General features: G+C 67.9%; 55 protein-coding genes, 1 tRNA gene and 1 pseudogene (1 of these 57 only partly in view). 27 read left to right on the top strand and 30 right to left on the bottom strand.

Annotated elements, in window-relative coordinates:
• Both AR539_RS11475 and rpoB read right to left on the bottom strand, forming a co-directional pair.
• A protein-coding gene (locus AR539_RS11475) for a DNA-directed RNA polymerase subunit beta' (RefSeq protein ID WP_066436836.1) crosses the window boundary here: on the bottom strand, window positions 1-785 show its 5' portion. 3,115 nt of this gene lie to the left of the window's left edge; only the first 785 of its 3,900 coding nucleotides appear in the window; the start codon lies at window positions 783-785; its stop codon lies beyond the left edge, outside the window.
• A gap of 121 nt (window positions 786-906) precedes the next feature.
• Window positions 907-4,422: a DNA-directed RNA polymerase subunit beta gene (gene rpoB, locus AR539_RS11470; protein ID WP_066436834.1), complete on the bottom strand. Its 3,516-nt coding sequence runs from the start codon at window positions 4,420-4,422 to the stop codon at window positions 907-909.
• Between the two features lie 439 nt (window positions 4,423-4,861).
• Here rpoB and AR539_RS11465 point away from each other — a divergent pair, with 439 nt between their 5' ends.
• Together AR539_RS11465 and AR539_RS11460 are read left to right on the top strand one after the other, a co-directional pair.
• Window positions 4,862-6,061 carry an acetyl-CoA C-acetyltransferase gene (locus AR539_RS11465; RefSeq protein ID WP_066436832.1) on the top strand — a complete coding sequence of 400 codons (1,200 nt, stop codon included), beginning with the start codon at window positions 4,862-4,864 and terminating at the stop codon, window positions 6,059-6,061.
• 20 nt (window positions 6,062-6,081) lie between these two features.
• Entirely contained in the window at window positions 6,082-6,588 is a 507-nt protein-coding gene (locus AR539_RS11460; protein WP_066436830.1) for an aminoacyl-tRNA deacylase, read from the top strand.
• Window positions 6,589-6,744: 156 nt separating this feature from the next.
• Here AR539_RS11460 and rplL read toward each other — a convergent pair whose 3' ends face one another.
• The 9 genes from rplL to AR539_RS11415 form a co-directional block, all read right to left on the bottom strand.
• On the bottom strand, window positions 6,745-7,122 hold the full coding sequence (gene rplL, locus AR539_RS11455) for a 50S ribosomal protein L7/L12 (protein ID WP_066436823.1): 378 nt from the start codon (window positions 7,120-7,122) through the stop codon (window positions 6,745-6,747).
• 79 nt (window positions 7,123-7,201) lie between these two features.
• Window positions 7,202-7,792: a 50S ribosomal protein L10 gene (gene rplJ, locus AR539_RS11450; RefSeq protein ID WP_066436820.1), complete on the bottom strand. Its 591-nt coding sequence runs from the start codon at window positions 7,790-7,792 to the stop codon at window positions 7,202-7,204.
• 305 nt (window positions 7,793-8,097) lie between these two features.
• The gene (locus AR539_RS11445; protein WP_066436817.1) at window positions 8,098-9,207 is read right to left on the bottom strand and encodes a GNAT family N-acetyltransferase; all 1,110 of its coding nucleotides are present in this window, start codon (window positions 9,205-9,207) and stop codon (window positions 8,098-8,100) included.
• A gap of 108 nt (window positions 9,208-9,315) precedes the next feature.
• The gene (locus AR539_RS11440) at window positions 9,316-10,410 is read right to left on the bottom strand and encodes a GNAT family N-acetyltransferase (protein ID WP_066436815.1); all 1,095 of its coding nucleotides are present in this window, start codon (window positions 10,408-10,410) and stop codon (window positions 9,316-9,318) included.
• An 83-nt stretch (window positions 10,411-10,493) separates the two neighbouring features.
• Window positions 10,494-11,201, bottom strand: coding sequence for a 50S ribosomal protein L1 (rplA, locus tag AR539_RS11435; RefSeq protein WP_066436814.1), 708 nt, complete (start codon window positions 11,199-11,201; stop codon window positions 10,494-10,496).
• 187 nt (window positions 11,202-11,388) lie between these two features.
• Window positions 11,389-11,820: a 50S ribosomal protein L11 gene (gene rplK / locus AR539_RS11430; protein ID WP_003803853.1), complete on the bottom strand. Its 432-nt coding sequence runs from the start codon at window positions 11,818-11,820 to the stop codon at window positions 11,389-11,391.
• 129 nt (window positions 11,821-11,949) lie between these two features.
• Window positions 11,950-12,792, bottom strand: a complete 843-nt coding sequence (gene nusG, locus AR539_RS11425) for a transcription termination/antitermination protein NusG (RefSeq protein ID WP_066436810.1) — start codon at window positions 12,790-12,792, stop codon at window positions 11,950-11,952.
• Between the two features lie 116 nt (window positions 12,793-12,908).
• Window positions 12,909-13,193, bottom strand: coding sequence for a preprotein translocase subunit SecE (gene secE, locus AR539_RS11420; RefSeq protein ID WP_066436807.1), 285 nt, complete (start codon window positions 13,191-13,193; stop codon window positions 12,909-12,911).
• Window positions 13,194-13,271: 78 nt separating this feature from the next.
• Window positions 13,272-13,344: transfer RNA gene (locus tag AR539_RS11415), tRNA-Trp, on the bottom strand.
• 309 nt (window positions 13,345-13,653) lie between these two features.
• On the opposite strand from AR539_RS11415, the gene AR539_RS11410 reads away from it, so the two are divergent.
• Window positions 13,654-14,871 (top strand): pyridoxal phosphate-dependent aminotransferase, encoded by a 1,218-nt coding sequence (locus AR539_RS11410; protein WP_066436805.1) that lies wholly within the window; start codon window positions 13,654-13,656, stop codon window positions 14,869-14,871.
• Between the two features lie 101 nt (window positions 14,872-14,972).
• Here AR539_RS11410 and AR539_RS11405 read toward each other — a convergent pair whose 3' ends face one another.
• Window positions 14,973-15,647: a LuxR C-terminal-related transcriptional regulator gene (locus AR539_RS11405; RefSeq protein WP_197410625.1), complete on the bottom strand. Its 675-nt coding sequence runs from the start codon at window positions 15,645-15,647 to the stop codon at window positions 14,973-14,975.
• Entirely contained in the window at window positions 15,644-17,104 is a 1,461-nt protein-coding gene (locus AR539_RS11400) for an ATP-binding protein (RefSeq protein ID WP_066436804.1), read from the bottom strand. Before AR539_RS11400 ends, AR539_RS11405 begins: the two co-directional genes overlap by 4 nt.
• A 124-nt stretch (window positions 17,105-17,228) precedes the next feature.
• On the opposite strand from AR539_RS11400, the gene AR539_RS11395 reads away from it, so the two are divergent.
• The 6 genes and pseudogenes from AR539_RS11395 to AR539_RS11370 all read left to right on the top strand — a co-directional run bounded on the left by AR539_RS11395 (window position 17,229) and on the right by AR539_RS11370 (window position 20,804).
• On the top strand, window positions 17,229-17,558 hold the full coding sequence (locus tag AR539_RS11395) for a hypothetical protein (protein ID WP_066436803.1): 330 nt from the start codon (window positions 17,229-17,231) through the stop codon (window positions 17,556-17,558).
• 150 nt (window positions 17,559-17,708) lie between these two features.
• Window positions 17,709-18,329: pseudogene (locus AR539_RS11390) on the top strand (PspC domain-containing protein); the annotation flags it as partial.
• A 1-nt stretch (window position 18,330) separates the two neighbouring features.
• Window positions 18,331-18,594: a hypothetical protein gene (locus AR539_RS11385; RefSeq protein ID WP_066436800.1), complete on the top strand. Its 264-nt coding sequence runs from the start codon at window positions 18,331-18,333 to the stop codon at window positions 18,592-18,594.
• 3 nt (window positions 18,595-18,597) lie between these two features.
• Complete coding sequence (locus AR539_RS11380; protein WP_066436796.1) at window positions 18,598-18,852, top strand: PspC domain-containing protein; 255 nt, start codon at window positions 18,598-18,600, stop codon at window positions 18,850-18,852.
• A gap of 171 nt (window positions 18,853-19,023) precedes the next feature.
• Entirely contained in the window at window positions 19,024-20,049 is a 1,026-nt protein-coding gene (locus tag AR539_RS11375; RefSeq protein ID WP_066436793.1) for a 6-phosphofructokinase, read from the top strand.
• A 44-nt stretch (window positions 20,050-20,093) separates the two neighbouring features.
• Window positions 20,094-20,804 (top strand): GNAT family N-acetyltransferase, encoded by a 711-nt coding sequence (locus AR539_RS11370; protein WP_066436784.1) that lies wholly within the window; start codon window positions 20,094-20,096, stop codon window positions 20,802-20,804.
• A 17-nt stretch (window positions 20,805-20,821) separates the two neighbouring features.
• Here AR539_RS11370 and AR539_RS11365 read toward each other — a convergent pair whose 3' ends face one another.
• The 6 genes from AR539_RS11365 to AR539_RS11340 form a co-directional block, all read right to left on the bottom strand.
• Window positions 20,822-22,339: a DHA2 family efflux MFS transporter permease subunit gene (locus AR539_RS11365; RefSeq protein WP_066436782.1), complete on the bottom strand. Its 1,518-nt coding sequence runs from the start codon at window positions 22,337-22,339 to the stop codon at window positions 20,822-20,824.
• A 45-nt stretch (window positions 22,340-22,384) separates the two neighbouring features.
• A complete protein-coding gene (locus AR539_RS11360) occupies window positions 22,385-22,783 on the bottom strand; it encodes an ankyrin repeat domain-containing protein (protein ID WP_066436780.1) in 399 nt (132 codons plus the stop codon).
• Entirely contained in the window at window positions 22,780-23,862 is a 1,083-nt protein-coding gene (gene ygfZ / locus AR539_RS11355) for a CAF17-like 4Fe-4S cluster assembly/insertion protein YgfZ (RefSeq protein WP_066436777.1), read from the bottom strand. The genes AR539_RS11360 and ygfZ overlap by 4 nt, the downstream gene beginning before the upstream one ends.
• A 22-nt stretch (window positions 23,863-23,884) precedes the next feature.
• Window positions 23,885-24,619, bottom strand: a complete 735-nt coding sequence (locus AR539_RS11350) for a flavodoxin family protein (protein WP_066436770.1) — start codon at window positions 24,617-24,619, stop codon at window positions 23,885-23,887.
• Between the two features lie 111 nt (window positions 24,620-24,730).
• Window positions 24,731-25,345, bottom strand: coding sequence for an FABP family protein (locus AR539_RS11345; protein WP_066436767.1), 615 nt, complete (start codon window positions 25,343-25,345; stop codon window positions 24,731-24,733).
• 182 nt (window positions 25,346-25,527) lie between these two features.
• On the bottom strand, window positions 25,528-26,262 hold the full coding sequence (locus tag AR539_RS11340) for a permease (RefSeq protein ID WP_066436764.1): 735 nt from the start codon (window positions 26,260-26,262) through the stop codon (window positions 25,528-25,530).
• A 254-nt stretch (window positions 26,263-26,516) separates the two neighbouring features.
• Between AR539_RS11340 and AR539_RS11335 the strand changes: the two genes are divergently transcribed.
• The 13 genes from AR539_RS11335 (at window position 26,517) to asd (ending at window position 39,174) form a co-directional block, all read left to right on the top strand.
• Complete coding sequence (locus tag AR539_RS11335) at window positions 26,517-27,215, top strand: winged helix-turn-helix transcriptional regulator (RefSeq protein ID WP_066436762.1); 699 nt, start codon at window positions 26,517-26,519, stop codon at window positions 27,213-27,215.
• A gap of 309 nt (window positions 27,216-27,524) precedes the next feature.
• Window positions 27,525-28,499, top strand: a complete 975-nt coding sequence (gene mshD, locus AR539_RS11330) for a mycothiol synthase (protein WP_066436761.1) — start codon at window positions 27,525-27,527, stop codon at window positions 28,497-28,499.
• A 114-nt stretch (window positions 28,500-28,613) separates the two neighbouring features.
• Entirely contained in the window at window positions 28,614-30,878 is a 2,265-nt protein-coding gene (locus tag AR539_RS11325; protein WP_066436759.1) for an RNA degradosome polyphosphate kinase, read from the top strand.
• Window positions 30,879-30,889: 11 nt separating this feature from the next.
• Window positions 30,890-31,867, top strand: a complete 978-nt coding sequence (locus AR539_RS11320) for an NUDIX hydrolase (RefSeq protein ID WP_066436757.1) — start codon at window positions 30,890-30,892, stop codon at window positions 31,865-31,867.
• 94 nt (window positions 31,868-31,961) lie between these two features.
• A complete protein-coding gene (locus tag AR539_RS11315) occupies window positions 31,962-33,617 on the top strand; it encodes a hypothetical protein (RefSeq protein WP_082699339.1) in 1,656 nt (551 codons plus the stop codon).
• Entirely contained in the window at window positions 33,614-34,012 is a 399-nt protein-coding gene (locus AR539_RS11310; RefSeq protein WP_066436754.1) for a GntR family transcriptional regulator, read from the top strand. Before AR539_RS11315 ends, AR539_RS11310 begins: the two co-directional genes overlap by 4 nt.
• A gap of 33 nt (window positions 34,013-34,045) precedes the next feature.
• On the top strand, window positions 34,046-34,849 hold the full coding sequence (locus AR539_RS11305; RefSeq protein ID WP_066436749.1) for a thymidylate synthase: 804 nt from the start codon (window positions 34,046-34,048) through the stop codon (window positions 34,847-34,849).
• Entirely contained in the window at window positions 34,846-35,436 is a 591-nt protein-coding gene (locus tag AR539_RS11300) for a dihydrofolate reductase (RefSeq protein WP_066436746.1), read from the top strand. The genes AR539_RS11305 and AR539_RS11300 overlap by 4 nt, the downstream gene beginning before the upstream one ends.
• Window positions 35,437-35,440: 4 nt before the next feature.
• On the top strand, window positions 35,441-35,659 hold the full coding sequence (locus AR539_RS11295) for an NF038396 family protein (RefSeq protein ID WP_066436744.1): 219 nt from the start codon (window positions 35,441-35,443) through the stop codon (window positions 35,657-35,659).
• 171 nt (window positions 35,660-35,830) lie between these two features.
• Window positions 35,831-36,913, top strand: coding sequence for a hypothetical protein (locus tag AR539_RS11290; RefSeq protein ID WP_066436741.1), 1,083 nt, complete (start codon window positions 35,831-35,833; stop codon window positions 36,911-36,913).
• 9 nt (window positions 36,914-36,922) lie between these two features.
• Window positions 36,923-37,576, top strand: a complete 654-nt coding sequence (locus AR539_RS11285; RefSeq protein WP_066436737.1) for a hypothetical protein — start codon at window positions 36,923-36,925, stop codon at window positions 37,574-37,576.
• Window positions 37,563-37,964 (top strand): hypothetical protein, encoded by a 402-nt coding sequence (locus tag AR539_RS11280; RefSeq protein WP_066436732.1) that lies wholly within the window; start codon window positions 37,563-37,565, stop codon window positions 37,962-37,964. The genes AR539_RS11285 and AR539_RS11280 overlap by 14 nt, the downstream gene beginning before the upstream one ends.
• Window positions 37,965-38,031: 67 nt before the next feature.
• Window positions 38,032-39,174, top strand: a complete 1,143-nt coding sequence (gene asd, locus AR539_RS11275; RefSeq protein ID WP_066436729.1) for an aspartate-semialdehyde dehydrogenase — start codon at window positions 38,032-38,034, stop codon at window positions 39,172-39,174.
• Window positions 39,175-39,178: 4 nt separating this feature from the next.
• Here the strand turns inward: asd and AR539_RS11270 are convergent, their stop codons facing one another.
• Window positions 39,179-40,288 carry a winged helix DNA-binding domain-containing protein gene (locus AR539_RS11270; RefSeq protein WP_066436727.1) on the bottom strand — a complete coding sequence of 370 codons (1,110 nt, stop codon included), beginning with the start codon at window positions 40,286-40,288 and terminating at the stop codon, window positions 39,179-39,181.
• Between the two features lie 69 nt (window positions 40,289-40,357).
• Between AR539_RS11270 and AR539_RS11265 the strand changes: the two genes are divergently transcribed.
• Complete coding sequence (locus AR539_RS11265) at window positions 40,358-40,837, top strand: hypothetical protein (protein ID WP_066436724.1); 480 nt, start codon at window positions 40,358-40,360, stop codon at window positions 40,835-40,837.
• A 66-nt stretch (window positions 40,838-40,903) separates the two neighbouring features.
• Here AR539_RS11265 and AR539_RS11260 read toward each other — a convergent pair whose 3' ends face one another.
• From AR539_RS11260 to AR539_RS11245, 4 genes are all read right to left on the bottom strand, one after another.
• The gene (locus tag AR539_RS11260) at window positions 40,904-41,971 is read right to left on the bottom strand and encodes a UDP-N-acetylmuramate dehydrogenase (protein WP_066436721.1); all 1,068 of its coding nucleotides are present in this window, start codon (window positions 41,969-41,971) and stop codon (window positions 40,904-40,906) included.
• Between the two features lie 64 nt (window positions 41,972-42,035).
• Window positions 42,036-43,313 (bottom strand): MFS transporter, encoded by a 1,278-nt coding sequence (locus tag AR539_RS11255; protein WP_066436718.1) that lies wholly within the window; start codon window positions 43,311-43,313, stop codon window positions 42,036-42,038.
• Window positions 43,314-43,328: 15 nt separating this feature from the next.
• Window positions 43,329-43,781, bottom strand: coding sequence for a MaoC family dehydratase (locus tag AR539_RS11250; RefSeq protein ID WP_066436716.1), 453 nt, complete (start codon window positions 43,779-43,781; stop codon window positions 43,329-43,331).
• A gap of 2 nt (window positions 43,782-43,783) precedes the next feature.
• Window positions 43,784-44,278 (bottom strand): FAS1-like dehydratase domain-containing protein, encoded by a 495-nt coding sequence (locus tag AR539_RS11245; RefSeq protein ID WP_066436708.1) that lies wholly within the window; start codon window positions 44,276-44,278, stop codon window positions 43,784-43,786.
• Window positions 44,279-44,439: 161 nt separating this feature from the next.
• Between AR539_RS11245 and AR539_RS11240 the strand changes: the two genes are divergently transcribed.
• Both AR539_RS11240 and AR539_RS11235 read left to right on the top strand, forming a co-directional pair.
• Window positions 44,440-44,817: an ArsR/SmtB family transcription factor gene (locus AR539_RS11240; RefSeq protein ID WP_066436706.1), complete on the top strand. Its 378-nt coding sequence runs from the start codon at window positions 44,440-44,442 to the stop codon at window positions 44,815-44,817.
• Complete coding sequence (locus AR539_RS11235) at window positions 44,814-46,475, top strand: SulP family inorganic anion transporter (RefSeq protein ID WP_066436704.1); 1,662 nt, start codon at window positions 44,814-44,816, stop codon at window positions 46,473-46,475. The genes AR539_RS11240 and AR539_RS11235 overlap by 4 nt, the downstream gene beginning before the upstream one ends.
• Here AR539_RS11235 and AR539_RS11230 read toward each other — a convergent pair.
• From AR539_RS11230 to AR539_RS11210, 5 genes are all read right to left on the bottom strand, one after another.
• On the bottom strand, window positions 46,465-46,689 hold the full coding sequence (locus tag AR539_RS11230) for a DUF3188 domain-containing protein (protein ID WP_066436702.1): 225 nt from the start codon (window positions 46,687-46,689) through the stop codon (window positions 46,465-46,467). The genes AR539_RS11235 and AR539_RS11230 overlap by 11 nt on opposite strands.
• A 199-nt stretch (window positions 46,690-46,888) precedes the next feature.
• Window positions 46,889-47,812, bottom strand: a complete 924-nt coding sequence (locus AR539_RS11225; RefSeq protein WP_066436699.1) for a DUF2797 domain-containing protein — start codon at window positions 47,810-47,812, stop codon at window positions 46,889-46,891.
• Window positions 47,813-47,837: 25 nt separating this feature from the next.
• The gene (locus AR539_RS11220) at window positions 47,838-48,701 is read right to left on the bottom strand and encodes an HpcH/HpaI aldolase/citrate lyase family protein (RefSeq protein ID WP_066436697.1); all 864 of its coding nucleotides are present in this window, start codon (window positions 48,699-48,701) and stop codon (window positions 47,838-47,840) included.
• A gap of 150 nt (window positions 48,702-48,851) precedes the next feature.
• Window positions 48,852-49,802, bottom strand: coding sequence for an aldo/keto reductase (locus AR539_RS11215; protein ID WP_157361054.1), 951 nt, complete (start codon window positions 49,800-49,802; stop codon window positions 48,852-48,854).
• 44 nt (window positions 49,803-49,846) lie between these two features.
• Complete coding sequence (locus AR539_RS11210; protein WP_066436694.1) at window positions 49,847-51,553, bottom strand: glycoside hydrolase family 13 protein; 1,707 nt, start codon at window positions 51,551-51,553, stop codon at window positions 49,847-49,849.
• A 100-nt stretch (window positions 51,554-51,653) separates the two neighbouring features.
• Here AR539_RS11210 and AR539_RS11205 point away from each other — a divergent pair, with 100 nt between their 5' ends.
• Both AR539_RS11205 and AR539_RS11200 read left to right on the top strand, forming a co-directional pair.
• On the top strand, window positions 51,654-52,853 hold the full coding sequence (locus tag AR539_RS11205; protein ID WP_066436687.1) for an ROK family protein: 1,200 nt from the start codon (window positions 51,654-51,656) through the stop codon (window positions 52,851-52,853).
• 173 nt (window positions 52,854-53,026) lie between these two features.
• The gene (locus AR539_RS11200; RefSeq protein ID WP_157361002.1) at window positions 53,027-55,954 is read left to right on the top strand and encodes an FG-GAP-like repeat-containing protein; all 2,928 of its coding nucleotides are present in this window, start codon (window positions 53,027-53,029) and stop codon (window positions 55,952-55,954) included.
• 132 nt (window positions 55,955-56,086) lie between these two features.
• Here AR539_RS11200 and AR539_RS11195 read toward each other — a convergent pair whose 3' ends face one another.
• Window positions 56,087-56,740, bottom strand: coding sequence for an NAD(P)H-binding protein (locus tag AR539_RS11195; RefSeq protein ID WP_066436678.1), 654 nt, complete (start codon window positions 56,738-56,740; stop codon window positions 56,087-56,089).
• Window positions 56,741-57,013: the final 273 nt, after the last annotated feature.

Here is a 57,013-nt window from a genome sequence, read left to right as displayed (position 1 = left end):
TTGATGGCTTCGGCACCCATGGAGCCTTCGAAGTACATGCCGTAGCGGTCGCGCAGTTCGCGGTACAGGCCCTCGTCACCTTCAAGGTCGGCGACCTTGAGGTTCTTGAAGCGGTCCCAGACCTGCTCGAGGCGCTCGATGTCGGCGTCCGCGCGCTTGCGGACGTTGGCCATCTGGCGGTCGGCGGAGTCGCGGGCCTTCTTCTTGTCCGCGGCCTTCGCGCCTTCGCCTTCGAGACGGGCGAGCTCGTTCTCAAGATCGCGGGCGATCGTGGCGATGTCCGAGTCGCGGTTGTCGATCAGCTGCTTCTTCTCGATGTCGTGCTCAACCTGGAGGTTGGGCAGTTCTTCGTGGCGGCTGTCGGCGTCGACGCTGGTGATCATGTAGGCGGCGAAGTAGATGACCTTTTCGAGGTCCTTCGGCGCCAGGTCAAGGAGGTAGCCCAGGCGGGACGGAACACCCTTGAAGTACCAGATGTGCGTGACCGGGGCGGCCAGCTCGATGTGGCCCATGCGCTCACGGCGGACCTTTGCGCGGGTGACCTCAACGCCACACCGCTCGCAGATGATGCCCTTGAAGCGCACGCGCTTGTACTTGCCGCAGTAGCATTCCCAGTCGCGGGACGGGCCGAAGATCTTCTCGCAGAAGAGGCCGTCCTTCTCGGGCTTGAGCGTGCGGTAGTTGATGGTTTCCGGCTTCTTAACCTCGCCGTAAGACCAGCCACGGATGTCTTCCGCGGTGGCGAGGCCGATCTGCATGAGGCCGAAGGAGGATTCGCTGGACATAGGGTCCCTGTTCTCTCTTGTTCTCTAAATTCTGAAGTCTTGGGTTACGGGAAGAGGGAGGTAGCGCCGGGGGAAAGCAGCGCGGCGGGGCCGCTTTGCTTTTCCCCCGGACGCTTACCTCTTAGACCTCTTCTACGGAACTGGGCTCTGCACGAGACAGATCGATGCCCAGTTCTTCCGCAGCCGTGAAGACTGCGTCATCAGAGTCACGCATTTCAATTGTGGTTCCGTCCGTGGAAAGAACTTCCACGTTCAGGCACAGCGACTGCATTTCCTTGATCAAGACCTTGAAGGACTCAGGAACGCCCGGCTCCGGGATGTTCTCGCCCTTGACGATGGCTTCGTAGACCTTCACACGACCGTGGATGTCATCGGACTTGATCGTGAGGAGCTCCTGGAGCGTGTAGGCGGCGCCGTAAGCTTCGAGCGCCCACACTTCCATTTCACCGAAGCGCTGGCCACCGAACTGTGCCTTACCACCCAGCGGCTGCTGCGTGATCATGGAGTACGGGCCGGTGGAGCGCGCGTGGATCTTGTCGTCCACCAGGTGGTGGAGCTTCAGGATGTACATGTAGCCGACCGAGATCGGATCCGGGAACGGCTCGCCGGAGCGGCCGTCGAACAGGCGGGTCTTGCCCGAGGAGTTGATCAGGCGGTCGCCGTCGCGGGTGACGTTGGTGGAGTCGAGGAGACCGGTGATCTCCTCTTCGCGCGCACCGTCGAAGACCGGCGTTGCAACAGTGGTCTGGCCACTCTCGCGCGGCAGGTTCGGCAGCTGCTTGACCCACTCGGGCTCGCCCTCGATCTTCCAGCCGGTCTTGGCAACCCAGCCAAGGTGCGTTTCCAGCACCTGGCCGACGTTCATACGGCCCGGAACACCCAGCGGGTTCAGGACGATGTCGACGGGGGTGCCATCGGCAAGGAAGGGCATGTCCTCGACCGGAAGGATCTTGGAGATAACGCCCTTGTTGCCGTGGCGGCCGGCGAGCTTGTCACCGTCGGTGATCTTGCGCTTGGCAGCGACGTAGACGCGGACCAGCTGGTTGACGCCCGGGGGCAGCTCGTCGTCGTTGTCGCGGTCGAAGACGCGGACGCCGATGACGGTGCCGGACTCGCCGTGCGGAACCTTCAGGGAGGTGTCGCGCACTTCGCGGGACTTCTCACCGAAGATGGCGCGCAGCAGGCGCTCTTCCGGGGTCAGCTCGGTCTCGCCCTTGGGAGTGACCTTTCCGACCAGGATGTCGCCGGCTTCAACCTCGGCACCGATGTGGATGATGCCGCGCTCGTCCAGGCCCGCCAGGACTTCCTCGGACACGTTGGGGATGTCACGGGTGATTTCCTCGGCACCAAGCTTGGTGTCGCGGGCATCGATCTCGTGCTCCTCGATGTGGATGGAGGAAAGAACGTCCTCAGCGACGATGCGCTGCGACAGGATGATGGCGTCCTCGAAGTTGTGGCCTTCCCAGGACATGAATGCCACGAGGAGGTTCTTGCCGAGGGCCAGTTCGCCCTGGTCCGTTGCCGGGCCGTCGGCGATGATGCCGCCGACTTCCAGGCGCTGGCCTTCGCTCACCAGAACGCGGTGGTTGTAGCAGTTGCCCTGGTTGGAACGGGCGAACTTGTTGATGCGGTAGTTGGTTTCCGTACCGTCGTCGTTGAGCATGATGACCAGCTCAGCGGAGACCTCGGTGACCACACCGGCCTTCTTCGCGATGACAACGTCACCGGCGTCGACGGCTGCGGCGCGTTCCATGCCGGTGCCGACGAACGGCGCCTCGGAACGGACCAGCGGCACGGCCTGGCGCTGCATGTTGGCACCCATGAGTGCGCGGTTTGCATCGTCATGCTCGAGGAACGGGATCAGGGCGGTAGCCACGGACACCATCTGGCGCGGGGAAACGTCCATGAACTCGACGTCGGCGGCGGGAACCAGTACAGGCTCGCCTCCACCACCGCGGGCACGGACCAGAACGGTCTCTTCAGCGAACTTCTTGTTCTCATCGAGCGGGGCGTTGGCCTGTGCAATCAGGACCTCGGCCTCGTCGTCGGCCGTGAGGTACTGGACGTCGTCGGAAACGACGCCGTCCTTCACCAGGCGGTACGGGGTCTCGATGAAGCCGAACGGGTTGATGCGTCCGTAGGAAGCCAGCGAACCGATCAGACCAATGTTCGGGCCTTCAGGGGTTTCGATGGGGCACATACGTCCGTAGTGCGACGGGTGGACGTCACGGACTTCCATGCCGGCACGGTCACGGGACAGACCACCCGGGCCAAGGGCCGACAGGCGGCGCTTGTGGGTGAGGCCCGAGAGCGGGTTGTTCTGGTCCATGAACTGGGACAGCTGGGAGGTTCCGAAGAATTCCTTGATAGCTGCCACGACGGGACGGATGTTGATCAGGGTCTGGGGCGTGATGGCCTCGACGTCCTGCGTGGTCATCCGCTCGCGGACAACGCGCTCCATACGGGACAGGCCGGTGCGGACCTGGTTCTCGATGAGCTCGCCGACGGCGCGGATGCGACGGTTGCCGAAGTGGTCGATGTCATCGATCTCAACGCGCAGTTCGTGGTCCTGGCCGTCACGCTTGCCCATGAGGGTCTTCTCACCGGCGTGCAGGGCAACCAGGAACTTGATCATGGCGACGATGTCTTCAACGTGCAGGACGGAAGCTTCCTTGTCGCCAAGGGAGCGGTCGATGCCAAGCTTGCGGTTGATCTTGTAGCGGCCAACCTTGGCCAGATCGTAGCGCTTGGAGTTGAAGTACAGGTTGTCCAGCAGGGACTGGGCAGCCTCGACCGTGGGCGGCTCGCCCGGTCGCAGCTTCCGGTAGATGTCCAGCAAGGCATCCTCGCGGGTTTCGGTGGCGTCCTTCTCCAGCGTTGCGCGCATGGAGTCGTACTGGCCGAATTCTTCGAGGATCTGGCCTTCGGTCCAGCCGAGGGCCTTCAGCAGCACCGTGACGGACTGCTTGCGCTTGCGGTCGAGGCGGACGCCGACCTGGTCGCGCTTGTCGATTTCGAGTTCGAACCAGGCGCCGCGGGACGGGATGATCTTCGCGGTGAAGATGTCCTTGTCGCTGGTCTTGTCGGCGGTGCGCTCAAAGTAGGCGCCCGGGGAGCGGACCAGCTGCGAGACAACAACACGCTCGGTGCCGTTGACGACGAAGGTGCCCTTCTCGGTCATCAGCGGGAAGTCACCCATGAACACGGTCTGCTGCTTGATTTCGCCCGTGTTGTTGTTCATGAATTCGGCCTTGACGTACAGCGGTGCCGAGTACGTAGCGTCCCGGTCCTTGCACTCGGCCATGGTGTACTTCGGGTCAGCGAACTCCGGCTCGGAGAAGCTCAGGGACATGGTGCCCTGGAAGTCTTCGATCGGGGAGATCTCTTCGAAGATGTCGGACAGACCCGACGAGGTGGCGACGCTGAGGTCGCCTTCTTCGACGGCCTTGGCTACGCGTGCCTGCCAGCGTTCGTTGCCGACCAGCCAGTCAAAGCTGTCGGTCTGCAGGGCAAGCAGATTCGGAACGTCCAGCGGTTCGTGAATCTTTGCGAATGAGAGCCGGCGGGTTGCACCGTCGGTGCTGTCGGCATTGATAGCGGTAGCGTTGTTTACATTAGAGGTGCTCGAGGCGACCAAGAGGGATCCTTCCACAGACCTTCAGGCGTTTTCAGATCTCCCCCGTTATGTACCCTGCGGAGTGACTCCGCAGTGCTACCAGTCCGGTTCCGCTATATGACCCGGGACCCGCGCTGGCCATTCTGGTGCACGTTGTAGACGGCACATTGATGGCGCAGCAGCCAGGCTAAGCCCACCGCTATATGAAGGCTGAAGGTAAACAGGGAAGACGCAAATATCTACGATACGGCAAAGCAACCTACTTGTCTACCCCACTTCGGGCGGGATTGCAAGCACCCGACCCGCCCGGCTTGGGTCACTGGTGTACACAGCTGGGGTATACCGCGCGTGGGTCCTGCCCCTGCTGCGACTGCCCCTCCCCCAGCCAGCCTCAAATGGCTCCGTGACGGGGGTCACGATAACCTTGCTGTATATCGTCCAAGATCGGAAGAGACAAACCATGACCAACTCTGCGGACAACAATGATGTTGTCATCCTCGCCGCCGCCCGCACCCCCCAGGGCCGGCTCAACGGCCAGCTCGCCAGCTTCACCGCCGTGGAGCTTGGCGCCCACGCCATCCGGGCAGCCCTGGCCGCCAGCGGCGTAAAGGCCGATCAGGTGGACTCGGTCGTTATGGGCCAGGTCCTGCAGGCCGGGGCCGGCCAGAACCCCGCCCGCCAGAGCGCGATCGGCGCCGGCATCGGCTGGAACGTTCCCACGGTGACCATCAACAAGGTCTGCCTCTCCGGCCTGACCGCGGTGATCGACGCCGCCCGCATGATCCGCAGCGGCGACGCGACTGTCGTCGTCGCCGGCGGCCAGGAGTCCATGACCCGCGCCCCGCACCTCCTGCCCGGTTCCCGGCAGGGCTGGACGTACGGTTCGGTCCAGGCGCTCGACGCCGCCGCCCACGACGGGCTGACCGACGCCTTCGACGGGCAGTCCATGGGCCTGTCCACCGAGACCAAGAACCTCACCCTGGGCATCGACCGCACCTCCCAGGACGAGGTGGCGGCAGCCTCACACCAGCGGGCCGCGCGGGCCGCCAAGGACGGTGTGTTCGACGGCGAAATCGCCCCCCTCAGCGTCAAGCAGCGCAAGGGCGATCCCATCGTCCTGACCGCAGACGAGGGCATCCGGCCCGACACCACCACCAGCTCGCTCGCGGGCCTGCGGGCGGCGTTCGTCACGGACGGCACCATCACGGCCGGGAACTCCTCTCCCCTGTCCGACGGCGCCTCCGCCCTGGTGCTCTCCTCGCGGAAGTTCGCCGAGGACAACGGCCTCGAGTACCTCGCCGTCGTCGGCAAGCCGGGGCAGGTGGCGGGCCCGGACAACTCGCTGCACTCCCAGCCGTCCAACGCGATCAAGAGCGCCCTGGACAAGGCCGGCTGGTCCGCCGCCGACCTGGACTTCATTGAGATCAACGAGGCCTTCGGGTCCGTGGCGGTGCAGTCACTCAAGGACCTCGGCTACCCGCTGGAGCAGTGCAACATCCACGGCGGAGCGATCGCCCTGGGCCACCCGATCGGCGCGTCCGGTGCCCGGCTGGCCCTGCATGCGGCGCATGAGCTGAAGCGGCGCGGCAGCGGCAAAGCCGCGGTCTCCCTGTGCGGCGGCGGCGGCCAGGGCGAAGCGCTCCTGCTCTTCCGCGACTGAGCGCCGGGACGGAACCCGCAATGACTAAGAGCGCCGGCGCCACCGCCGGGGCCGCAGGCGGCGCCGGCCGGGACCGATTCCTGGCCGACGCCGCCGCGCGGGGCCTCAGCGTCCACCTCGTGGAGCGGCTGGCCGCGAACAGCCTCGAGGAAGCCGCCCAGATCCTCGGGATCCAGCCCGGGGACATCGTGAAGTCGCTCGTCGTCAAGCACAAGGACGGCAGCTTCCTCTTCGCCCTGATCCCGGGTGACCGGCAGATCTCCTGGCCCAAGCTCCGCGCCCTGGTGGGCGTCAACAAGCTCTCCCTTCCCACCGCGGAGGTGGCCCTGGACGCCACGGGCTACGAGCGCGGCACCATTACCCCGCTGGGAAGCACCGTGGCGTGGCCCGTGTACGCGGACCGGACCATTACCGGCCGCCGGATCTCGATGGGCGCCGGAGCCCACGGCTACAGCGCCTTCGTCGACGCCGATGCCCTGACCGCCGCCCTCGGCGCCGTCGTCGCGGATATCTCCGAACCCAACTAATCCAAACCCAACTGAGGCCGCAGCCCTGATGTGGCCCGCCCGGGTTAACTCCCCCGGGTTAACAGATGCGTTGCCTCCAAATGCAGGAAACCCCGCCCACCGGAGTGGACGGGGTTTCCTGAGTGAAAGGCGGAGTGCCTTCCGGAACTGCGAGCGTTACTTGAGGGTAACGGTGGCGCCGGCAGCCTCGAGCTGCTCCTTGGCCTTCTCGGCAGCTTCCTTGGTGGCGCCTTCGAGGACGGCCTTCGGTGCGCTGTCAACCAGGTCCTTGGCTTCCTTGAGGCCCAGGGAGGTGATGGCGCGAACTTCCTTGATCACTGCGATCTTCTTGTCGCCAGCGGCTTCGAGGACGACGTCGAAGTCGGTCTTCTCTTCGGCCTCTTCAGCAGCTCCGCCACCGGCGGGGCCGGCAACGGCAACAGCAGCTGCGGTAACTTCGAAGGTCTCTTCGAAGAGCTTGACGAACTCGGAGAGCTCGATGATGGTCAGTTCCTTGAAAGCTTCAATGAGCTCTTCGTTGCTGAGCTTCGCCATGGTGTGGCGTCCTTCCTATAGGTGGTGCTTGGCGGCCGCAGCCGTTGCCTTCGCACCGGAGTCTGGTGTGAAAGAGAAGTTAGTTCTCTTCGGTGGCTGCGGCTTCGGCCGGAGCTTCGGTCTCTGCTGCTTCTGCGGCCGGAGCTTCTTCAGCGGCGGGCGCTTCGGCAGCTGCCGGTGCACCGTTCTCTTCTTCAAGCTTGAGGCGCAGGGCGTCGATGATGCGTGCAGCAGCGGCAGCAGGAGCCTTGAGGACACCTGCAACCTTGGCGAGCTGCAGCTCGCGGGACTCGAGTGCTGCGAGGGCAGCAACTTCGCTGGCGTTCAGTGCCTTGCCTTCGAAGTAACCGGTCTTGATGACCAGCTGCTTGTTAGCCTTGGCAAAATCCGTCAGGCTCTTGGCAGCTGCAACAGCGTCACCCTTGATGAACGCGATTGCAGTGGGGCCGGCAAGCTGGCCGTCGAATGCTTCGACACCGGCTTCCTTGGCTGCAATGGCGGTCAGGGTGTTCTTGACGACCGCGAACTTGGTGTCCTGGCCGAGAGAAACACGCAGCTGCTTGAGCTGTGCAACGGTGAGCCCACGGTATTCGGTCAGGACAGCGGCGTTCGATTCCTTGAAATCGTTAGTGATCTCAGCTACTGCTGAAACCTTGGTAGGCGTTGCCATAACCCTCCTTCCGGGGATAGTGCCGGTGTTCCGGGTCCCCTCAGGATCGCTAAAACTAAAAACGCCCCGCGCAGATGCACGGGGCTTTTCTCAACACGGTAGTCCGTGGAGCGTTGCTTCGTTCACCTGCGCCGGCCGCCCTGCGTTGAGGGGCCTTCGTCCGGAAACCTACTTGGATCCCCCGCACACAACTGCAGAAGTGAGCAATGCCCAGGAGAGTGGATTTCCAACAACCGACGGTCTTTGGTTCCCCCAGCTTACGCGAGACCCGGGGCGTGCTCCAAATCGGCCGGCTGGCGCCCCGTTCAGCTGACGCTCGGCCCGAAGTCCGGCAGCTCTTTCTGCCAGATCCCCGTCACGCCCGCGGTGGTGAATCCCAGCTGCTGGTTGACCTTGAGCAGGTACCGGTTTTCCGGGGTGTTCCAGGTGTAGAGGACCCGGGCGTCGGGGAACTGCTCGGACAACCGCTCCATGTTGGCCACTTTGATCAGCAGTCCCAGCTTGTTGCCGCGGTGCTCCCGGAGGACCACCGTGTCGTCCTGGAAGACGACGTCGGGCCGCAGCGCCAGGACGCTGATGGTGGTCAGGCCCACCAGTCCGCCGCTGCCAATGTGTTCGACGGCGGTGACCACCGTTCGCCGCCCCTGTGCGATGGCGACGTCCTCCGCCTCACGGAGGATGCCGCCGTCGAACACCATCACCGTGTCGTCGACACCCGGCACACCGTCCTCGCCCGCGCTGTTTTCCAGGGCGGCGACGGCCTCCAGCCACTGGTCCGGGCAGCGGTCCGTCCAGTGGTGGAGGCGGTACCTGCCGGCGTTGGCTTCTTCCGCCTCGGTCTGCAGTTCCTCGACCAGCTCGCTGTCGAGCGGCAGCTGGCAGGCACTGAACTGTTCAATGTGCTGCAGGGCGTAGCCGCTGTGGCGGGCGAACTCCACTTCCCGGCTGTTCATCGGCACAAAACCGAGGCCAGTGCCGGGCACCAGCTGGCCGGCCTCGGAGTCACCGAGCGACGCGCTGGGATGATTGGTGTCGATCAGGATGGTGTGGCGGCCCTCGTCACGGGCAAAGTGCTCCGCTGCCCTGAGCAACTGCCGGCCGACGCCCCGGCCCTGGTACTCCGGCAGGACGTCGAGGGCGAACTCGGCCAGGTCGAGGTTGTCCGCGAGGGGCAGCGCAATGTCCACCGTCCCGACAATCACACCGTCGATCTTGGCGACGAGGATGACCTGCCGCTCGTACGGATCGGCCATCTCCAGCAGTTTCTCCTGCGGGGCGTAGGCAAGATCGTCACTCCCCCACGTCTGCATGCGCACCCTGCGCCCCACCTCGACGGCGGCGACGAAGTCGGCAGCGTCCTTCCCGTCGAGGGAATCGGGAATCCACAGCTGTTCAATCCGTACGTCGTTTGCCATAGAGGGCATCACCCCAGCCGTTCTGCCGTCCACCACGGAGCCGGAAACCCGGCAGTGGCCGGGCTTTCATCCGCCAGCATATGCCGGTTTGGGCCGCCGTTCCATGGGTTACGGCGTGACCACGCGCTGCCATTCACCGTCCCACCCCGCAGGCCGGAAACCCAGGGCGACGTTGATGGCGAGCATGTGGTCGTTTTCCGCGGCGTTGAAGGTGAGAACACGTTCAACGGCCGGGTACTCCGCGAGCAGGCGGCGGAGGTTGGCGATCTTGACCAGCATGCCCAGCCGGTGCCCGCGGTGGGCGGCAGCCACAAGGGTGTCGTCCTGATCGGCCAGCCACGGTTTGCCGGGCGCCAGTTCCAGCACGGTATAGGCCGCCAGCTCGCCGCTTGCCCGGTGCCGTGCCGCTGTCACGAGCGAGACATTCCCGGCCCGCTGCCAGGTGTCCTCAACGTGCCGGACGCGTGCCACATCCCAGGTCTCTTCTTCGTAGCTGAGTGCGCCTGTGGGCGCATCCGTGCTCATGCGGGACATCAGGACGGCCAGCTGCTCCACGTGCTCGTCCGGGCAGCGGTCGGTCCAGGAGACCAGCTCATAGTCCTGCGACTTGGCCAGGGCCTCCTGCTCCAGGGCATCCAGCCAGGCCGGATCCGCCGGCAAGGTGAGGGAACTGAACCGCTCCACCTGTTCCAGCCGGTAGCCGGCCGCGGCGGCGAACCGGACCGCCCGGGCGGTCGCCGGCAGAGCGCCCGTTCCGGTGGCCGGTTTCAGGACGTCCGGGCCGTCGGCGTCGAAGTCGGCGGGGTGCTCGGTGAACGTCATCAGGGTGGTACGGCCGGCGGCTGCGGCCAGCGCTTCAGCATGGGACAGCAGCGCCCGGCCGATCCCGCGGCCCGTGTGGGCGTTCAAAACGTCCACGTGGAGTGTGGCGCTACCGAGGTTTTCCTGCTGCTCGAAGCGGATCACGGACCGGGCCACCATGCGGCCATCGATCCGGACGAAGAAAAACTGCATCCGGCTGTAGGCGTCGTCCTTCCAGTACTGGATCCGCCCCTCCGGCGGCGTGGCACGGTCCAGGTTCCCCCAGGTTTCCATCACCAGGGCATCGCTCAGCGCGCTGAACTCCAGGAAGTCGGCGGCGTCGTTTGATTCCAGGCTGGCGGGCAGGCGCAAGGGTTCTATGCGGTACGTCACAGCAGTCACCGGCACAGCCTAGCCGGGCCCCGGGACGCAGAAAAGGCCGCCCCGCGGAAGCGGAACGGCCTTCTCTGTGGCTAGCTCGAGGCTTAGGCCTCGGTCAGGACCTTGGTGACGTTGGGGTCAACCGAGATGCCCGGGCCAAACGTGGTGGCAACGGTGGCCTTCTGGATGTAGCGGCCCTTGGAAGCGGACGGCTTGAGGCGAAGGACCTCTTCCAGTGCGGCTGCGTAGTTCTCGGCCAGCTTGACGGCGTCGAAGGACACCTTGCCGATGATGAAGTGCAGGTTCGAGTGCTTGTCGACGCGGAAGTCGATCTTGCCACCCTTGATGTCGTTGACGGCCTTGGCCACGTCAGCGGTCACGGTGCCGGTCTTCGGGTTCGGCATCAGGTTACGCGGACCCAGGACCTTACCGAGGCGGCCAACCTTGCCCATGAGGTCAGGGGTGGCAACGGCGGCGTCGAAGTCAGTCCAGCCGCCAGCGATCTTTTCGATCATGTCGTCGGAACCAACGAAGTCGGCGCCGGCTGCGATTGCTGCCTCAGCCTTGTCGCCCGTTGCGAAAACGAGGACGCGGGCGACCTTACCGGTGCCGTGCGGCAGGTTTACGGTGCCGCGGACCATCTGGTCAGCCTTGCGCGGGTCAACGCCCAGGCGGAATGCGACCTCAACGGTGGCGTCGAACTTGGACGGGTTGGTGTCCTTGGCCAGCGTCACTGCCTCGAACGGCGCGTAGAACTTCTCCGCGTCGATCTTGGCGGCGGCTGCCTCATATGCTTTGCTGCGCTTTGCCATGCTGCTTATTCTCCTTGTGCAGTTGTGGTCTGCGGACCGCGCTGGGCCCTGCCACAAGTCGGGTTTCCGGAAGTGCTTCCGGAGTCTCGACATTTCTATGTTTAGGTGGTGCCGGTCGCCCGGCGGTGCTGTCCGGCGTCGCGGTCGGTTTCCCGAATCCTGGCGCCGTATCAGCGGTGAAGGCTATTTAGCCTTCTACGGTGATACCCATCGAGCGGGCGGTGCCGGCGATGATCTTCGCGGCGCCTTCCAGGCTGGTGGCGTTGAGGTCTTCCATCTTGGTGGAGGCGATCTCGTTGACCTGGGCCTGGGTCAGCTTGGCAACCTTGACGGTGTGCGGGGTAGCCGAACCCTTGGCGACGCCTGCAGCCTTCTTGATGAGCTCTGCAGCCGGCGGGGTCTTGGTGATGAACGTGAACGAGCGGTCCTCGTAGACGGTGATTTCAACCGGAATAACGTTGCCGCGCTGGGCTTCCGTCGCAGCGTTGTACGCCTTGCAGAATTCCATGATGTTGACGCCGTGCTGGCCAAGCGCAGGACCGATCGGCGGGGCCGGGTTAGCGGCACCTGCCTGGATCTGCAGCTTGATGAGGCCGGTGACCTTCTTCTTGGGAGCCAATGTAGGGTCCTTCTCTCAATAATGTCCTGGGACACAGGAGCGTGCCTCAGGTTGGTGGCCGCCATGGCGAGGCGGCCGGCCGTCCCTGGCCGCTAAAGCGGGCGGCCGGGACGAATTCTGTGGGATCTGCTAGATCTTGCTGACCTGGTTGAACGCCAGCGTGACCGGGGTCTCGCGTTCGAAGATGGAGACCAGCACCACGAGGGTCTGGGAGTCCACCTTGATTTCGGAGATCGTGGCCGGGAGGGTCTCGAAGGGGCCCTCCTTGACGATGACGGACTCGCCGACCTCGAAGTCGACGTCGATCTGCGCGGCAGCGTGCTTGACGGGCTTGCCCTTCTCGGCCTGCTCTTCCTCGAAGACCGGGGCGAGCATGGAGAAGACCTCGTCCAGGCGCAGCGGGACCGGGTTGTGGGCGTTGCCCACGAAGCCGGTGACGCCGGGGGTGTGCCGGACGGCGCCCCAGGACGCGTCGGTCAGGTCCATGCGGACCAGGACGTAGCCGGGGATGCGGACGCGGTTGATGACCTTGCGCTGAGCGTTCTTGATCTCAACGACTTCCTCCATGGGGACCTGGATTTCGAAGATGTAATCTTCCATGTCCAGGGTCTGGATGCGGGTCTCAAGGTTGGCCTTGACGCGGTTTTCGTAGCCGGCGTAGGAGTGGATGACGTACCAGTCACCCTCCTGGCGGCGCAGTTTGGCCTTGAACTCTTCAGCGGGATCGACAGCTGCGGCGGCGGCGGCAGCGGCCAGCGCGTCGCCGGACTCCTCAGAGCCTTCGGCGTCGTCAGCCGCATCGGCGTCCTCGGCGCCGGCCTCGACAGGCTCGGCAACCGCGTCATCAGATTCGTCAGCTACGTCGGATTCGGGCGCAGCAGCAACAGCCTCGGACTCTTCCCCGGCTTCCACCGCGGCGTCCTGGCTCTTATCCAGCTCAGTCTCAGTTACCTCGAGCTCCTGCTCAGACACTTGGTCTCCTGCTTCCTCATTGCCTAACATGCCTATTTAAATGACTCAATTCCGCACACCCCGCGGAACCTCCGGATGTCCGGTGGTTGTTCCACGCAGTCTGCGGAGCGGTCGCCTTAGTTGTCCGCGGGGCCTGTGCCGCCGAAGACCCATGCGGCTCCGGTCCCGAAGGCCAGATCCAGCAGGGTGACGATGAGCATCATGATGACCACGAACACCAGCACCACGAGCGTGTAGTTGATCAGTTCCTTGCGGGTCGGTGCAACGACCTTCTTCAGTTCGCCGATGACCTGGCGGATGAAGAGCGCGATTCGAGCGAAGAAGCCTGCCTTGGGGGCATTCTTGGCGGGGCGGCCACTGGAGCTGCTTGCAGCCGTTTCGGTCACCTGATCCTCACTCATCCTCGCAATGTCGGATACCCGGCTCTGAACTGAACCATGGTTGCTGCGCTTGTTCCGGAGATACCGGAACAGCTTGCGCAGGGCAGACAGGACTCGAACCTGCAACCTGCGGTTTTGGAGACCGCTGCGCTACCAATTGCGCCACTACCCTATGGAATCGAAACCCGGTTCCGGCCAGTTTCCCCAGACGTTCCTGAGGCGCAGACCATCAATCGTGTTTTCAACACCGGAGAACCAGTCTACGCAACAACTGCGCCTACGTCGAACTGGCCCCACCGGACCCGCTTTGCTCCCGAAAAAAACCCGACAGCGGCACCGGAGAATCAGGCGGGAAAGCAACTGACACGTACACAGTCACATTTCCTCGCCGTCACCCCGGACGGTCCGGTGAACAGCATAGAGTAGGTTCCGTCGAATCCCACAACCAGCCACCGCGCTGCAAGCGAAGAATGGACCGCCGATGCCTGCCGCCCGCATTTCACAGCGTATTTCCGCCATAGCCGAATCCGCCACGTTGGCTGTTGATGCCAAGGCGAAGGCGTTGAAGGCGGCCGGCCGCCCCGTCATCGGCTTCGGCGCCGGAGAACCGGACTTCCCGACCCCCGACTACATCGTGCAGGCCGCCATTGAGGCCGCCGGCCAGCCCAAGTACCACCGCTACTCCCCCGCCGGCGGGCTGCCGGAACTCAAGCAGGCCATCGCGGACAAGACCTTCCGGGATTCCGGCTACAAGGCCGACGCCGCCCAGGTGCTGGTCACCAACGGCGGCAAGCAGGCCGTGTACAACACCTTCGCCACACTGCTGGATCCGGGCGACGAGGTCATTGTCCCGACGCCGTTCTGGACCACCTACCCGGAGGCCATCCGGCTCGCGGGAGGCGTTCCCGTGGAGGTCTTCGCCGGCCCGGAACAGGAGTACCTGGTCACGGTGGAGCAGCTTGAGGCCGCCCTGACGGACCGCACCAAGATCCTGCTCTTCGTTTCCCCGTCCAACCCCACCGGCGCCGTGTACTCGCCGGAGCAGGTCCGGGAGATCGGCCAGTGGGCCGCTTCCAAGGGACTGTGGGTGGTCACGGACGAAATCTACGAGCACCTCACCTACGACGGCGTTCCCTTCACCTCGATCGCCACGGCCGTCCCGGAACTGGGCGACAAGGTGGTCATCCTCAACGGTGTCGCCAAGACCTACGCCATGACCGGCTGGCGCGTGGGCTGGATGATCGGCCCGGCCGATGTCATCAAGGCCGCCACCAACCTGCAGTCGCACGCGACGTCCAACGTCTCGAACATCCCGCAGGTGGCCGCCCTCGCCGCCGTGTCCGGGCCGCTGACCGCCGTCGACGAGATGAAACTCGCCTTCGACCGCCGCCGCAAGGCCATCGTGGCCGGGCTCAACGCCATTGACGGTGTTGACTGCCCGACGCCGAAGGGCGCCTTCTATGTCTACGCCGACGTCCGCGCCCTGCTGGGCAAGGAGTTCCCGTCCGCGAACGGTCCGGTCCGGCCGTCGACGTCGGCCGAGCTGGCCGCGCTGATCCTGGACGAGGTCGAAGTGGCCGTGGTTCCGGGCGAGGCGTTCGGCCCCTCCGGCTACCTCCGCCTCTCCTACGCCCTGGGCGACGAGGACCTGGCCACCGGCGTCGCGCGCCTCCAGGACTTCCTCGGCAAGGCGAAATAGGACGCTCCCGCAGATCCTGCACGAAATCGACGAACGCTCCCGCACTCGCTGCGGGAGCGTTCGTCGTTAAAGCGCCAGACGTGCGGGAGCGTTGGTGTTTGCTAGAGGAGCCGGCGTTCGGCGGCCCAGCGGGTGAGTTCGTGTCTGCTGGAGAGCTGCAGCTTGCGCAGCACCGCCGAGACGTGGGTTTCCACGGTTTTGATCGAGATGAACAACTCCTTGGCGACTTCCTTGTAGCTGTAGCCGCGGGCGATCAGCCGCATCACCTCAAGCTCGCGGGCTGACAGCCGGTCCAGCTCGTCGTCGGCAATGTCCGCCGGGGCTGTCCCGAACGCGTCCAGCACAAAACCGGCCAGCCGGGGCGAGAACACGGCGTCACCGCCCGCCACGCGGCGCACCGCGTCGGAGATTTCGGCCCCGGAAATGGTTTTGGTGACGTAGCCGCGGGCACCCGCCCGAATCACGGAGACCACGTCCTCGGCCGCGTCCGAGACGCTCAGGGCCAGGAACCGGGTGCTGCCCAGCAACGGCACGGACCCGGCCAGCACCTCCCTGCCGCCGCCGCCGAGCCCGCCCGGCAGGTGCACGTCGAGGAGCACGACGTCGGGGCGCACGGCGGCGATCACGACGACGGCCTCTTCCACCGTGCCCGCCTCCCCGGCCACCACGATGTCCGGGTCCAGGTCTGCCTTCAGGCCGGACCGGAAGATGGCGTGGTCATCTACGATCACCACCCTGATCCCGCGGGCCGGGCTTGCCTCTTCGATGGTGCTCACAGTCGCGCCTCTCCGTTGCTGTTGGTGGCTGCGGCGCCGGAGGCTGTTCCCGCGGCCTGGGGAAGCCGGAGCCGCACCTCGGTGCCGTCCTGGCTGCTGGTGATGATGGCGGTGCCGCCATGGCGATTCATCCGGCCCACAATCGATTCGCGGACGCCCAGCCGGTCGGCCGGAACGGCGTCCGGATCGAAGCCCGGGCCGCGGTCCTTCACGAACACCTCCGCCGCGCCGTCCGTGACTTCGAGGTACACCGACACAGCGCCACCGCCGTGCCGGGCCGCGTTCAGCATGGCCTCGCGGGCGGCCTGGACCAGGGCCTCGTGCCGTTCGGTCATGGCGCAGTCGCCCACGGTGACCACCTCGACGGCGTGGCCGAGGGAGTCTTCCACTTCGGCGGCTGCGGCGTTGATGCCCTCGGAGAGCTGCCCGGCTTCCTTGCCGGGATCCCGGTACAGCCATCCCCGCAGCTCGCGCTCCTGGGCGCGGGCCAGGCGGACGACGTCGGTCTCGTTGCCGGCGCGCCGCTGGATCAGGGCGAGTGTCTGCAGGACGGAGTCGTGGAGGTGGGCAGCGATCTCGGCACGCTCAGTGGCACGGACCCGGCCGGCGCGCTCCGCTTCCAGGTCGCGCCAGAATTTCAGCCCCCAGGGCAGGAGGACCAGGGCCACGCCGCCGAGCACGGCCACCGAGGACAGTAGGGCAAGCCAGGTCTGTTCCCAGGAGCCGGAGCCGGAGACCATCACCAGGACCCCGGCCACCACCAGGGCCAGCCCGGCCGCGAGGCGCGCCCAGCCGCCGGCCTGGTCTGCCTTGGTCTTGTCCACCAGGCCGGCACGGCGGGTCTCATCCAGCTGCATCCAGGCGATGGCCGCACCGCCCAGGATGGCCGCCACCGGGATGAGCGTCCCGAGAGGGACGTCAACGCCCAGCACACGGGCGATCAGGATCGCGGCGGCCAGCAGCAGGCCCGCCCCAAGCAGGATCTCCTTGCCGTAGCGCAGGGACGTGACCCTGCTGCGCCAGGAATCGGCGGGCACCTGTCCCTCAGACGCGGGGGCTGTTCCCGCGGCTGCGGTGCCCGCGGCCGACCCCGGAACCGGGGGCGCGGACGGGGCGAAGGCTGCAGCATACGGCTGGGCGGGGTACGGCTGAGCGGGGTAGGGCTGAGTGGGGTACTGCTGGGATGCGGGGGCGGTGAACGGTGCGCTCACTGCGGGGGCAATGGGCGACGCCGGCTGGCGGGCATTGCGCTTGGCGCTCTCGTCGGCGGTGGGAACCATGATCCAGAGCCAGGCGTAGAACGCGACGCCGGCACCGCCGGCGAGCGCGGCCACGACCATGCCGATCCGGACCATCTTCACCGGCCAGCCCAGGTGCCGGGCCAGGCCGGCGCAGACGCCGGCAATCACCCTGTCGCCGCCGCGGACCAGCGGCGGACGGTAAGCGGCGGTTGTCATGAGTCAATCCAAGCACGGATCAGGGGTTCCCGGACCCGTTTCCGGCGCTGACCGGGGACGACTCAGGGACAGCTCAGGGTATCCCCCAGTAGAGCGGATCCGCGGCTGACGGGAGGATCGAAGTATGAATCCGCACACTGACCTCCCCGATGAAGGACGCGGCGCCTCCGGCCGCGCTGCCGGGCACCCGGGCGACCAGCCCTCCGAACCCTCCGCGCAGGCACCCTCCGCGCAAGCCTCCGAGCAGGGGCCCTCCGCCCAAGAACCCTCCGAACAGGTGCCGTCCGCCCACGAGCCGTCCGAACAGGAACCGTCCGCCCACGAGCCGTCCGCCCACGAGCCGTCCGAACAGGAACCGTCCGCCCACGAGCCGTCCGCCCACGACGCCGGCAAGACGGCGCCGCTGGATACGTCCGCCACCCTGCCCCTGGACTTCCCGGCCGGCACCGCCTAAACATAGAAATGTCGAGACTCCGGAAGCACTTCGGCCGGCGGGCGGGGGTGTGCCCCACCCCTGACCCGACGCCGTGGGATCCGCGCCGTAGCGGGGCAGGGTGTCCGATGCGCCGTAGCCGGAGCTGGCGAAAGAGGCCGTGGGTGCTGAGGCCCCGGCGCCCCCGCCGTCGCGGTCACCACCGGCCTCGCACTGCTGGTGGGCGGCGGCCTCAAGGCCCTCGACGTCGCAAACGTGATCGACCTCGGCACGGCCAGCAACGCCATCGTCTGGGCCAGCGCCGCGGTGGTCCTGGGCCTCGGCATCGCGGTCGCCGGCCTGAGGGGCCGCACCTCGGGCATCCTCGGCTTCTTCGCCGCCGTGGCGCTGATTGTCGGCGGCATCTTCAACGTGGTGCCCGACGGCGACCGCTTCCGCCCGCAGAACGCCGACTGGTCACCGGTGAGCATCCAGCAGGCCCTGGACGGTTTTGACATCACGGCCGGCACCGGGACCGTGGACCTGACCCGGATGGCACTGAACCCGCCGCTCAGAACCGACCTGGTGGTGCCCATCGATGCCACGGCCAGCAACCTCACGGTGATCATCCCGGACACCGTTCCGGTGGAGGTCCGCGCCGACATGACCATGGGCAACCTCAACGAAGGCAGCCAAAGCCACGGGGGCATGACCTCCCAGCAGAGCAACTACAACACCGGCAAGCCGGGAGCGACGCTGATCGTGAAGATTGACGGCACCTTCAGCAACGTCACCATCAAGGAAGGGAACTGACATGAGCACCCACGACGCACCGACAGCCGGCCTGGACGGCCGCGAGCCGGGGGACGATTCCCCGGCCCGGGTGGGCACCATCGTGTGGGGGCTGATCGTTGTGGCCCTCGCGGCACTGATCATCATCTCCCAGCTGGGCCTCGTGGTCCTCAACGGCACCTACGTGGCGATCGGCCTGATGATCGGCGCCGGCGCCGCACTGGTGATCGGCGGGCTGCTCTCGGCCCGGGGACGTGACAAAGCAACATCAACAGGGAAGTCTTGAACCATGGAAAAGTTCTTCAGCACCGTCAGGGGCCTCGGCCTGAAACGTGGACCGCAGCGCTGGTTGGGCGGTGTCTGCGGCGGGATCGCCGCCAAGCTGAACGTGGATGTCGCGTTCGTCCGGATCGCGTTCCTGCTGTTCGCGCTGCTCCCCGGACCGGCCTTCGTGATCTACCTGGCCGCCTGGGCGCTGCTCCCGGACCAGCGGAACGCCATCGCCCTTGAGTCGTTCCTGGCGAAGCGCTCATCCCGGCCCTGACCTCTAGCCGCCACGCAACATCGTGCCCCTGCCGCCCGGCAGGGGCACGAGGCGTTTCACCGGCCAAACTGTAACCATTTGTGTCCTGCCCCACACCCCCCACTAGACTCTAGGGTGAGCTCAGCGTGGCGCTCTGCCTGTAAACCTTCGAACCAGGATTTGAGCCGAGACATGAAAATTGGAATCCTCACCAGCGGCGGAGACTGCCCCGGACTGAACGCCGTCATCCGTGGCGCCGTCCTCAAAGGCATCGCCGTCCACGGCCACGAATTCGTGGGATTCCTTGACGGCTGGCGCGGCGTCGTCGAGGCCGACACCATCGACATCCCCCGCACCATGGTCCGCGGCATCGCCAAGCAGGGCGGAACCATCCTTGGCACGTCCCGCACCAACCCGTTCGAAAACAACGGCGGGCCCGAGGTCATCAAGGCCAACATGGAGCGGCTGGGCATTGACGCCCTGATCGCCATCGGCGGGGAAGGCACCCTGGCCGCGGCCAAGCGCCTCACTGACGCCGGGCTGAAGATCGTCGGCGTCCCCAAGACGGTGGACAACGACCTCGATGCCACGGACTACACGTTCGGCTTCGACACCGCCGTCGAGATCGCCACCGAGGCCATCGACCGCCTCCGCACCACCGGCGAATCCCACCACCGCTGCATGATCGCCGAAGTCATGGGCCGCCACGTGGGCTGGATCGCCCTGCACGCCGGCATGGCCTCGGGCGCCCACGCCATCCTGATCCCGGAACAGAAAGCCTCCATGGAGCAGATCGCCGAGTGGGTCGTGTCGGCCCGCGACCGCGGCCGCGCCCCGCTGGTGGTCGTGGCGGAGGGCTTCGTCCCGGACGGCCAGGAAACGCCGCACTCAGAACGCGGCTTGGACACCTTCGGCCGTCCCCGGCTGGGCGGGATCTCCGAGCGGCTGGCCCCGGAGCTCGAGGCCATGACCGGCATCGAAACCCGGGCCACGGTGCTGGGCCACATCCAGCGCGGCGGTGTTCCCACCGCCTTTGACCGCGTCCTGGCCACCCGCCTGGGCATGGCCGCCATCGACTCCGTCGTCGAGGGACGCTGGGGCACCATGGTGTCCCTCAACGGCACCGACATCGTCCACGTGGGCTTCGATGCGGCGCTGGGCAACCTCAAGACCGTGCCGAAGTCCCGCTACGACGAGGCCGCCGTCCTCTTCGGCTAAGCCTCTGCGCCGCCTCCTCGCGGGCCGGTGGGTAGGGTGGAGGCATGACTCTTGAGCCCGGTTCGGTGGACATCATCCAGCTAGCGTGGGAGCGCCGTTTGGGGCTCGACGACGGCGCGTTCAAGGCCGCCGCGGGCCAGCGCATCACCCGCGCGGATGACGGCGCCCGCGCGGTCCAGTTCATCCGGCTCTTCGGCAATTCAGTCCTGGTGGGACCGCAATGGGCGCTGGACGCCGCCGTCGGGCTGTCCGACGAGGAACTGGCCCAACACGTGACCCTGCTGACCATCACCCGGGACCACGGGGGCCACGGGCTGGGCGCCGCAGCGCTCTTCTTCGCCGACGATCTGCCCCTGCGGCAGCCGTCGGAGGAACTGACCGTCTCGCACGGCAACCCGGAAGCGATCGAACTGGAAGCCGCCTGCCCGCCCGACGACGTCAACGAGGTGGGCCTCTCGGACCTGGACCACCGGTTCACCATCATGCACATGGAGGACAGCCGACGCACTCCCGTGGCCTGCGGTGCCTACACCGAATGGGAAGGGATCCTGGCCCAAATGGGGGTCCTGGTGGCCCCGCAGTGGCGCCGCCGGGGGCTGGGCTCCCTGGCGGCCTCCATTGCGGCGCACGAGGCCCTCGCCGCAGGCTTGACCCTGCAGTGGCGCTCCGACGTCAGCAACAAGGGTTCCCTGGCCGTCGCCCGGAGCCTGGGCTTCACGTCCGGCGGCATCCAGACCAGCGTGCTGCTGGGCTGATCCGGCAGCCGCCTTCCTTAGCTCTGCGCCTGGTTCGCGCCGGCTGTAGCTGCCGGCTGGCCCGCGGGAGCGCCCCAGCCCTGCAGCGGCTGGGGCTTGGCGAAGAACAGCGCCACTGCCGCGCCGAGCAGGATCACCGCGGCCGGCAGCAGGATGGACTGGCCCATCGCCGTCGAGAAGCCCGCCTGCAGGGCTTCCGGCAGCATTCCACCGGACTGCGGGGCGCCCGCTTCGCCGGGCGCCCCGGGACCCACGGGAAGTTCGGCGGCCAGCCGGGCCTGGATCAGCACCGCGATGGCGGCGCTGCCCAGGACAGCCCCGATCTGGCGCGTGGTGTTGTAGACGCCGGAACCGGCGCCGGCCAGCCGCGGCGGCAGGTTCCGAGTGGCGGTGGTGCTTAGCGGCGCCCAGATGCCGGCGTTGGCGAAGCCCAGCACCGCGCTCGGCAGCAGGAACAGCAGGATGGGGGTGTCCGGGTGCATCAGGGCGGCGTTCCAGCACAGCGCCGCGGACATCAGGACCAGGCCTGTCGCGGTGATGAATTTCGGGTTGACCCGGTCGATGATCTTGCCCACCACCGGTGCCAGGCCGCCGGAGATGAGCGCCATCGGCACCATCATCAGCGCGGACTCAGTGGGTGTGAGGCCCCTGACCAGCTGGAAGTAGAAGATCAGCGGCAGGGTGAAGGCCGTGACGGTGAAACCGACCGTGGTGATGCCGATGTTCGCCAGCGAAAAGTTGCGGTCCTTGAACAGGGACAGCGGCAGCAGCGGCTCGCCCTTGTTCATTTTCTGCCACACCACGAACGCCGCCAGCACGGCGATCCCGGTCAGGATGAGGCCCCACACCGTGATGGGCCCGGCGATGGTGCCCCAGTTGTAGGTCTCGCCTTCCTGGATGCCGAACACCACCAGGAACAGCCCGACGGCGCTGAGCAGCACACCGGGGATGTCGAACTTGTGCGGGTGGGTCTTCAGCGCGGGCACATAGCGCAGGGCCAGGAAGAAGCCGGCGACGCCGACGGGCAGGTTGATGAAGAAAATCCATTCCCAGCCGAGGCCGTCGACGAGGACGCCGCCCAGGATCGGTCCCACCAGGGTGGCGACGCCGGCCGTGGCGCCCCAGATGCCCATTGCCGCGCCGCGCCGGTCCGGCGGGAAGATCCGCGTAATGACCGCCATGGTCTGCGGCGTCATGAGCGCCGCACCGAAGCCCTGGAAGACCCGGGCCACGATCAGCATCTCCACGCTGGGCGACAGACCGCACCAGAGCGAGGCCAGCGTGAACACCACCAGCCCCGACAGGTACAGCCGCTTGGGTCCGAAGCGGTCCCCCAGCCGGCCGGTGATCAGCAGCGGCACTGCGTAGGCCAGCAGGTAGGCGCTGGTCACCCAGATCACCGAATTGATGTCGGCGTTGAGGCCCTCCATGATGCGCGGGTTGGCCACTGAGACGATGGTGGTGTCGATCAGGATCATAAAGAACCCGATCACGAGGGACCAGAGGGCCGGCCACGGCCGGGCGACGATTTCCATGGAATTCCTTAGGGTGCAGGTCCGCCCGCAGGCGGAGGTGACGCATCAGCCGAACAGGGCCAGGATGTCCTGCCGTTGGAACATGTGGGCGGCGGCCCGGGCCGAGGGGGCCCCGGCGTCGGGATCCGCTCCGGCGTCGACCAGCACCTGCACCACGTCGGGGTAGCCCTTGAAGACGGCCCCGGCCAGCGGCGTCTGGCCGCGGTCGTTGGCGGAGTCCGCGTCCCCGCCGTGGCTCAGGATGAGCCGGACGGTATCCGCGTGGCCGTGGTAGGCCGCCAGCATCAGCAGTGAATCCCCGGCCGCGTTGGTCATGGTCGCGGGGACACCGGCGGACAGGTAGCCGGCCAGCAGGGCCGTGTTGCCCTCGCGGGCGGCGTCGAACAGCGCGTGCGCCAGGGCCAGGGTTTCCTGGTCCGGGGCGCCGGGTTCCCCGGCGGTCACCGGGTGCCCCGCAGGAAGCCGGTCTGGCGGCCCACAACCTGTCCGGCGTCGGGAGCCACGATGAGTTCCTGTGCCGCGGTGTAGGGTTCCTCGCCGTCGAGGACGGTCAGGACTTCCTCCGGCGCCACCGAGCGTTTGACCACGGCCAGGGCGATGGGCCCCATCTCGTAGTGCTGCGCCACGGACGTCACGGTGCCCACCCGGCGTTCCCCGGAGCGGACCTCGCTGCCCACGGCGGGCATGGTGTGCTGCGAGCCGTCCAGCTGCAGGAACACCAGCCGGCGCGGCGGGTGGCCCAGGTTGTGGACCCGCGCCACGGTTTCCTGGCCCTTGTAGCAGCCCTTGTTCAGGTGCACGGCCGTGCGGAGCAGGTCGAGTTCGTGCGGAATGGTCTTGTCGTCGGTTTCGGCACCCCAGCGCGGCCGCCACGCGGCAATGCGCAGGGCCTCGGCGGCCCAGACGCCGGCGAGCGGGCGGTCGCCGACTGTGGCTTCCAGCTCGGCGGCAGGGACGAGGTATTCGAACCAGGGGCGTTCCAGCCCGGGGTGGGCGTCCTCCCCCACCACGGCGTAGGAGTAGCCGCCGGCCCCCACGTGCGGCCACGGGTCTTCCCAGGCCAGCAGCCCGGCCCATTCCGGCACCGGCCGTGTGCTTCCCAGCACGGCCCAGTCCGCCGACACGTCGGCGATCTCGACGCGCAGCATGAACTTCATTTTGTTGAACCATTCCGCCAGCGGCCCGGCCTCGGCCGCTTCGACGATCAGCCAGGTGCTGGCGCCGTCGTCCACCACCCGCGCGTCGAATTCGATCCGGCCCTGCACGCTCAACAGGAGCAGTTCGCTGGACTGCCCGGGCGTCAGGTTCGTGACCTGCTGCGAGGACAGCGTATTGAGCCAGCTCAGCCGGTCCGGCCCGGTGACGGTGACGATGCCGCGGTGGGACAGGTCCACGACGGCGGTGCCGCCGGCCAGCGCCCGCTGCTCGCGCAGCGGCTCGCCGTAGTGGGAGGCGACGCCGGCGTCAGCGCCGCCGGCCTCGACGGCGCCGGGGCGCGCCAACAGGGGGCTTTTGGTAGTCATATGTAGTAGAAGTCCTCAGTGTTCAGCGGTATTCCGGATTTTCGAAGTCAAACCTGGTTCCGGCTTTCCACGCCTCGGGCAGGTTGCCGTAGGCGGGAATGCCGCCCGCGTCCTTGAGCATCCGGGCCAGGTGCAGCAGGTTCCACGTCATGAACGTGGTGTTGCGGTTGGTGAAGTCGCTTTCCGGGCCGCCCGACCCCTCGTCGAGGTAGCTGGGGCCGGGGCCCACGGCCCCGATCCAGCCGGCGTCGGCCTGCGGCGGGATGGTGAATCCGATGTGCTGGAGGCTGTACAGGACGTTCATGGCGCAGTGCTTGATCCCGTCCTCGTTGCCGGTGATCAGGCAGCCGCCCACCTTCGGGTAAAACGCCCACTGCCCTTTGTCGTTGAGCTCGCCGGAGTGCGCGTAAAGGCGTTCGATCAGTTTCTTGGTCTGCGAGGAATTGTCGCCCAGCCAGATGGGCCCGGCCACCACCAGAATGTCCGCGTCCTTGACGGCGGGATACAGCTCGGGCCACTCATCGGTGGCCCAGCCGTGCTCGCGCATGTCCGGGTAGACGCCGCTGGCAATGTCGTGGTCCACGGTCCGGATGACACGCGTGGTGACGCCGTGTTTGTCCATGATGCCGCGGCTGACGTCGATCAGGCCCTGCGTGTTCGACGTCTCGGGGGACTTCTTGAGGGTGCCGTTGAAAAACACGGCTTTGAGGTCGCTGTAGTCGGCGGTCCCTGCGGACTGTGCGGCGGTGGCGTTCACTTTAGTGCTCCCTGCGGTCGCTTCGGACAACGGAAAAACAGTGAGGCCCCTGCCCCGGCGGCGCGTGGAGCGCCGCCCTTAGCGTGGAGCGCCGCCCTTAGCGGACCTTGGTCAGCGGACCTTGGCGAGAATGGCGGAGGCGTGCGCCTCCAGGCCGCTGCCGCCCGCAGCGCCCTTGCCCGTGGCCACATCCCAACGCCAGAGCAGGTTGCCGTCCACGAGCCCGAAGATCCGGGTGGCGGCGGTGTACTCCTTGGAGTGGCTGCCGCGCATCACCATGTCGGTGCTCAGCTGGATCTGCGGGCCCTTGATCTGGCCGTAGTACAGCTCGGAGATCCCGCCCGGGTGGGAGATCGACACGGAGATGTCGAAGCCGCCGTCCTTGTTGCGCAGGGCCTCGACCTCATCCGCGCTCTTGAGCACGGGAACGATGTCGGCCGGGATCAGGCCCGGGCCGCCGTCTTCCTCGCGCTGTTTGCGCTCAAGGGCCCAGAACCCGGTTTCCACGGTGAGGGGGCGCAGCTTGGTGCCTTCGTCGTCGGTCAGCCAGCTTTCGGCCCGGTACTGCAGGTACGGGAGGCCGTTGTGGGTGAAGGAGACGTGCTGCAGGAAGTGCTCGGAGTCCTCTTCCCCGGCCCCCAGCCGGCCCCGGCCCTCCCACTCACCAATGAGCCAGGACAGCGGGACGATTTCCGGAGTCAGATCTGTTGGAATTTCAATCGGCACAGCGGTTACCTCTGCAAACGACGGGACTCGGCGGGCGGTGGCTTCCGGTGGTTACTTCTGGCCCTTGAAGAGCCGGTACACCACAAACCCCGCAAACCAGGCCATGGCCAGGCTGGCAACGCCGAGAAGGACAAGGAAGAAGATTTCAAATGCAAGTACGGACATGATGCCATCCTAACGCGTTAGTAGATGAGTAGTTTGTCTATGAAGTAGGCCAGCGAGCCGACGGCGGAAACCGGGCCCAGCCCCATCCCGAGCGCGGCGGCGAACCCCAGCGGGGCACCGCGCAGGATCACCAGCCGGCGGAAGCTCATGAGCACCGCCCCCACCACGACGCCGACGATCGCGGCGGGGATGACGGCGATGTCGGAAAACACCAGGCCGGCGAGAGGGCCGGCCAGCCCGGCGCCGACGACGCCCAGCGGCGCCACGATCCGGTCGGGCCAGCGGATCAGGCCGGCCAGCAGCGCGATCGCGGCGCTGATCGCGGCCACCAGGACCATTTCCTGGACCCCGACGAACCGTGAGCACGCGATCCAGCCGGCACCCAGGCCAGACAGCAGGACGCCGGCGCAGGACCCCAGGGTGGACTCCAGGCGCTGGGCCTGCCCCGTGCCGCGGATCAACTGCATCACGAAGACCGCCATCACGCCCGCGGCCATAAACGCCGGTGTCCAGTCCAGGAAGCCCGGGGCGGGAAGGTAGGTCGCGGTGATGGCGGCGCCGATGCCGGGAAGGCCTATCAGCACGGCCAGGGTCTTCTTCGCGGGGATGCCGAGGAAATGCGGCCAGCCGATTCCGACGCCGGCAGCGGCGAGCACCATCACCGCCAGCAGTGCCTCCGGCGAGGAGTATGACGCGCCGACGATCGCGGCGAGTGCGGCCAGGCCGATGGCGCCGATGCTCCAAAACTTCACTGTGTACCCGGCATCTGTTTGTCGGCCATCTTTCTTCCGGTCATCGTCGTACCTTCGCTCACTGCGGACCCCGCCTCGACCTGGTCAAGGCCAGGGGGTTCGGGGCCCGACGGATCAATCCTGCCCTATATGACCGTTTTGTGTCGCAAATGGGGCGCCGGCAAGGAAGAGAACCGTGTCCGGAAAGGGGCCCTTGGGTATACTCAACTCAGCTACAGACGCCCAACGATGCGCGGACACCCCTTGGAGGAAACATGTCGCACATCCTGCTACTGACGAACAGCACCGGCTCATCGGTGGACGTACTGCCTGCACTGGAACTACTGAACCACCGGGTCCACATACTCCCCGCGGAGCCCACCGCGCTGCTGGAGACCGACCCCTGCGACATCGTCCTGCTCGACGCCCGCAAAGACCTCGTCGGCGCACGCTCCCTGACCCAGCTTCTGAAGGCCACCGGCCTCAGCGCTCCCCTGATGCTCATCCTGACCGAGGGCGGCATGGCCGCCGTGTCCTCGGCGTGGGCCGTGGACGACATCCTGCTGGAGTCCGCCGGGCCCGCCGAGGTGGAGGCCCGCATCCGGCTGGGCGTCGCCCGCGCGGCCCCCGAAGAGGACGACGCCCCCAGCGAGATCCGGGCCGCCGGCGTGGTCATTGACGAGGCCAGCTACACCGCCCGGGTCAACGGTGCACCGCTGAACCTGACCTTCAAGGAATTCGAACTGCTCAAGTACCTGGCGCAGCATCCCGGCCGGGTCTTCACCCGCCAGCAGCTGCTTACCGAGGTCTGGGGCTACGACTACTACGGCGGCACCCGCACCGTGGACGTGCACGTCCGGCGCCTCCGGGCGAAGCTCGGCGCGGACCACGAGAACCTCATCAGCACGGTCCGTAACGTCGGCTACCGCCTGACCCTGGCGCGGCACCCAGAAGAAGAGTTCACCGAGGCGTAGGCGCGCGGCGGCGTTATCTGCTTGTCGGATCGGCTTCGTGGCCGGGCTCCGGAACCAGCGCCCGTCACCCCGAAAAAAGTCCAGCACGAAAAAAGCCCCGGACCTCAGTCCGGGGCTTTTTCATTCTTCAGTGGAGGACATACGGGTCGAACGTATCGAGGCCACCCCAGTGGTGGATCCCCCTCGCATCCGGTCTCCCGGATGAGTTATCGACTATACGTAACTGACGCTTGAACTGCAAAATCGGCCCAGGCCCGGAGGCTCCGAACAGCCGTGCCCCAACAGCTCCGCACCGTATAGCCTTGCACCATGAGTCCCGCACATCCTGAAAACTGGCCCGTGCTCACCGCGAAGGGAGCTGCGGATGCGCAGCTGCTGAAGGACATCCGGGCCCTCGCGGCCGCTTCAGAGGAATCGGACGGCAACCCGCCGCTGTCCGAACAGACCCTGGTGATGCTGCGCTCCGCGGACACGGCGGGCGCCCATTCCGTCCTCACCCTCGCCCTGTACTCCCCCGACGAGACGTCCGACCCGGCTACCGCGCAGGACCTGGCCGGCGTCGCCGTCGTCGTTGAGGAACCGGACGGCACGGGCGTGGTGGAAGTCGCCGTCCACCCCAGTTACCGCAACCAGGGCGTGGCGGACCGGCTGGTCGGCGAACTCCGGGACACCCGCGGCTTCGCGGGACTCAAGGCCTGGTCGCACGGCAACCATGAGGCTGCGGCCGAGATCGCCGCGCGCTACGGCTACGGACCCGTCCGCGAGCTGTGGAAGATGCGGCTCGCCAGCGCGGCGGCGGAGCTCCCCGATGTCCCGCTGCCGGACGGAGTGACGGTGCGCACCTTCGTCCCCGGCCAGGATGAGGACGCGTGGCTCGCCGCCAACCGCGCCGCTTTCGCCCACCACCCGGAGCAGGGCAACATGACCCGCGCCGACCTGGACGCCAGGATGGCAGAGCCGTGGTTCGACCCCGCCGGATTCCTGCTGGCTGTCGACGCCGCGGACCGGATCCTCGGTTTCCACTGGACCAAGGTGCACCCCCGGCACGGCGAGCACCCCGCCATCGGCGAGGTGTACGTGGTGGGCGTGACCCCGGAGGCCCAGGGCACCGGGCTGGGCAAGGCCCTGACCGTGGCCGGGATCCGGCACCTGCAGCGCCAGGGCCTGCACGCCGTCATGCTGTACGTGGATGCGGACAACATTCCGGCCGTTTCCCTCTACCGGCGGCTGGGCTTCAGCCGCTGGGATGTGGACGTGATGTATGCCCCATTGGCGGGGCGTTAATCCAGTCGGCGGACATCTGGGCTGCGCGCGGGGAAATCTGCGCTCTCCGGGCAATGATCGCGAGTTGAATGCTTGTAAGGTTGAAGCTAAATCGCGCCAGCATTAGGAGAGACCATGCAACCGGAATCTGCCCGGACCGCCACGTCTGAGGCCGCCACGTCGAACAAACGGACCCGGCCCGCGCGAGCCCAGTTCGGTTCCTCCGAAGTGCCCGCCTCACGCGCCACCCAGGACCGGATCGACATTCCCGAATTCGCGCCGAACCTTGAGCCCGAGGGCGACTTCAGCCAGGACCGCTTCCTGGACCGGGAACTGAGCTGGCTGGCCTTCAACGCCCGGGTGCTGGAGCTCGCCGAAGACCCCAACCTGCACCTGCTGGAACGCGTCAGCTTCCTGTCCATCTTCGCGTCCAACCTGGATGAGTTCTTTATGGTCCGCGTGGCCGGGCTCAAGCGCAGGATCGCCACCGGCCTGGCCGTCCCGTCCCCGGCCGGGCTCAGCCCGGTGCAGGTGCTGGAGCAGATCAGCGAGGAAGCGCACCGCCTGCAGCAGCGCCATGCCCGCGCCTACGCCGAGCAGATCCGCCCGGCGCTGGCCTACGAGCACATCCACCTCATGCGCTGGGACGAACTCGACTCCCAGGCCAAGGACCAGCTCAGCGCCATGTTCGCCGAGAAGGTCTTCCCGATCCTCACGCCGCTGGCGGTAGACCCGGCCCACCCCTTCCCCTACATTTCGGGGCTCTCCCTGAACCTCGCCGTCGTGGTCCGCAACCCGGTCAGCGACAAGGAGCTCTTCGCCCGGCTCAAGGTCCCGGACCAGCTCCCCCGGCTGATCTCGATTGACGGCCCGCGCGCCGGCTCGGTGCCCGGCCGGGTTGCGCGCTTCATCGCCCTCGAGGAAGTCATCGCCGAACACCTGGACCAGCTCTTCGCCGGGATGGAGGTGCTGGAACACCACACGTTCCGCGTCACCCGCAACGAGGACGTCGAGGTTGAAGAGGACGACGCCGAGAACCTTCTGCAGGCGCTCGAAAAGGAACTGCTGCGCCGCCGCTTCGGCCCGCCCGTCCGGCTTGAGGTCACCAACGACATCAACCCGAACATCCTGGCTCTGCTGATCCGCGAGCTCGGCGTCGAGGAGTCCGAGGTCTACTCGGTCCCCGCCCCGCTGGACCTCCGCGGCCTCTCGGTCATTGCCGGGATCGACCGCTCGGACCTGCACTACCCCAAGCACGTCCCGCACACGTCCCGGTACCTCAACGAATCGGAGACGTCCAAAGCGGCCAACGTCTTCGCGGCGATGCGGCGGCGGGACATCCTGCTGCACCACCCCTACGATTCGTTCTCCACCTCGGTGCAGGCGTTCCTGGAACAGGCGGCCGCGGACCCCAAGGTGCAGGCCATCAAGCAGACGCTGTACCGCACCTCCGGCGACTCGCCGATCGTCGACGCCCTGATCGACGCCGCCGAGGCCGGCAAGCAGGTCCTGGCCCTCGTGGAGATCAAGGCCCGGTTCGATGAGCAGGCCAACATCTCCTGGGCCCGGAAACTGGAGCAGGCCGGCGTCCACGTGGTGTACGGCATCGTGGGCCTCAAGACCCACTGCAAGCTCTCGCTTGTGGTGCGCCAGGAAGTGGACGGCCTGCGCCGCTACTGCCACATCGGCACCGGCAACTACCACCCGCGCACGGCACGCTACTACGAGGACCTCGGCCTCCTCACGGCCAACGAGCAGGTGGGCGAGGACCTGTCGCGGCTCTTCAACCAGCTCTCCGGCTACGCCCCGAAATCGACGTTCAAGCGGCTCCTCGTGGCGCCCCGCTCCGTACGTTCCGGGCTCATCGACCGGATCGAAACCGAGATCCGCAACGCCCGGGCAGGCCTCGCCGCCCGGGTCCAGATCAAGGTGAACTCGATGGTGGACGAGGCCATCATCGATTCCCTCTACCGGGCCTCGCAGGCCGGCGTCCCGGTGGACATTGTTGTCCGCGGCATCTGCTCCCTTCGCCCGGGCGTGCCCGGTCTCAGCGAGAACATCACGGTGCGCTCCGTGCTGGGCCGCTTCCTGGAGCACTCCCGCGTCTTCGCCTTCGCCAACGCCGGGGACCCGGTGGTCTACATCGGCTCGGCGGACATGATGCACCGCAACCTGGACCGCCGGGTGGAAGCCCTGGTGCAGCTCACCAGCGGGGACGACACGAACTACGTCATGGACCTGCTGCGCCGGTACATGGACCCCGCCACCGCCAGCTGGCACCTGGACAACCAGGGCGAATGGACCCGGCACCACCTCGCCGAGGACGGCCAGAACCTTGAAGACATCCAGTCGTGGCTGCTTAACTCCCGCTCGCGGCAGCGCTCTGCAGGGCTGCGGTAGGGGCTTTGGCATTGAGTAGCGATGCACTGGTCGCCGACCAGACGGACCACCCCGGCGAGGACATCGCGGTGGTGGCGGCAGGGGCGCTGCCGTGGCGCCTCAACGGCGGCGACCAGGCCAAACTGGAGGTCCTGCTGATCCACCGCCCGCGGTACGACGACTGGTCCTGGCCCAAGGGCAAGATCGATCCCGGCGAGACGGTGCCCGAGTGCGCCGCCCGCGAGGTCAGGGAAGAGATCGGGCTGACCGCACCCCTGGGCATCCCGCTGCCGTCCATCCACTACCACGTCGCCGCGGGGCTGAAGGTGGTCCATTACTGGGCGGTGGACGTCGACGGCGCCGCCCTGCTGCCGGACGGCAAGGAAGTGGACAGCGTCATGTGGTGCTCGCCGGAGCGGGCGGCCCGGCTGCTCAGCAACCCGAGCGACGTCACCCCGCTGGAACACCTGGCCGACGCCCACGCTCGCGGCGAACTGAAGACGTGGCCCCTGGTGGTGGTGCGCCACGCCAAGGCCAAACCCCGCTCGTCCTGGTCCAAGGCTGAAGGTGACCGGCCCCTGGCCGCCACCGGGATGCGGCAGGCCCAGGCGGTGGGAAGGCTCCTGCAGGCGTGGAAGCCCAAGCGCGTCGTTTCCAGCCCGTGGCTCCGCTGCGTGGCCACGATCGCGCCCTACGCCAAGGCGACCGATGCGAAGGTGAAGCTGAATGAAGCCCTCACCGAGCACCGGCACAACCGCCACCCGCACAAGACCGCCGCCGCCGTCGAAGGCCTTTTCGACAAGCAGCGGCCCGTGGCAATGTGCACGCACCGCCCGGCCCTTCCCACGGTGTTCGCCCAGCTGGGCAAGCACATGGGCCCCCGGCTGCGCGCGCTGCTGCCGGACGCCGACCCGTACCTGGCCCCCGGCGAGATTGTGGTCTGCCATGTGGCGCACCACAGCAAAGACAAAGTGGTCGCGGTGGAACGGTTCCGTCCCTTCGACGACTGAGGTCCTTGACCGGAGTTCCTGCCGGCCGTAGTTTTGTATCAAACACTTGATACATTGCCGCTGATGTATTGCCGCAGGATCTTTGGGGGATTTCATGCCGCTGCCAGCCAGTCTGCCCGCGTTGCTGTTGCTCGGCCCTCTCCTTGCCGCCCTGGTGGTCTACGTGGTGCTGCGCTGGGTGGTCCGGGCGCCGACGACGGGAACCTCGCCGTCGTCGGTGTCGGACCACGCACTATGGGTGGGCGTCATCGGCTGGCTGGCCAGTTCCCTCCAAGGTGCGATGAACCTGGGCATCATTCCGGCGGACCCCATGGCCGGCGGCCTGACCCGTGCGGAGACCATTGCCCCGGCATTGCTGTGGCCGGTCCTGGGCTGCCTCACCGTGCACGCCCTGGGCCAGCTCACCTACCCGGGCCCGCGCAGGCTGCGGCGGCAGGCCGTCCTGTCCTTCCGCCGCATCCGCGACTTCCTGCCCCGCAGGCTGGCCCTCACCACGGCGGCCATCTTCCTGATAGCCGGCGCCGCCATCGCCCGGGCGTCCGCCCTTCCCGGTTTCGCGGCCGTGGCGCCCACCACGGTCCGCGACGGACCCAACACTTACAGCTACTACAGCGGCGGCGGTGAGGGCCGCATCCCCGGGCCGGAACTGGCCGGCTGGCTGGGCGGTGCCCTGCTGGTGCTGGCCGGCGGGACGTGGCTGGTGCTGTGGCTGATAGCCGGCCGCCGCCAGCTGGAGTGCCTCGACGCCGCCGACAACGCCGTGCTGCGGACCATCGCCATGAACCGGCTGCTGCGGACGGTGGCCACCGTGGCGGCCGGCCTCGGCGGGATCGCGGGGAACTTCGCGGCACGGCCCGACCCTGCGCTGGGCCCGCAGTCCTGGACAAACCCGGCCGCACTGGCGGGCATGGCGGTGCTGCTGGTCATGTGGCGCTGGCAGCCGCCGCGGCTCGCCGCCGCCGGGCTCGGCGTGCGGAACCGCCCGGAGGCAGGGAACGCCACCGGCCGGCAGCACCCGGCGGCTACCCTGGTTTCCTCCCTCGGCGTGCTGCTGGGCCTGGCGGCCGCGGCGCCTCTGGTTGCCGGTGCCTTCCTGGCCCAGGCCCTCGCGGCGGTGGGCGGCAGCGGCAGCCTTGCCGGCGTGGTGGCGCTGATGGCCGCCCTGGTGCTGCTGGTCATTGCCGCCGGCGAGGTCCTGCTGCACCGCAACCACGGACGCCCGGACGCACCGCGGCCCTGGCCCCGGCAGCCGGTGAGCCCGGCCCTCCTGACCACCGCCGTGCTGGCGCTGCTGGCCTTCCTCGTCGTTCTGGCGGTCACGGCCGCGGGGCAGGCCCGGCTCGGGGCGGCCCCGGACTGGGTACCGGCCCTGCTGCTGACGGCGGGCGTGGGCGCCCTGGCCCTGCCGGCACTGCTCCTGGCCCGCCGCCGCCGGGGCATCCCCGGCGCCCCCGCCGGCCTCGACACGGCACTGCGCGCCATCACGGTCCACCGGGTGGTGCGGACCCTCGCGGCCACCCTCACCGCCCAGGCGGCTGCCCTGCTGCTGACCCAGAGCAACGCCTGGGCCGAGGTACTGGGCCGGGCAGCTTTCGGGGAGACGGACCCCGCCGCCACATCCTGGTGGCCGGCGATCGCGGCCGGCGCCGTCCTTGGCGTCGCAGCGACTGTCATCGCCGTCATCCCGGTGCGCTCCCTGGCCCGGCCGGCTCCTGCCCCTCCCCTGCCGAGGAAGGAAGTCTCGGCGTGAGCGCCGGGATCTCCGTGGATCTGGGTTCGGCCACCCCGCCGTACGAGCAGATCCGGGCGCAGGTGTCCTCGCTTATCGCCATCGGTGCACTCGCCCCGGGCGCCCGGCTGCCGACGGTCCGGCGCCTGGCGGCCGATCTCGGCATCGCCGCCGGCACTGTTGCCCGGGCCTACCGGGAGCTGGAACAGTCGGGGCTGATCGAAACGCGGCGGCGCAACGGCACCGTGGTCGCCGGAACGCAAGCAGCCCTCCCCCGGCCCGAAGCCCTGGCGACCGACGCCGGGACCGTGACCGCCGCCGTCGACCGCTACATTGCGGAAGGCCGAAAGGCCGGACTGGACGACGCCGCGCTCCTTGCTGTCCTGCGGACGAGGCTCGGCCAGGGCGACGGATAAGGACGCAAAGCCAGTTCTCAGTAGACTGGGACGGTGAGCATTCCAACGCCCTATGAAGACCTGCTGCGCGATGTCCTGGAACACGGCACGCACAAATCGGACCGGACCGGGACCGGCACGCTGAGTGTGTTCGGCCGCCAGATGCGGTTCGACCTCAGCAAAAGCTTCCCGCTGATCACCACCAAACGCGTGCACTTCAAGTCCGTCGCCGTGGAACTGCTCTGGTTCCTCCGCGGGGACACGAACGTCAAATGGATGCAGGACCAGGGCGTCACCATCTGGAACGAATGGGCGGATGCCGACGGCGAACTCGGCCCGGTCTATGGCGTGCAGTGGCGCTCCTGGCCCACGCCCGACGGCGGCCACATCGACCAGATCGCCGAGCTGATCGAGAACCTCAAGTCCAACCCGGATTCCCGCCGGCACATCGTCTCGGCCTGGAACGTCGCCGAACTCAAGGACATGGCCCTGCCGCCCTGCCACGCGTTCTTCCAGTTCTACGTCGCCGACGGCAAACTGTCCTGCCAGCTCTACCAGCGGTCCGCCGACACCTTCCTGGGCGTCCCGTTCAACATTGCCTCCTACGCCCTGCTGACCTGCATGATCGCCCAGCAGACCGGCCTGGAACCGGGCGAATTCGTCTGGACCGGAGGCGACGTGCACATCTACGACAACCACATGGACCAGGTTCTCAAGCAGCTCGCCCGCGAGCCCTACGAGTACCCCCAGTTGAAGATCACCCGCAAACCGGCGTCGATCTTCGACTACACCCTCGATGACTTCGAGGTGCTCGGATACCAGCACCACCCGACGATTAAGGCCCCCATCGCCGTATGAGCAACGAGACCAGCCACACTCCAGAACCCGCCGACTTCACCGAGGCAGTCCGCGGCACCGCCACCGGCCTCGGCGTTGTCTGGGCCCAGACCAGCACCGGCGTTATCGGCAAGGACGGCAGCATGCCGTGGCGCCTGCCCGAGGACATGCAGCACTTCACCCGGCTCACCATGGGCCACCCGGTGGTCATGGGCCGCAAGACCTGGGAATCCTTCCCCGACAAGTACCGGCCCCTCCCCGGGCGGACGAACATCGTCATCACCCGGCAGGAAGGGTGGGGCGAAACGCCGGCGGCGGAAGGCGCCATCGTGGTCAAGTCCCTGGACGACGCGCTCCTGGAATCCCAGTTCGCGCCCGGCCACGAAATGGTCTGGATCATTGGCGGCGGCAAGATCTACGCGCAGTCCATGGACCTGGCCAACGTCGCCGTCATCACCACCATCGACACCACCACCGAGGGCGACACGTTCGCCCCGGAGCTCGGCTACGACTGGACCATGGGTGCGAGCCAGCCGGAAAACGGCTGGGAAACCGCCGAAAACGGCACCCGCTACCGCATCACCGTGTGGCGCCGAAATGAAGGTTAAGGACATGCTGCAGAAACCCGAAACCCTCTTTGTCCTTGGCTACATGCTGCTTCCGCTGCTGGCGCTCCTGTCCGCGATCGTGGGGCTGACCATGATCCTGGGCGGCAACAAGATTGTCGGCGCGATCGTGCTGGTGGTGGTGACGCAGGCGTTCGCGTTCGGCGCCTTCTTCGCGCTCCGGAAGCGCAAGCACGCGCTGCTGGCAGAGCGCACCGGCGAATAGCACCGCCGCCGCGCTGCCCGATGTGTCGCAGCCGCCGCCGATGGGGAGATCACCCCATCGCCGGCCGCCGGGGTTCCGGCTACATTGGTGCCGGTTAGATACGCACACCGCAATGCACCGGGTCCCGCACGACGCCGGTTAGGCTGATGCAGGTAAAAGGGGGATGCCGCTATGGCAGGAAACTTATGGGGCGCCGACGTCGCCCAGCTGCGGACACTCGCACAACAGTTCGGCAAGACGTCCGAGACGCTGCTGCAGCAGTCCACCACCTTGACGTCGGCCATTAACGGCAACACTGCGTGGAAGGGGGCCGACGGCGCCCGCTTCAAGACGGAGTGGAACGGCAGCCACCGGGCCCTTATCCAGAAGACCGCGATGGCGCTCAAGGAAGAGTCCAAGCGGCTGATGACCCACGCGGAGCAGCAGGAGAAGGCCAGCAACGCGGCGTTCGGGGCCGGCGGCGGGCCGCTGCTCAGCCCCGGCGGCAACGGGACCAGCGCGGGCGCGCTCATCGGCGGGGCGCTGCTCGGCGGCATCGGCGGGCTCCGCGCCGCCATGCAGATCCAGAAGTACCTCAAAGCACCGCTGACCCTCGCCAAGCATGCAGGGCAGCTGGGCTGGGTGCTGAAAAACCAGCGTGCCGACTTCATCAAGTCCTTCATCCAGGGCACGCACCGGATCGGCGGCCCCGGCTTCGCGCCGCACCGCCTGCTCAGCAACCCCGCCCTCGATGACCTGTTGAAGGGCTCCGCCGCTGCCAACCGCGGCCTCGCCGCGATCGACAAGGCGTCCGACGTCGTCTCGCTGCGGAACCTGAACAAGTACATCGGGCCGCTGGGGAAGTTCGAGGGATTCTTCGCCGAGAAGCCCTGGCTCGGTGCCGGGACCAAACTGGAGTGGCTCGGCAAGTCCGGGCTTGCGCGGGGCCTCGGCTGGGCCGGGATCGGCTTCAGCGCCGTCGACTCGGTGCGGAGTTTCGCCGACGGTGACGTCAAGGGCGGCATGGCCAGCGCGGGCAAGGGACTGCTCGGCGTCGGCTGCTTCCTGCCGCCGCCCGCGGGAACCGTCTGCCAGGTGGCCAGCGTCGGAATTGCCGTGTACGAGAACTGGGACACCATCTCCAGCGTCGGCCAGAACATCGGCGAAGGCATCGTTGACGCGGTGAAGGACCCCGGCGAGTTCGTCAGCGACGCGGCGGACAGTGTGAAAGATGCAGGCAAATCCGTGGCCGGATTCTTCGGCTTCGGGGACTAGGAGACCCACATGACCGTCCAGGACCAGACCCAGCAGGAGGCGCGGCTCGGCGTCGACGTGATCGGCTTCGGCGTGGGCGAATTCGCCTACCTGCTCAACATGTTCGAGGGCCCCGCACGGGACCGTTCGGTCAGCGTCTTCCGCGCCCAGGACATGGTGGACGACGTGACCCTGTCCACCGCGGGCGCCTCGTCCCTGATGGCCCGCGACATGGCCACCATCGACGACGACGGCGACCTGGGCGTCACCGGCGTCGCCGCCGCCGTGGCCACGGCCCTTGGCCAGGCCACCCGGTGGACGGAAGTGTCCCTGCTCACCGGGGACACCATGGACAACGTGGTGCTGATTGAAGCCCCCGGCGTGGCGCTGATGCTGCAGCCGCGGCTGCTGGGGACGTGGTTCGTCTTCGCCCAGGACCCGTCGATCAGCTCCGCCGAGGCGACCCTCCGGGTGGTGCGCCAGCACGTCGAGCAGAACCACGGCGGCTCCGCCTACCTGGTCTTCAAGACCCTCGACGCCGAACACCACCTGCTGGTACGGCGTGACGGAGAGACCTGGACCACGGGCATCCCCGATTTCGCCACCGACCAGGTCGCGGAGACCGAAGGCCTGGACGATGCCGCCCTGCTGCGCGCCATGGAGGAGTCCCGTGGCCAGGCGTAGCCAGGACACGCCCCAGGAGCCCGGCTACACGCCCGGACGCCCCGGCGATGAAAGCCTGATCCACCGCCGGGACGCTAACGGCCAACTGACGGCGTACACCCCGGAGGAATACGGGGTCCGCAAAGACGACGGCCACGGGCTGGTCAAACCCGTGAACTCCTCCGGCGGGCTGCTCTTCCTGTCCATCCTCGCCTCCCTCTTCGCCGGCGGGGTCGCGTACGGCCTGGTCCGGATCGCGATCGACGGCACCTGGGAAATCCTGGGTGACATCTGGTGGACCATCCCGGCCGGAATCCTGGTCCCGCTGGTCGCCTGGACGAGCTACGCCAAGGAGCGCAAGGCCGAGAAGCTGCGCCAGGCCCGGAACCTGCCCCGCCCGGTTGAATAGCTGCCGGTCAGCCGGGCCGGAACGTAACCGACTGCGCGCCCCGGCCGGCAAAGTCTAAACTGGGCCCATGACTACAGCAGCTATCCCGTCCGTTGGCCTGGTCGGTTGGCGCGGCATGGTCGGTTCCGTCCTGATGCAGCGCATGCAGGACGAAGGCGACTTCGCCGGCATCAACCCGGTCTTTTTCTCCACCTCGAACGCCGGAGGTGCCGCCCCTTCCTTCGCTGGTTCTGCCGGGGGCGACGCCGGCAAGCTCGAAGACGCGTTTGACATCGAGACCCTCGCCAAGCTGCCGATTATTGTCACCGCCCAGGGCGGCGACTACACGAAGCGGGTCCACGGGGAGCTGCGCAGCCGCGGCTGGGACGGGCTGTGGATCGACGCCGCCTCCACCCTGCGCATGAACGACGATTCGATCATCGTGCTGGACCCGATCAACCGCGACGTCATCGACAAGGGCCTGGTCAACGGCACCAAGGACTTCATCGGCGGCAACTGCACCGTCTCCTGCATGCTGATGGGCCTCGGCGGGCTGTTCAAGAACGGCCTCGTCGAATGGGGCACCTCCATGACGTACCAGGCAGCCTCCGGCGGCGGCGCCCGGCACATGCGCGAGCTGCTGAACCAGTTCGGCACGCTCAACGCCCACGTCAGCACGGAACTGGACGACCCGGCGTCGGCCATCCTGGACATTGACCGCAAGGTCCTGGCCCACCAGCGCACCGGCATCGACGCCACCCAGTTCGGCGTCCCGCTGGCCGGAAGCCTGATCCCCTGGATCGACGCGGACCTCGGCAACGGCCAGTCCAAGGAAGAGTGGAAAGCCGGCGTGGAGACCAACAAAATCCTGGGCACCTCCGGCGACGAGCAGATCATCATGGACGGGCTGTGCGTCCGGATCGGCGCCATGCGCTCACACTCCCAGGCGCTCACCCTCAAGCTCCGCGAGGACCTCTCCGTGGCTGAGATCGAGAAGCTCCTCGACGCGGACAACCAGTGGGCCAAGGTGGTGCCCAACACCAAGGAAGCGTCCATGGCGGACCTCACCCCCGTCGCCGCCTCCGGCACCCTCGACATCCCCGTGGGCCGCATCCGCAAGCTGGAGATGGGCCCGCAGTACATCAGCGCCTTCACCGTCGGCGACCAGCTGCTGTGGGGCGCGGCAGAACCGCTCCGCCGCATGCTGAAGATCGCCACCGGCACCCTCTAGGCCCCTAAAGCGGACCGAGGAACCTCCGGTACTTCGCGGCCTGCAGCTCAAAGGATCTTTGGGCGGCAGGCCGCAGCCCGTTAACGTCGTCGAACGGCTGGGAAACCACCATCATGGAGCCGCGGCTGCGGGAGGCCTCCCAAGTGCCCACCACCTGGCCCCCGGAGACAATCGTCTTCCGGAAGACCCCGTTGCCGCCGGGCACGATCTTGTCCGCATGCTGGGGCGGCAGCACCAGGGACCGGTCCGTGTAGCCGAGCACGAATTCGTCGAACCCGGGCAGCGCCAGCACCAGGCGTCCCGCCGGGACCCCGTCCTCGAGAAGCGCGGCGGTCTCCGGGGAGAGCCAGTAGGCCGTTCCCTCGAATCCCAGCCCCACCAGCTGGTCCTTCACCCGGGCCAGCGCCGCGCGGACCTCCGTCAGGGGGATGCCGGACCACCAGGAAAAGTCCCGTTCCGTGGCGGGCCCGTGGCTGCGCAGGTAGCGGAGCAGCCATTCGGCGACGCCGTCCGCCCGGTCCAGGGTCCGCGAGCCGGTGATCCAGTCGTCGAAGGCCACCACCAGCTGCTGGTTGCCGGCCAGCGGCCCCAGCACCAGCCGGCCCTGCTGGCACAGCGCGCCCAGCAGGTGGATGCCGCGCTGGCCGGCCGTGGACTGGCCGGCCCGCTCGAAGGCCTGGAAGAGTTCCGCCCGGCTGGCCGCTGCCCCGCCGGAGACCAGCTGCAGTGCCGTGTCCCCCGCAACGTGGAGGTCCGCGGCCGTGATGCCAAGCTCCCGGTGGCGCCCGGCCAGGCCCCGGATGAGCCGGCCGGACGTAATGGACAGCATCCATCGCAGGTCCTCGGGGGCCACCAGGTGCAGCGTCCCGCGCATGGGCCACGACCGGACGATTTCGCCCCGGTCGATGGCGCCGCGGACATCCGCCGCGCGGGAGCCCGGCAGCCGCTGGCCCACGGCCCAGAGAGCGGCCTGCAGGTCCTGCGCCTGCATCGCGGTCATCCAGCGCACGGCCGCGGCGGCGCTGCGGAACCCGGACCCCGCCAGGCCCTGCGAGGCCAGCCGCAGCCGGCCAAGGATCCCCCGGCTGAGCCGGGCACGTCCCGTGGGTCTCATGCCTTCATGCTAGGACGCCTTCCGGACGGTTCCCAGCCACCTTCCAGCCGGACTGCCTACCCTTGATGGATGACCATGAGTGAGATGTGGCCGCTGCTGCGGCCCCTGAGCAGGAAGCTGGCCCTGGTGGGCTGGGCTTCCAGCGCCGCCGGCATGGCCGCCGGGCTCGCCATTGCCATCGCCAGCGGAACGCGGCTCTCGCCCATGATGAACGCCCTGCAGGCGGTCGCCGTGGCGTCCATGGCCGTGGCGGTGGCCAGCTTCGTCACAGCGGCCTCCCTGCAGCCGCGCCGAACGGCGCAGACCCCTCCCGACCCGCGCGACGGCTACGATTCCGGCGGCCTTCCGGACACCGTCCAGAGCTTCCTGCTCGGCTCCCTGGCGCTGCTGGCCGGGGCCGTGGTCTTCGCCCTCGCCGGGCTGGTGCTCCGCAGCGGCCCCAGCGCCCAGTCTGTGGCGTTCTGCCAGGTGTTCTTTCTGGGCGCGGCAGCATCCGGCTTCACGTTTATGCTCTTCAGCAGGGTGGCCCCGCAGCGCGGCCGGAACTGACCGGGCGTTCCCGCCCCGCAGGGAGCTCGCCAGGGAGGGTTCCCCTAGAGCTCGGCTAGAGCTCGGCTAGAGCTCGACGCCGATGAGCAGCGGTTCCGGGTGCAGCTCGATCCCAAAACGTTCGGCGACGCCCCGCCGCACCTCGCGGGCGATGGCCAGCAGGTCCGCGGTGCTCGCGTTGCCCCTGTTGGTGATGGCCAGGGTGTGTTTGGTGGACAGCGAGGCCCGTCCGCCGGAGACGCTGCCGGGGTCCAGCCCGAATCCTTTGCCGTAGCCGGCCTGGTCGATCAGCCAGGCCGCGGAGAGCTTGGTCATCCCGTCGGCGCCGCCCGGGTACCGGGGAGCATCCTCCGGCAGGCCGGCGGCCACCTCCGAAGGGACAATCGGGTTCGTGAAGAAGGAGCCCGTGGAGTAGGTGTCCCGGTCCTCCGCGTCCCACACCATGCCCTTGGACGCCCGCAGCCGCAGCACCTCGCGCCGGACATCGTTGGAGTATGCGCGCTGGCCGGCCTCGACGCCGAGGGCGCGGGCCAGCTCGGCGTAGCGGATGGGGGCGCTCATCCGGCCGAGGGGAAGCTGGAACTCGACCGTCAGCACCACGTAGCGCGGGGACCCGTCCACCGTGGTCTGCTTGAGCAGGGAGTCGCGGTAGCCGAACTTGAGCTCCGAATTGGTGAAGGTCTGCACGGTGTTGTGGTGCCGGTCCCAGGTCCGCACGGCGGCGATGGTCTGGGAGACGTCCGAGCCGTACGCGCCGACGTTCTGGACCGGGGTGGCGCCTGTGGCGCCGGGGATGCCGGAGAGCGCCTCGATGCCGGACCACGCGTGCCGCACGGCGTGCTCCACCAGGGCGTCCCAGTTGTGCCCGGCCTGGACCACGACGGCCACGCCGCCGCAGGAGTCCTCTGCGTTGACGGTGAACCCCTCCGAGGCGATTTTCAGCACGGTGCCGGGGAACCCGTCGTCGGACACCAGCAGGTTGGAGCCGCCGCCAAGGATCAGCAGCGGCGTACCGGCGGCGTCAGCCGAGCGGACGGCGTCGATGATTTCCGCCTCGGTGCGGGCTTCGATGAAGCTGCCGGCGGGGCCGCCGACGGCGGCCGTGGTCAGGGCGGAAAGCAGTGTCTGGGTCACCCGTCCAGCCTATCCGGGGAACGGTGAAGTCCCCTAAGCGGCGCCCGACGCCGGGCGCCGGGAGTCAGCTGAGTTTCCGGGCCACCGGGGACAGCAGGAAGCTGACCACCAGCATCACCATCACGGCCAGCAGCGAGTGCAGGATGCCGACGTGTTCCGCCAGCAGGCCCAGGAGGGGCGGGCCGCAGAGGAACGCGCCGTACCCGATCGTGGAGACGACGGAAACCCGCGCCGCGGCCTTGACGGGATCGTCGGCGGCGGCGGACATGCCCACCGGGAAGCCCAGCGATGCGCCCAGGCCCCACACCGCCAGCGCCACATAGGCCACCCATGGCGCCGGCGCAAAGACGAACAGGCCCAGGCCCAGCACGGCCAGGGCGGCGCACCAGCGCATCACCGGGACGCGGCCGAAGCGGTCCAGGACCACCGTGCCCGCGAACCGGCCGATGGTCATGAACGTGACGAAGAGCCCGTACCCGGCGGCCCCGGCGGCGTCGGACTGGCCGTGGCCGTCGGCGAGCGCCAGCGCCACCCAGTCCCCCGCCGCGCCCTCGGCCAGCGCGAGCCCCAGCACCAGGACCCCCAGCAGGAGGGTGCGGCGGTCCCGCCAGGCCTGGGCGATCTGGCGCTTGTTGTCGAGCGGCTCCTCCGTCCGGTCCGTGGCCGCCCCGATGACCGGGATCGGTCCGGTGGAGGGGTCCTCGAAGGTGTCGGGTTTGGACGGCTTGAAGCTCTGCCCGCCCCCGGCCGGGGTGATGTCGGCGCGGAACCAGGCCGCTGCCGTGGCCACGGAGCCGCCCACCAGCAGCCCCGCAGCGGTGAAGTGCACGAACACGGGCAGCCCGGTTCCCGCGGCCCAGGCGCCCGCCGCGGCGCCGGCGACGGTGCCTAGGCTGAACGCCCCGTGGAGCCTGGGCATGATGTGTCGGCGGACGGCACGTTCCACGGCGGCGCCCTCCACGTTGGAGGCCGTGTTCCAGCTGGCGGTGCCGAGGCCGATCACCGCCAGCCCGGCGGCAACCACCAGCGGGTTGACCAGGACGGAGGTCCCCAGGCCCGCCAGGACCAGCCCGGCGCCCACCATGATGCTGCCGATCCGGATGGTCTGCTTCGACCCAAACCGCAGGACGATCAGCCCGGACGCGGAGACCGAGATGAAGGACCCCAGGGTCATGCAGAGCAGCAGCAGCCCGATGTTCGCCGGGGTCAGGTCCAGCCCGTCACGGATGGCCGGCAGCCGGGACACCCAGGTGGCGAAGGCGATGCCGCTGACCGCGTAGGCCGTCACCACGGCGTTCCGCCAGTGCGTGACTTCCACGGACTGGCCGGTACGCACGCTCACCGCATCGCCATAGGGTCAGGCCAGCCTGACGACGGCCTGGGCCTTCATCAGCACTTTCTGCCCGGCCGAGACGACCGTCAGGTCAACGCGGGCGGTTCCGGCGTCGGCGTCGAGCGCCCCGATGGCGCCGCTGACCTCGATCACCGCGCCGGCGTCCGCGGTGCCGGTGGTGTCGGCCACCGGGACGGGCTTGGTGAAGCGGGTCTGGAAGTCCACGACGGCGGCGGGGTCGCCGGCCCAGTCGCTGACGAGCTGGACGGCGGAGCCCATGGTGAACATGCCGTGCGCGATCACGCCGGGGAGCCCCACGCCGGTGGCGAAGGCCTCGTTCCAGTGGATGGGGTTGAAGTCGCCGGAGGCGCCGGCGTACTTGACCAGGTCCGTGCGGGTGACGTCAATGCTGCGGCTGCCGATGTCCTGGCCGACGGTGAGTTCTGCGACTTTGGGAGCAAAATATTCTGTGCTCATGGCTACTGTCCCTCTCCGCGGACCAGGATGGACGACGTGGTGGTGGCGACGGCTTCCCGCGCGCCGGTTGCGGCGTCGCCGGCACCGGCTGATGCGGTTTCGGCGGCAAGGGCGAAGATCTCCGCGCGGGTGGTGATCATGGCTCCGCCGCCCATCGCGCGGACGCCGTCGACGTGCAGTTCCGCGACCAGCCGGTCCCCCGCCACAATCGGACGGTGGTGGATGAAGCGCTGGTCCGCGTGGACCACGCGGGAGAAGTCGATGCCGGAGGCGGGATCCTCGATCAGCTGGGCGTCCGCCCGCTGCGCCACGATGATGGCGAACGTCGGGGGCGCCACCAGGTCGCGGTGTCCCAGCGCCGTAGCAGCCTCCACCTCGAAGTGGGCGGGGTGGGTGGCCTTGACCGCGCGGGCGAACTCGCGGATTTTCTCGCGGCCGACGTCGTACACCTCGTGGGCAGGGTAGCTGCGCCCCTGCAGATCCGGATTGATAGTCATGGTTCCAGCCTAGCGCCCGGCCCCCGGCGGCCCGCGCCGATGACAGCGGCACCACCAGCATGACAAAACTACGGTATGATGGAAACATCATTCCATCATTTCGCGGCGGTTCCGGGCCGGAGGGCCCTGGGTCCGCGGCGGCGAGAAGGCACAGGCAGCACATGATCACACCGGCGCAAACCCCCCTCTACGAAATCAAGGCGAACCTGTTCAAGGCCCTGGCGCATCCGGCGCGGATCCGCGTGCTTGAATTGCTGTCCGCCGCGCCGGACCACTCGGCCCCGGTCAGCTACCTGCTGGCCGAGACGGGCCTGGAGGCCTCCCACCTGTCCCAGCACCTCGCCACGCTGCGGCGGCACGGGGTGGTGACCTCGGTCCGCTCCGCGAACGCCGTGACCTACCGGCTGGCCCACCCGAAGATCGCCGAACTGCTGGCCATCGCCAGGACCTTCCTCCTCGACAGCCTGGCCGACTCCAACGAACAGCTCAGGCTGGCCCAGGGGCTGCCCAGCGAGCATCTGCAGAGCTCCGATTCATGAGTGCCAAGCCGGGTCAACTGGGCCGGTTCCTGCCGTCCCGCCGCGACTACGGCGGGCTGCGCTCCGCCTGGAAAACGGACCTGCTGGCGGGCATCACCGTGGGCATCGTGGCGCTGCCGCTGGCGCTGGCCTTCGGCGTGAGCTCCGGCGTCGGCGCCGAAGCAGGGCTGATCACCGCCGTCGTGGCCGGCCTGGTGGCCGCCGTCATGGGCGGTTCGCACGTCCAGATTTCCGGGCCCACCGGAGCCATGGTGGTGGTGCTGGCCCCGGTGGTCGCCGCCCACGGCGCCGGCAGCATCGCCTTGGTCTCCCTGATGGCCGGGCTGCTGGTGGTGCTCCTGGGCATCAGCGGGCTGGGCCGGGCGGTGGCCTTCATCCCCTGGCCCGTGGTGGAGGGCTTCACTCTCGGCATCGCCGCGATCATCTTCCTCCAGCAGGTTCCCCTGGCCACCGGCACCGAGGGGACACCGGGCCACAACACCCTGCTGGCTGCCATCGAGAGCGCTTCCCAGGCCACCTTGCCCACCGTCCTCCAGACGCTCGGCGTCGTGCTGGGGGTTGCGGCCGTGATGCTGCTGCTCCCGAAGCTGAACAAGGCCCTGCCCGCCAGCCTGATCGCCGTCGTGCTGGCCACGGCGGCGGTGGAACTGCTGCAGCTGGACATTCCGCGGATCGGCGCCCTGCCGCACTCCCTGTCCGCACCCTCCCTGCCGGCCCTGGATCCGGCGGCGCTGGGCGGGCTGCTGATGCCCGCCGTCTCCATCGCGCTGCTGGCCGCCATTGAATCCCTGCTCTCCGCACGGGTGGCCGCCGGCATGGCAGGACCCGACGGGAGGCCATCCGGGGCCTACAACCCGGACCGGGAGCTCACCGGACAGGGCCTCGCCTCCATCGCGGCAGGATTCTTCGGCGGCATGCCGGCCACCGGCGCCATCGCCAGGACCGCCGTCAACGTCCGCTCCGGGGCCAAGACCCGGCTATCCGCGATCGTGCACGCCCTGGTGCTGCTGGCCATCATCTACCTGGGGGCGGACCTGGTGGGGAAGATCCCGCTGGCGGTCCTGGCCGGGATCCTGATGGTCACCGCCACCCGGATGGTCTCGCGGCACACGGTGACGGCCATCCTGCGCTCCACCCGGGCCGATGCCTTTGTATTTGTCCTGACGGCGCTCATCACCGTGGCCTTCGACCTGATCGTGGCCATCGAGATCGGGCTGGTGGCCGCGGCCCTCTTTACCCTGCGGAAATTCGCCTCGCTCAGCGGGGTCAAACGTGAGGAGATCCCGGGGCCGCCCGAACCGGGGGATGAACACATTGCGATCTTCCGGCTGGACGGCGCCATGTTCTTCGGCGCGGCGGAACGCGTGCTGCAGGAGATCAGCCAGGTCAAGGACATCCAGGTGGCCATCATCCGCCTGTCACAGGTCCGGATGCTCGACGCCACCGGGGCGCACACCCTGGTGGAGGTCATCTCGGCGCTGGAGCTGCGCGGCGTGACGGTCCTGCTGAAAGGCGTGCAGCCGCAGCACCTGGAGCTCGTGACCAACGTGGGGGTGATCCGGTCGCTGCGGCACCACAAGCACCTGTTCGCGTCCCTGGCCGACGCCGTGGAGCATGCCCGCAGCCACGTCCGCCGGAACGCCGCCGCTAGCGTTTGAGGTTTTTGCGGATCGCCTGGCCGCGGACCACAATGCCGGCGATGTGCAGGACCAGGCCCGCGCCGATCACGGCCAGGGAAGCCACGGCCAGGTCCTGGTTGCCGGTGGAGTTGCCCACCAGGTTCAGGACAATCCCGATCCCCAGGAGCCCCATCGCGCTGAAGACCAGCACCTTGTAGGTGGTGGACGCGGTCTCCCAGAATTCTCTCAGCACGGTGCCATTCTACTGGGGTCCGCCGTCGCCCCTGCGACGCGGTTCGTGCCTGGCGACACCCGGAAGGCCCGGCGACGCGGGTGTACCGGCGCGTGCGGCAGGAAGCGCATCGCCGGGCACGGCGCGCGTCGCCGGGCACGGCGCGCGTCGCAGGGCACGGCGCGCGGGGCGGGAAGCGCGTCGCCGGGCACAGGCCGCGTCAGAAGAGGGATTCCTGGACTGCCGGAACGTCCGTGCCGTGGTCGCCGAGCTCGATGCTCCGGGCTTTCAGCAGGCCGAGGTTGACGATGAAGCCGAGGTCGGCGCCGTCGAGCCGGGCGAGGGCGATGCTGCCGCTCAGCGAGTCGATCCGGAACCCGTGGGCCCCCTTGCTGAGCTCCTGCGGGTAGGCGTGCCGGGCCGCCGGCGCGCAGGCCGCGTCCGAGAACCGAGGCCGCTGCCACGCCTCGTCCACCACCTCGAAGCCGCCTCCCCCGGCGCCGGCCAGCAGACCGCGGACCTGCTCCGCCAGCCTGCTGTTCCGGGCATCCAGGTCGGCGGCGGGGGCCGGCCCGGCCAGGGCCGCGGCCTTGGCGGCCGACCGGACCTGCTGCGGAAGGCCGGCGTCGCGGGTCACCATGTCCTCCAGGAGCCGGACGATCCGGCCGTCGTCGGCGCGGGCCACATAAGGGGCGACGACGGCGCCCTGTTCGGCGAGCCGCTTCCACTTCCGCAGGTCCGCGGCCGTGCCCACCTTGCTGGCGCCGCCGGCGAAGGTGGCGACGTAGAGCCAGTGCGGCTGCATGAGGTACGCCCGCAGCCCCGGCGGCACCCGCCCGCCGCGGTGGAAATCGTGGATGAGCCGGGAGTCGTCCAGCACGAAGCACCGCTCGCACTGGTTGCCCTTGTCGGCGCGGGCCCGGGCCGGGCAGGGGACGTGGTCCCGGTCGGCGGGCCCGTGCACCCTGTGGTGGCCCAGGCAGTGCTTGCCGCCTGCGGCGAGGCGGAAGCCCAGGCGCGTACCGGCGTCGAGCGGCAGGTCGGTAAAGCCGCCGTCGGGGTCCTGCAGGCGCAGCACCGGGTGCCCGGCGCCCGGTTCCGCATCCCAAAAGACCCCGTGGACCAGATAACGGGTATCGGCCACGGGGTCTCCTTGGGTTCGGGGCAGGCTACAGGGCCGGCTGCACCCCAAAGGCTACCGCGAGCTTCATGATCTTCTCGGCGCGGCCCAGTCGGGGCAGGTCCGAGCCGTCGCGGATCACGCGGCCGTTGGCCTCGAAGTCGGCCATGAAGTCCGTGGCCCAGGCGACGTCGGACGGTGTGGGGCTGATGACCTCGTTGATGACGTGGGTCTGGTCGATGGCCAGGCACAGCTTGCCGGTCATGCCCATCATCACCGTGATGCCGGTCTGCTCACGCAGGATGGGGTGGTTGGTGCCGACGGTGGGCCCGTCGATGGGGCCGGGCAGGTTGCCGACGCGGCTGGCAACCACCAGCTTGGCGCGCGGGTAGGCCATGGCCTCCGGGGTGGCGGCCATGCCGGTGTCGCGGCGGAAGTCGCCCGAGCCGAAGGCGAGGCGGAACGCGCCCTGGGCCCTGGCGATGTTGTTCGCTTCCTCGATGCCGACGGCGGACTCCACCAGCGGGATGACCGGGGTCTTGCCGTCCATGCGGTGGAAGCTCTCGGTGACCTGGTCCGCGGACTCGGTCTTGGCGAGCATCACGCCGAGCAGCCCGGGGGTGCCGCGGAGGCCTGCGAGGTCGTCGGCCCAGAAGGGGCTGGTGGCGTCGTTGATCCGGACCCAGGCGTTGCCGCCGGCGGTCAGCCAGTCCACGACATTCGCGCGGGCGGCATCCTTCTGCGACGGGTCCACCGCATCCTCGATGTCCAGGATGATGGCGTCCGCGCGGGAGACGGCCGACTGGTCGAAGAGTTCGGTCTTCATGGCGTTCACCAGCAGCCAGGAGCGGGCGATGTCAGCCGGAATGTTGCGTTGAGGCCGGACAGTCCCGGCGGTGGTGGTGGATGTCATGTATCTACGCTAGCCGCTCCAAGGTGTCCCCCGCGAAGTATTCCGGCCCCCGCAGGCGACCATTACGACCAAAATCACATCCCTGTGCAGCCAACGGGCAGTTAAGGCCGTTTCCAGCCCTCAAACGGCCTTAACTGCGAGCCAGTCGGGTCAGGGGATGTTGCTGCCCCGTGCCGTCACCCAGAGCCGGTACCACTCGGTGCGGGTCATGGCCTGCGCCACTGCGGAGGCGCCGGCGCAGGCCTGGATCCGGTCCGGGTTGGCGGTGCCGATCACGGGCGCGATGCCGGCCGGGTGCTTCATCAGCCAGCCCAGCAGGACCGCTTCCACGGTGGTGTTGTATCCGGCGGCCAGCTGCGCCACGAGGGAGGTGGTGGCCTCCTCCGCGGCCGAGGGGGCCTCGGCCGGCGCCCCCGTGTAGAGGCCGCGGGCCAGGGAACCGTAGGCCTGCAGCGTGATCCCGTGCCGGACGCAGTGCTCCACGGTTCCGTGCGGGAAGCTGTAGTCCGTGCCCTCGGCGTGGTTAACCAGGACCGTGCTCTCCAGCCAGGCGCGCTTGAGCAGGCTCATCTCCAGCTGGTTGGCGACCACCGGGGTCTCCAGCCGGTCCTGCAGGACCTCGATCTGCGCACCGGACATGTTGGACACGCCCAGCGCCCGGACCTTGCCTTCAGCCATCAGCTGCCCGACGGCGGAAGCCACCTCGGCGGGGTCCATCAGCGGGTCCGGGCGGTGCAGCATCAGCACGTCCACGTAGTCCGTGCGCAGCCTGGCCAGGCTGCCGTTGACCCGCTCCAGGATGGCGTCCCGGCTCAGGTCGTAGTACGCGTTCAGGCCGCCCTCGCCCAGCCGGATGCCGCACTTGGTCTGCAGGCGGATGCGTCCGCGCAGCCCCGGGGTGGCCGCCAGCACCTCGCCGAACACGGCCTCGGACTTGCCGGCACGGTAGATGTCGGCGTGGTCGAAGAGGGTGATGCCGGCATCGAGGGCGGCACTGACCGCCGCAGCCGCCTCGTCCACGTCCGCGGACGAGTACGGCTCCGGCGACCAGCTGCCGCCCAGGCCCATGCAGCCGTAAATCAGCTCCTGGGCAGGTGTCAGCTCCTGGGCCTGGTGCGAAGCCTGGGCGGCGCGTTCCGGAGAACTCACCGCAGCCAGACGGTGGTGTTGCCCGGGAGGAGGTTCTCCTCGAGCGGTCCGCTGCTGAGCAGCACCGTTCCGGCGGGCAGCTCTACGGGCTCGTCACCGAAGTTGGTGATGGTCTGCCAGCCGCCGGGGCGGCTGAAGTGCAGCACGTCGGGGCTGGCCGTGGTGTGCCATTCGAGTTCTTCGGAGGTCTGCAGCTCGCGGCGCAGCTTCAGTGCCTTGCGGTAGAACTCCAGGGTGGAGCCCTCCACCCCGTCCTCGGCGGCGACGGCGTAGCGGCCGAACCAGGCCGGCTGCGGCAGGTGCGATCCGCCGTCGCCGAATCCGAAGGAGGTGCCCTCGGCGGTCCAGGGCAGCGGCACGCGGCAGCCGTCCCGGCCGATCTCCACGCCCTTGTTGCGGAAGAAGGTGGGGTCCTGGCGCTCGGCGTCGGGGATGTCCGCGACTTCCTGCAGCCCCAGCTCCTCGCCCTGGTACAGGTAGGCGGAGCCCGGCAGGGCCAGCATCAGCTGGGTGGCCGCGCGGGCCCGGCGCAGGCCGAGTTCGATATCGAGCTCCTCGGCGGGGGCGCCGGCGAGCAGCCAGCCCTTGCCGTCCTGGCCTTTGGCGTGCTTGCCGCCGCCCTTGGGCAGGCCGTAGCGGGTGGCGTGGCGGACCACGTCGTGGTTGGAGAACACCCAGGTGGACGAGGCGCCGGACTCGGTGGCCTCGGCGAGGTTCCGGGTGATGATCTCGCGGAACTCGTCGGCGTCGAAGTCGGCCTGCAGGAGGTCGAAGTTGAACGCCTGGCCCAGGCCCTCGGGGCTCGCGTAGCGGCCGCGGCGGCTGGCGTGGACCCAGGCCTCGGCGACGGCGGTGCGCGGCGGGTTGTATTCGTTGAAGACCTCGCGCCACTCGACGTAGATCTCGTGGACCTCGTCGCGGTCCCAGAACGGGTGCGAGCCGTCGTCGAAGCCGTCGGTGCCGGAGTTGGCCTCGCTGAGTTCGACCTTGGACAGGAGCGGTTCGGTGAGGTCCTTGGTGAGGGCATGGGCGACGTCGACGCGGAAGCCGTCCACGCCGCGGTCGGACCAGAAGCGCAGGGTCTTGAGGAAGTCGTCGCGGATTTCGCGGTTGGACCAGTTCAGGTCGGGCTGTTCCTTGGCGAAGATGTGCATGTACCACTGGCCGGGGGTGCCGTCCGGTTCGGTGATGCGCTCCCAGGCCGGGCCGCCGAAGACGGATTCCCAGTCCGACGGCGGGATCTCGCCGTTTTCGCCTTTGCCGTCGCGGAAGATGTAGCGCTCACGCGCGTCGGAGCCGCGGGGGGACGCGAGGGCTTCCTGGAACCAGGCGTGCCGGTTCGAGGAGTGGTTCGGCACGATGTCCGCGATCAGCTTGATGCCGGCGGCGTGCAGGGCGGCCGACATCTCGTCGAAGTCCTCGAGGGTGCCGAGCTTGGGGTCCACGTCGCGGTAGTCGTCGACGTCGTACCCGCCGTCGGCGAGGGCCGAGGGGTAGAACGGGCTGAGCCAGACGGCGTCGATGCCGAGTTCCTTCAGGTACGGCACCTTCGCGGTGATGCCCTTGATGTCGCCCAGGCCGTCGCCGTTCGAGTCGGAGAAGCTGCGCGGGTAGATCTGGTACACGGACGCCTGGCGCCACCAGTTGGGGTCGGCGGCGAGGTCGGAACCGGACAGGGTTGCCAGCGTGGCGGTGTTGGACAAAGGAAATCCTTCGGGGCTCGGAACTGGGTCTGATAATTTAGATACAAGCTAAATATATTGCCTGAACAATTATGTGTCCGGATCAGGAAGAGGTCAACATTTGAAGCCGACGGCGGCCGCCGCAACGCCCCAGCTCCTGCGCCGGGTCAACGCCCAGTCGGTGCTCGGCTTCATCCGGAACACGGAGTCGGCCACCGGCACGGAGCTGATGAACCACACCGGGCTGACCCGGGCATCGGTGATAGCCGTCTGCGAGGACCTGATCCGGCGCGGCTGGATCCGCGAACTGGACGCCCGCGGCGAGGACCAGCCCGCCGGGCCGCGCAAGGGCCGCCCCGCCCGGCGCTTCGAATTCAACGCAAAGGCAGGATTCGTGCTGGGGATCGACATCGGCGCGGCAACCACCACCGCCGCGGTCGCGGACCTGCGCGGCACCGTCGTCGGGCGGTCCAGCGAAGGCTTCCGGGCCGCGGACATCCCGGCGGCGGAGCGGATCGACGTCGTCGACCGTGCCTGCCGCGGGGCACTGGCCGCCGCGGGGACCGGGCCCGGGTCCGTCCTGGCCGTAGGGGCCGGCATCGCCGCGCCGGTGGACCGCGACGGCAAGGTGCTGGTCACGCAACACTTCTGGAGCCTGTTCGACGTCGGGCTCCGCGCCGCCCTGCAGGACCTGCACGGGTGGACCGTGCTGCTGGAAAACGATGCGAACCTCGCCGCCCTGGGTGAGCGCTGGCGCGGTTCCGGCGCCGGCGTCGACGATCTGGTGGTGCTCCTGGCCGGTGAGCGGCTGGGCGCCGGCGTGATGGAGTCCGGACGGCTGCTGCACGGCCGCGGCGGCGCGGCGGGCGAAATGGGGTACCTGGACCTGGTGGCGGGCGTCGGCTCCAGCGACGGCATCGCCAGCCTGGCCCGGCAGTGGTCCGCGGCCGCCGGCGGCCCGGCAGCGGGCGGCCCCGCGAGCGCCCGCCGCGTCTTTGAGGACGCAGCGGCCGGGGACCCTGCGGCGCTGGCCATCCTGGACAGGATCGCGGACCGGATGGCGCGGGTCATCGCCACGGTGGCGAGTTTCATCAATCCGGAGCAGGTGGTGCTCGGCGGCGCCGTGGCCGATTCGGCGCAGGCGCTGCTGCCCGGAATCACCGCGCGGCTCCCCCGGCTGACGGCGACACCCCCGCGCGTCACAGTCTCGCCGCTGGGCGACTCCATTGTGACGGTCGGCGCCGTCCGGCACGCCCTGGACTATGTCGAGGCAAACGCCCTTGAGCTGGAGCTAAGCCTTAGTGCGGGACCCCGGTTATGACGAGCCGGTTGCCGGCTTTGCTCAAGATTCGGCAACGATTCACTACCGAAGACGAAAGTTTGCTGCAAGTTGCCTGATCTGGCCGCGTGCCCTCCGTAGACTGACCTCACTTCCCGGTCTCCCGGCCGCCCTGCTGAGCCTCAGCGGGGCGGCGGTCTCATGAAAGACATCAAGTGAACTCAATACGGAAGACGACAGCGCTTCTGACGGCGTTGGTCGTCACCTTCGCCTCGCTCACCACCGTGACGATCGCCCCTGCCCTTGCTGACCCGACGCCGGCTCCCGCGACAGCCTCGCCGGCTCCCGCGCCGGCGACTGCCGCTATCCCCGCCCCGCCAGCTACAACGCTGCCTGCCGCCCCGGTAGAGACAGCGGCCACCGCAACCGAACCGGCTGCGGAAAGCGCTACTACCGAGGACGAGCATGGGCACTCGGTCTATTCCGACGCGGCGGGTGACAAACCGCTGATCGCCCACACGTTCGAAACCCCGCTTCCCACCGGCCCCAAGGGCGTGACGGCCCGGAAAAGTTCCACCGAGGCGTATTCGATTGCCCGCAGCGGCGATATCAAGGTCAAGCTGGTCATGGTGCAGCTGGCCGACCGGAAAGCCACGATTCCCGAAGCGGATGCCCGGGCGGCGATCACCACGAGCAGCACCTACTGGCAGGCCATGTCGAACGGCAGGCTCTCCATGAGCGTTGCCAGCGTCGAAAACAGGACCAGTAAGGCCACGTCCACACAGAGCTATTCCTCGATGATGAACACCATCTCGGCGGAGATCGGCTGGGTCCCGAGTTCATACACCGCATTGGTGGTCTTCGTCTCCACGCCCACGCTGTCCGATGGCGCCTACGGTGCCGGCTGGAGCTATAACGGCACCAGCGGCCGGGTGCTCATGCCCCTCCCGGCAACGCTGACCAATAGTGTGCTGACCCATGAATTCGGGCACGTCCTGGGATTGATGCATGCCAACCGGCTCCGCTGTGGGGATGGATCCGTGGACACCGCCAGCAACGCGGATGGGTCGTTCGCCAACCGCACCTGCAGCATCGAGGAATACAAAGACAACCTTGACCTGATGGGTGTCTCCCAAGTCAGCCAGCCGGTGGTGAGCTCCCCGACGTATGAATTTGGCGGATTCGGCTCCGGCAACGAGGTTAGGAACCTGGGGAAAGTGGTCGGGAAGAACTCGTACCAGCTGAAGGCCTGGGGAAGCGCGGACGACCACCGTGCCATCAAGTTCACGGATCCAGTTAGCGGTGAAGGCTATTACATCGAACTCCGCCTGCCGATAGGAAACGACGCGCCATCGGCGCTTGGCGGCAACCGCGGCGTCAAGGTGGTCCAAAGCTACGGTGCCGGTTCCATCGCCCTGCAGCCCAGCACCACCACCTTCAACGGTTACTACAGCTACAACCAGACCTGGCAGCCGGGGCAGACGTTCAAGACCCACGCCGGGACCAAAGTGACCATCGACTGGATCTCGAGTTCCGGCGCCGGGATCACCATTGACACCCTCCCGGCCGCCAAGCCGCTGCTGGTGGCCCCAGGCGACTTCAACGGGGATGGAATTTCCGACCTCATTCAGCGCAAAATCAACGGCGAGCTCTGGCTCTATCCGGGCGATGGCACCGGCAGGTCCCAGGCCGGCCAGCGGATCGGAACAGGGTGGGAGATCTTCAACAGCATCCTGGGCACCGGGGACTTCAATGGTGACGGCAAAAACGACCTAGTTGCTAGAAAATTTGATGGATCTTTGTGGTTCTATGCAGGCACGGGCAGAGTGTCCGGCGGCAGCGAAGGCTACCTTGCCGGGGTGAAAATCGGTGACTACGGCTGGGAAACCTTCACGTCGCTGCTAGGCGTCCGCGACTTTGATGGTGACCGCAAACCGGACATCCTGGCCCGGCGGGCAGACGGCGTGCTGATGCTGTACCCCGGTACAGGCACGGGCCGGCCGGGAACGCCACGGAACATCGACTACGGCTGGGAGATCTTCGACCAGCTGATCCCAATCCAGGACTTCAACGGCGACGGCACCAACGACTTGGCCGCCAGGCGCCCGGACGGGTCCCTCTGGCTGTACTCAAACACCGGCGCCGCCAAGCTTGTTAGCCCGCAGAAGATCGGCACCGGCTGGGGCATCTACACCACCATTACCGGCACCGGCGACGCCAATGGAGACCGCACCGCAGATTTCGTGGCAAGCCAGCCCGACGGGAATGTCTTCTTCTACGCCGGGACCGCCATGCGGGACGAGGGATACGGCAGCGCGCGGAAGATCGGAAACTATGGCTGGGAGGTGTTTGATGCCTTGACGGCCACCGAGGACCTCAATGGGGATAGGATTGCTGACCTGCTGGCCCGCAAGCCAGACGGCAGTCTGTGGTTCTACGCGGGTAACGGTAGCGGTGCCTACGGATCGGCCCGAAAGATCGGCGAGTACGGCTGGGAGGTTTTCAATTCCCTGGTCGGCGTTCGCGACTTCACCAGCGACGGCAAGAACGACCTGCTGGCCCGCAAGCCCGACGGCACGTTGTGGCTGTACCCCGGCACGGGGCGGGTTGATGCCGGTAATTCCGGTTTCTCGAGTCCGAAACGAATCGGCGACTACGGCTGGGAGGCCTTCACTACCCTGGTGGGTACCGGAGACTTCAACGGGGATGGCAAGAACGACCTCGTGGCCCGGAAGGCGGACGGCTCCCTCTGGCTCTACCGTGGCACCGGAACCATCAGCGGAAGCAACGTCGGATACAACGGAGCCGTAAAAATCGGCGACTATGGCTGGGAGGTCTTTGACCAACTGTTCGGCACCGGAGACTTCAACGCAGACGGAAAGAACGACCTTCTCGGCCGGATGGCGGACGGAACCTTGTGGATGTATCCGGGCAACGGCACCGGCAAGCTCGCCGCCCCGCGCCGGATCGGAACCGGCTGGCACGTGTTTGACACCATCCTGGGCGCCGGAAAGCTCAACTCGGACGGGTTTCCTGACCTGGTGGCCCGCGAGCCAAGCGGTTCGCTCTGGGCCTATTCGGGGACTGGCATGCAGCCGAATGAGGGCTACCTCGCCCGTGTCTTCGCCGGCTCGGTGTCCTAGGACCTGAGCACTGGGGTTCGGCGCTGAGGAGCGCCTGAGGGGAAAGAAAAGGACCGGATCGCCCAGCGATCCGGTCCTTTTCTTCTGCATGCCTGGCGCCGGGGCTCCCGCACGCTTTGGCTTCGCCTTGGCCTAGGCCTCCAGGGCAGCGGAGAGGGGCAGGGAGCCGTCCCGGAACTCGATGGTGCGCCCCGCCTTAGCCGGCATACCCAGCACGGCCGCAGCAACCAGGGCCACGTTGGCACGGGACGTTTCGGTGCCCGTGGAGGTATCCGACGGGTTGACGTCGATCAGGCCGTTCCCGGGCCCGTCAGTGAGCGCTCCAGGGCCCAGGATGGTCCATTGCAGGTCCGTGCCGCGCAGGTAGGCATCGGCGGCCGCCTTGGCCTCCGCGTACGCGTAGAAGCCGTTGTCCTCGGGGACCCCGTGGTCGCGCCCGGCGCCGAAGTAGGACACCATGACGTAACGCCCGACGCCGGCCTGGGCCGCCGCGTCCATCGACCGGATGGCGGCGTCCCGGTCCACGGCGTACGTGCGCTCCGGGCTGCCGCCGCCCGCGCCCGCGGACCAGACCACGGCGTCGTGTCCCTGGAGGGCCCCGGCGATGTCCTCCGTCGTCGAATTTTCAACGTCCAGGACCGCCGCTGTGGCGCCGGTGGCCTCCACGTCGGCCCGGTGTTCGGGGTTGCGGATCAGCGACGTTACGTCGATGCCCTCCCCGGACAGGATCCTGGACAGTTCCAAAGCCACTTTGCCGTGGCCGCCGATGATTGCGATTCGTGTCATGGACCCATTCTGTCCCACAACCCGATGCCCTATCACGTGGCGGGGTTATCCGGCCGGGTTAAGCCCTGTTGAGTCTCATGACTTAATGGACATTTCTGTCTCAAGACATCGTGGACAGTGTGTCTCAGGACATCGTGGACACTCTGGCCGGTTTTGCTCGGATCATGAGCAAAATGCACCCCGATATCAAGATCCGGCACTTGGTGGCGACATGGCCTGACCACGCCGAGAGGGGTGCGGTTACACAGTTCTGTCGCCGCCATAAGGTGTCCC

The organism is Arthrobacter sp. EPSL27, assembly GCF_001512305.1.
In the GTDB taxonomy this organism is placed as follows: Bacteria; Actinomycetota; Actinomycetes; order Actinomycetales; family Micrococcaceae; genus Arthrobacter.
Note: the sequence above shows the minus strand (reverse complement) of the source record. Positions and strands in the feature narration are given on the sequence as shown.

Bases quoted from the DNA above. Each gene is read 5' to 3' on its own strand.
- AR539_RS11250 (WP_066436716.1), bottom strand. From the start codon at position 43,781: ATGAGCACAGAATATTTTGCTCCCAAAGTCGCAGAACTCACCGTCGGC.
- AR539_RS11325 (WP_066436759.1), top strand. From the start codon at position 28,614: ATGCAACCGGAATCTGCCCGGACCGCCACGTCTGAGGCCGCCACGTCG.
- AR539_RS11370 (WP_066436784.1), top strand. From the start codon at position 20,094: ATGACTCTTGAGCCCGGTTCGGTGGACATCATCCAGCTAGCGTGGGAG.
- AR539_RS11385 (WP_066436800.1), top strand. From the start codon at position 18,331: ATGAGCACCCACGACGCACCGACAGCCGGCCTGGACGGCCGCGAGCCG.
- ygfZ (WP_066436777.1), bottom strand. From the start codon at position 23,862: ATGACTACCAAAAGCCCCCTGTTGGCGCGCCCCGGCGCCGTCGAGGCC.
- AR539_RS11395 (WP_066436803.1), top strand. From the start codon at position 17,229: ATGAATCCGCACACTGACCTCCCCGATGAAGGACGCGGCGCCTCCGGC.
- AR539_RS11380 (WP_066436796.1), top strand. From the start codon at position 18,598: ATGGAAAAGTTCTTCAGCACCGTCAGGGGCCTCGGCCTGAAACGTGGA.
- rplL (WP_066436823.1), bottom strand. From the start codon at position 7,122: ATGGCGAAGCTCAGCAACGAAGAGCTCATTGAAGCTTTCAAGGAACTG.
- AR539_RS11365 (WP_066436782.1), bottom strand. From the start codon at position 22,339: ATGGAAATCGTCGCCCGGCCGTGGCCGGCCCTCTGGTCCCTCGTGATC.
- AR539_RS11270 (WP_066436727.1), bottom strand. From the start codon at position 40,288: ATGAGACCCACGGGACGTGCCCGGCTCAGCCGGGGGATCCTTGGCCGG.
- AR539_RS11315 (WP_082699339.1), top strand. From the start codon at position 31,962: ATGCCGCTGCCAGCCAGTCTGCCCGCGTTGCTGTTGCTCGGCCCTCTC.
- AR539_RS11460 (WP_066436830.1), top strand. From the start codon at position 6,082: ATGACTAAGAGCGCCGGCGCCACCGCCGGGGCCGCAGGCGGCGCCGGC.
- AR539_RS11265 (WP_066436724.1), top strand. From the start codon at position 40,358: ATGACCATGAGTGAGATGTGGCCGCTGCTGCGGCCCCTGAGCAGGAAG.
- AR539_RS11295 (WP_066436744.1), top strand. From the start codon at position 35,441: ATGCTGCAGAAACCCGAAACCCTCTTTGTCCTTGGCTACATGCTGCTT.
- AR539_RS11195 (WP_066436678.1), bottom strand. From the start codon at position 56,740: ATGACACGAATCGCAATCATCGGCGGCCACGGCAAAGTGGCTTTGGAA.
- AR539_RS11335 (WP_066436762.1), top strand. From the start codon at position 26,517: ATGTCGCACATCCTGCTACTGACGAACAGCACCGGCTCATCGGTGGAC.
- AR539_RS11240 (WP_066436706.1), top strand. From the start codon at position 44,440: ATGATCACACCGGCGCAAACCCCCCTCTACGAAATCAAGGCGAACCTG.
- AR539_RS11465 (WP_066436832.1), top strand. From the start codon at position 4,862: ATGACCAACTCTGCGGACAACAATGATGTTGTCATCCTCGCCGCCGCC.
- AR539_RS11245 (WP_066436708.1), bottom strand. From the start codon at position 44,278: ATGACTATCAATCCGGATCTGCAGGGGCGCAGCTACCCTGCCCACGAG.
- AR539_RS11375 (WP_066436793.1), top strand. From the start codon at position 19,024: ATGAAAATTGGAATCCTCACCAGCGGCGGAGACTGCCCCGGACTGAAC.
- AR539_RS11300 (WP_066436746.1), top strand. From the start codon at position 34,846: ATGAGCAACGAGACCAGCCACACTCCAGAACCCGCCGACTTCACCGAG.
- rplA (WP_066436814.1), bottom strand. From the start codon at position 11,201: ATGGCAAAGCGCAGCAAAGCATATGAGGCAGCCGCCGCCAAGATCGAC.
- asd (WP_066436729.1), top strand. From the start codon at position 38,032: ATGACTACAGCAGCTATCCCGTCCGTTGGCCTGGTCGGTTGGCGCGGC.
- AR539_RS11410 (WP_066436805.1), top strand. From the start codon at position 13,654: ATGCCTGCCGCCCGCATTTCACAGCGTATTTCCGCCATAGCCGAATCC.
- AR539_RS11290 (WP_066436741.1), top strand. From the start codon at position 35,831: ATGGCAGGAAACTTATGGGGCGCCGACGTCGCCCAGCTGCGGACACTC.
- secE (WP_066436807.1), bottom strand. From the start codon at position 13,193: ATGAGTGAGGATCAGGTGACCGAAACGGCTGCAAGCAGCTCCAGTGGC.
- AR539_RS11235 (WP_066436704.1), top strand. From the start codon at position 44,814: ATGAGTGCCAAGCCGGGTCAACTGGGCCGGTTCCTGCCGTCCCGCCGC.
- mshD (WP_066436761.1), top strand. From the start codon at position 27,525: ATGAGTCCCGCACATCCTGAAAACTGGCCCGTGCTCACCGCGAAGGGA.
- AR539_RS11445 (WP_066436817.1), bottom strand. From the start codon at position 9,207: ATGGCAAACGACGTACGGATTGAACAGCTGTGGATTCCCGATTCCCTC.
- AR539_RS11285 (WP_066436737.1), top strand. From the start codon at position 36,923: ATGACCGTCCAGGACCAGACCCAGCAGGAGGCGCGGCTCGGCGTCGAC.
- AR539_RS11220 (WP_066436697.1), bottom strand. From the start codon at position 48,701: ATGACATCCACCACCACCGCCGGGACTGTCCGGCCTCAACGCAACATT.
- rplJ (WP_066436820.1), bottom strand. From the start codon at position 7,792: ATGGCAACGCCTACCAAGGTTTCAGCAGTAGCTGAGATCACTAACGAT.
- AR539_RS11400 (WP_066436804.1), bottom strand. From the start codon at position 17,104: ATGACAACCGCCGCTTACCGTCCGCCGCTGGTCCGCGGCGGCGACAGG.